The sequence below is a fragment of the Ralstonia sp. OTU4908 genome (genome assembly GCF_038440115.1).
Classification (GTDB): Bacteria; Pseudomonadota; Gammaproteobacteria; order Burkholderiales; family Burkholderiaceae; genus Ralstonia; species Ralstonia pickettii.
In genome coordinates, this window is the sequence record NZ_JASATD010000014.1 from 1 (window position 1) to 55,382 (window position 55,382).

The following is a 55,382-nucleotide window of genomic DNA, read 5'->3' on the forward strand; positions in this document are numbered from 1 at the left end:
AGCGGCGCAGTCCAGTAGTTGCCAATCAGGCTAAAGCACCACGCCACCGGGTCCAGGGCGCTTGGCATCCCCGAGTTGATGGCGTGGAATAGCGCGACGTTCCAGCCGCCCCAGTCGTACACGAGGAACTTCCAATTCATTTGCGCAGCAACCTCAGCCCGTTGCCGACCACCAGCAGGCTGGCGCCCATGTCGGCAAACACCGCCATCCACATGGTGGCCTGGCCTGTAAAGGTCAGTGCCAGGAACACGACCTTGATGCCGAGCGCCAGCGCAATGTTCTGCTTCAGCACCCCGGCCGTGGACCGGGATAGTCGTACAAACGCCGGGAGCTTGCGCAGATCGTCGTCCATCAGCGCAACGTCGGCCGTTTCGATCGCCGTGTCCGTCCCGGCCGCGCCCATTGCGAATCCAATATCGGCCCGTGCCAGCGCCGGCGCATCGTTGATGCCATCGCCGACCATGCCGATGGTTCCTTGTGCGGATCGGCGCTCGATTTCGCGCTGCTTGTCTTCCGGCAGCAGATTACCGCGAGCCTCGTCGATACCGACCTGCTGCGCAATCGCCTCTGCGGTGTGCGGATTGTCGCCGCTCAGCATCAAAGTCTTGATGCCCAGTGCGTGCAATTCCTTGATCGCTTGGCGACTGCTGTCCTTGATGGTGTCCGCCACACCGAACAACGCGCGTACGCCGTCCTGGCCGATCAGCATCACGACCGTTTTGCCCTGGGTTTCCAGCACGGCAAGCTGTGCTTCCAATGCCGGCGAACACACGCCCAGTTCCTCGACCAGACGATGATTGCCCAGGTGATAGAGCGCACCGTTGACATGGCCCCGGACGCCGCGTCCGGGCAAGGCCGCAAAATCGGTGACGTCGCGCAGGGCTAGGCCTTGGTCCTGCGCCGCGCGGGCCACGGCCAGGGAGACGGGATGGTCGGAGCGGGCAGCCAGGCTAGCTGCCAGGATCTGGGCGGCGGACGCGTCCGCACCGTTCCAGGCCACGACGTCCGTCTGCGCTGGCTTGCCGTGCGTGATCGTGCCGGTCTTGTCGAGCGCCAACCATTTCAGCTTGCGTCCCTCTTCCAGATAGACGCCGCCCTTGATGAGGATGCCGCGCTTCGCGGCGGCCGCCAGGCCGCTCACAATGCTCACCGGCGTCGAGATCACGAGCGCGCAGGGGCAAGCAATCACGAGAAGAACTAGGGCCTTGTAGATCCAGTCCAGCCAAGTCGCACCGAAGACCAGCGGAGGGACGATGGCCACCGCAAGCGCAACCGCGAACACAATGGGCGTGTACAGCCGGGCGAACTGGTCAACGAAGCGCTGCGTGGGCGCTCGACTGCCTTGCGCGGCCTCGACGGCGTGAATGATCCGTGCCAGTGTGGAGTCGCTTGCCGCTGCGGTGACGCGATATTCGAACGACCCGGATTCGTTGATGGTGCCGGCGAACACGGAGTCGCCCGCTGCCTTCTCGACCGGCAGGCTCTCGCCCGTGATCGGCGCCTGATTGACGGATGACCGCCCCTGCAGAATCGTGCCATCGAGCGCGATGCGCTCGCCCGGCTTGACCCGCACACGGCTGCCAACGGCCACGGTCTTGGCATCGACGTCGGACCAACTGCCGTCGCTGCGCTGTACCGTGGCTGTCTCCGGGGCGAGATCCATCAGCCCCCGGATCGCATCTCGGGCGCGGTCCAGCGAACGGGCTTCGATGACCTCCGCCAAGGCGAAGAGGACCATCACCATCGCCGCTTCCGGCCAATGGCCGATCACCATCGCCCCAGTGACTGCGATCGACATGAGGGCGTTCATGTTCAGGTTGCGGTTCTTGAGCGCGATCCAGCCTTTCTTGTAGGTGGACAGCCCGCCGGTCAGGATCGCGGCCAGCGCCAGGATCACCACCACCCAATGGTTGCCACCGTTGAGCCAATACACCACTTCCGCCAAGACGGCGTTCGCGCCGGCAATGGCAAGCGGCCACCATTTGGTGGGCGCGGCATCTTGTTCGGGAAGCGGTGCTGCGGCAGAGCGGTCGCGCACCTCGGCATCGAAGCCAAGCGACTGAATGGCAGCCAGCACTTGCGGTAGCGCATCGGCAGCGTGTTGAACGGCGAGTGTGCGTTGGACGAGATTGAACTGCATGTCTGACACGCCCGCCATGCCCGCCAGCTTGCCGCGAATCAGCGTTTCTTCGGTCGGGCAGTCCATCTGACGAATGGTCAGGACTGTGCTCTGCCCGGCGGGGCTTTCATCGGCGCGAACCGCTCGCATGCCAACGGCTGCCAAGGCTTGCTCGATCGGCGCCGGGGATGGCAGCCGGTGCTGGACGGCCAGCGAACGCTGCATCAGGTTGAACTCAAGGTTGACCACGCCGGGCAGCGCCGCCAGCTTATTGCGAATGAGCGTTTCTTCCGTCGGGCAGTCCATGTTGTCGATCCGGTAGCGGGATCGTTTCAGGTCAACAGCCGCCGCATCGCCGTCCGCCGGCGTCACCACGTTGGTGGCAGCACAACCGCACCCCTTGGAGCCGCAATCACTCACAGCACCTCCCTTTGTCGCTTGAAATGGATTGGACTCAAGTACACACTCTATAGCTACTATAGAGTCAAGGGACTTCGGCCCGACATCATGAACATTCAGATCGGTGAATTCGCCAAGCGCACGGCCTGCCCGATTCAAACCATCCGGTACTACGAGCGCGAAGGCCTGTTGCCGCCGCCGGACCGCAGCTCGGGCAACTTCCGGCTGTACAGCGAGCGGCACATTGAGCGGCTGCAGTTCATCCTCCACTGCCGGTCATTGGACATGCCGCTGAACGACGTGCGGACACTCCTGCGCTACCGCGAGCGACCGGACGAGGATTGCGGCGCGGTGAACACCCTCCTGGACAAGCACATCGAGGAAGTCGAGCGGCGTATCGAGGCACTGGGGGTGTTAAAGCACCATTTGTGCGCGCTGCGCGAGACCTGTTCCGACGGGCGAGCTGCAGAAGCTTGCGGAATCCTGCAGGGGTTGTCCGAAGGTAGCGGCACGTGCACTGGAGACGGCACGCACCGCTGACACGAAGGGGAATGGCCGAACGGGTTCGCTATGTGACCCCTTCGGCCGCATGTTTTTTGACCAGCGCGACATCTGCGTCACGAAACATGAATTACAATCATTCTCATTTAAAGCCATTTCTCCCGCTTCGCCGGTAGGCTCTTCATGCAACTGCAGCGCGTCGTCACCCTCATCCTGTTCTACCTGCTGACATCGGTTTCAAGCGCGTACGCCGACACGCTGTCCACTCAAGACAAGACCAAGCAGGTCTGGCAATTACTCGACTATCTGGCGGTCGATTACGGTCGCTCCGTCAAGGACGGCCAGGTGGCCAATGCCGATGAGTACGCCGAAATGCAGGAGTTTGCGCATGCGGCGCAGCGCCAGATTGCCGAGTTGCCGGCGGGGCCACAGACGCAAGCCTTGCTCAAGGATGCTGGCGCGTTGCGCACGCTCATCGCCGACAAGGCCGCACCCACCGTCGTCGGTGAACAGGCGCATAAGCTCGCGGACAGCTTGCTGGCCGCCTACCCGGTGCCGATGGCGCCCAGCAAGGTGCCCGACCTGAAGCATGGAGCTACGCTGTATCAAAGCCAGTGCGCGTCCTGCCATGGCAACACCGGACACGCCGATGGTCCGCTGGCCGCCAAGCTGAGCCCGCCCCCCATAGCCCTGGCCGATCATCAGCGCGCCCAGGAGCGCAGCGTCTTCGCCCTCCAGCAGATCATCACGCGCGGTGTCGAGGGCACCTCGATGCCGAGCTTCGCGCAGCTCACTGACGATGATCGCTGGGCACTGGCCTATTTTGCGTCGACCTTGTCCTATTCCGATGCGGACCGGCAAGCCGGCGCCAAATTGTGGGCATCCCGCCCGGAGCTGCATAGCGCGGTGCCGACGCTCGCCAAGCTCAGCCAGACGCCAGAAGCGTTGCTGGCCAAGACGATCAGCCCGGATGCCGCGCGGCAATTGACCGCCTATTTGAGAAGCGCGCCGGATGTGCTGAACGCCTCCAACGCAGACAGTCTCGCAATCGCCAAGGACAAGCTCAAAGAGAGCGTAGCCGCCTTCGACCAGGGCGACAAAGCGACTGCCTCGCGCCTGGCGCTCTCCGCCTACCTCGACGGCTTCGAGCCGGTCGAACCGGCCCTGGCCGCCAAGAACCAGTCGCTGTTCCAGGACATCGAAAAAATGATGGGCCTGTATCGCAACGCGATCACTACCGGTCAGGCCGAGCAGGTACGGGACATCGCGCAGCATCTGCAGACGATGCTGACTGAAGCCCAGGATGCACTGGGTGGCACCAACGACCCGCTGTCGACGTTCCTGGGCGCCTTGACGATCCTGCTGCGCGAGGGCCTGGAGGCACTGCTTGTCGTGGTCGCCATGATGGCCTTCCTGAAGAAGGCCGAACGCACCGACGTGCTGCCATACGTCCATGCCGGCTGGATTGTTGCGCTGGCCGCCGGTGGACTGACGTGGGCCGTCGCTACCTACCTGGTGGATTTGAGCGGTGCCAGCCGCGAGATGACCGAAGGCTTCTCGGCAATCTTTGCGGCCGTGGTCCTGCTCGGCGTGGGCATGTGGATGCACCAGAAGAGCCTGGCCGGTCGCTGGCAGGCCTATGTGAAGCAGAAGCTGTCCTCCGCGCTGAACAAGCGCTCGGCGATCATGCTGTTCGTGCTGTCATTCGTGACGGTGTACCGCGAGGTGTTCGAGACCGTGCTGTTCTACGCCGCGCTGTGGAGCGAAGGGAACGGCATCTACCTGCTGGCCGGCTTGGGCTCCGGGATTGCGATCCTGGCGATCATCGCCGTCGTGCTGCTGCGCTCCTCGGCGCGCCTGCCGATCCGCCAGTTCTTTGCCTTCAGCTCGGCTCTGGTCGCGGTCCTGGCAGTGGTGCTGATCGGCAAGGGCGTTGCGGCGTTGCAGAAGGTTGGTTTTCTGCACATCACGCCGATTTCGATGCCGCGTATTGACGTGCTGGGGATTTACCCGTCCATGCAGACGGTGATCGCACAGGTGGCGATCTTGCTGATCATTGTGCTCAGCTTCGCGTATAACCTCCGATCGCAGAAGGCATCGAGCAAAGCGTAGTCGCTACCTTGATTTGAGAGTTCAATGGCGGATATCGACAGGTATCTGCAGGCAGCGACCCGCGATCACACACGGCGCAGCTATCAGTCCGCCATCCGTCATTTCGAGCAAGAGTGGGGTGGCTTCCTGCCGGCCAGCGCCGACAGCGTTGCACGCTATCTGGCTGAGCACGCACAGACGCTTTCCATCAACACGCTGCGCCAACGGTTGGCTGCGATCGCGCAGTGGCACGTTTCGCAGGGCTTTCCCGACCCCACGCGAGCACCGCACGTCCGCAAGGTGCTCAAGGGCATCCAGGCACTGCACCCCGCGCAGGAGCGGCGCGCCAAGCCATTGCAGCTCGCCCAGTTGGAGCAACTGGTTGCCTCGCTGGATGCGCAGATCGCGACCGCCTCGTCTGAGGGCAACGCCCATCAACTCCAGGTGCATACCCGCAACAAGGCGCTGGTGCTGATCGGCTTCTGGCGGGGCTTCCGGTCGGACGAACTGAGTCGGCTGCAGATCGAGCACATCACGGTGGAGCCCGGCCGGGGCATGACGATTTTCCTGCCGCGCACCAAGACGGACCGCAACCATGTCGGTACGACCCACAAGGCGCCCGCGTTGTCGCGCTTGTGCCCAGTCGCCGCCTACGAGGCCTGGTTGGCGGCGTCCGGCCTGACCGAGGGCCCCGCGTTCCGCAGGATTGACCGCTGGAGCCGAATCGCAGCCGATGGACTGCAGGCCAGCAGCATCGTGCCTTTGTTGCGCGCGCTGCTCCATCGCGCAGGACTGCCGCAATCGGACCGCTACAGCAGCCACTCACTACGACGGGGCTTTGCAACCTGGGCGAACTCGAACCAGTGGGATCTCAAGATGCTGATGGAATACGTCGGCTGGAAGGACGTACGCTCGGCCATGCGCTATATCGACGCGGCCGACCCATTTGCCCAGCATCGGATCGAAACAGCGCTGTCGGTCGCACCCCGGCCGGGCATTGCAGTCTGACAGGTCCGGTCTGGCGGACCTCTGCCATTGCTTTGACGCAGTAACCTTGCATGAACCTCTAATAAACGCGATTGCGGCCGACCCGTGCCAAGCAGGACTTCATGCTTGGCTCGCACGCCGGCGAGGTGCCGCCTCCAACAGGGCATCCTGAAATTGGTGGATCTTGAAGCTCAAAACGCCCCGGAAATTCACATGGGCGAAGTGTGCCGGCCCCATGCGGCGCAGCCAGTCATCGTCGATCCGTTGCCCCTTGCGCTGCCACGTATCCACCGTCGTTTGCATCCGCTCGGTATTCCAGGCAATCACCAGATTGGTCAGCAGCGAGAGCGCCCCGGAAATCGCGATCATCTCGTCCTGGCGGCGACCGCGCTCGTGTTGGACCTTACTCATATAAATCGCCCGCTGGAGATGGTGCACGGATTCACCCCGATTGAGGAGCGTGCGCAACTCGCGACGAAACTCGATGTTGCTGAAAAAGTCGCATAGGAACAGCGTGCGCAGCAGCTTGCCCAGGTGATCCGCTGCCCGGTGGATCGGGTCACCCTGGGCAGCACTGCCGAAGCGTTGCAGCGCAACGATCGCGCTCACGCGCCCCGCGTGAATGGACGCCACCAGGCGTAGCAAGCCATCCCAGCCGTCGCGGATCGCCTTGAGTAGATAGCGTCAAGTAGTACTGCCGGTTTACCGTCGATCATCATTGCCGGTCGGCCGGGGTAATTGTCGGTGGTTAGTCGGGCATGGTTGTCGCTCCTCCCTCGTCATGGTTGTCGCTAGATGGTTGTCGGCGGCGCCCGGCCTGTTTGTCGCTGGCGGTGCGGCGCCGGTAGCTCTCGACGTTCATTTCAAAGATGGTTGAGTGATGCACCAGGCGGTCGATGGCGGCCACCGTCATCGAGGGGTCTGGGAACACGTCGTTCCAGCCGGAGAACGGTTGGTTGGCGGTGATCATCAGGCTGCGCCGCTCATACCGTTCGGCGATCAGCTCGAACAGCACGCTGGTCTCGGCTTGGTCCTTGCGGGCGTACGACAGGTCATCCAGGATGATCAGGTCGAATCGGTCGAGCTTGGCCAGGGCCGATGGCAACTGCAGGCTCTGGCGCGCGGCCTGCAGCTTCTGCACGATCTCGCTGGTGCGTGTGAACAGCACACGGTAGCCGGCGTCGATCAGTGCGTGGCCGATGCCCGATGCGAGATGGCTTTTGCCGGCGCCCGGCGGGCCGAACAGGAGCACCGTGGCGCCTTTCTCCAGCCACGCGTCGCCGGTGGCCAACGCCATCGCGTGCGCCTTGGAGACCATCGGCACCATGCCGAAGTCGAAGGCTTCCAGCGTCTTGGTCGGGTCCAAGTGCGACTCGGCGCGGTGCCGCTCGATACGCCGCTTGGCGCGCTCGGCAAGCTCGTGCTCCATCAGCGCGCCCAGCAGACGCGCAGCCTGCCAGCCTTCTTTGTCGGAGCGCTGCGCGAACTCTGGCCACAGCCGGGCGATGGTCGGCAGGCGCAATTCACCCAGCATCAGGGCCAGACGGCCGGCATCGAAGGTGGGCGCGTTCATGCAGCCACCCCCTTGGTCAGCAGATCGTCATAGGAACTGACCGGCGGTATCTCGACCTTGACCACGGGGCAGTCGGCCTGGCGTGGCGCAAACTCCTCGCGCAGCGCCTTCAGTTCGGGCAGAACGCCCTCGACCAGCAAGGTGTTGAGCTTGGCGGCCAGCACGGCCTCCACGCCATCGAGCGCGGCGATCTCCAGCAAGCCGACCATGGTCTTGCACGCCTCGCGCTGCGTGAGCTTCGCTTCGAGTTGCTCCCACGTCCGGCGATAGGCTTCGCGCGGGAACAACGCATCCCGGAACGCGAGCCCCTTGAACGCCTGAGGCTTGCGCTTGAGCCCCTCAATGAAGTGCCGGTAATCCAGCGCGTGCGCGTTGTTGTTGGCCCGAGATCCCCGAGGGACGCTGTGCACCAGTGCGCCACCCAGGTAGCAGTCCAGCCGGTCGGCATAGACCCGGACCTTCAAGCGGTGGCCGATCAGCCGCGACGGCGCACTGTAGAGAATGCCGCGCACCGTGAACGTGCTGCAGTGCGTTACACGCGCTTCTTCCTCAACGAAGTCGGTGGTTCGCCGCAATGGCAGATCTACCAGCCGCTCCCGCTCAATGCGGAAGGCCGCCGCATTGCGCCGATTGCGGCGCATCACGACCTCACGCAGGAACGCATCGTAGGCTGCCCGATCGTCGAAGTCACGATGCCCGCGCAGCATCAAGGCTTGATCGACGGCCTCCTTCAGATAGCGGTGGGAGGATTCCACGCTGCCGTTCTCATGACCCTGGCCGCGATTGTTGCGTGTGCCGATCATGCCGTAGTGCTCAAGCAGCGCGGCGTAGCGCGTGGTGAAGTCCTGCTCATCCTGCAGGTTCTTGAACGCTGCTGACAGGCTGTCGGTACGGTGCTCGCGAGGACAGCCGCCGGCCTGCCACAGTGCGTTCTGCAAGCCACCGGACAGCGCCTCGAAGCTCTCACCACCTTCCACCACGCAGGCGTACTCCCAGCGCGAGAAGGCCAGCACGTAGTGGTACAGCCGGTGCGCGAACGACGCGCTGGCGATCGTCACGCCCAGATCGGCCATGTCAGTGAAGTCCGACAGACCTTGCACGCCGGGCTCGTGTTGCTGTGGGAAGAACACTTCCTTGGGCGGCCCAGACACTGCCCGCCATTGCTGCACACGGCGCTCCAGCGTGCGTCGCGTGCTGTCGGGATACCGATCCGGGTGGTCGTCCTGGAGCTTGCGCAGGATCGTGATCGCCTGCAGGCGCGGCGCGTTCACGAGCATCGGCACGACCTCGGATTCCCAGACCTCTGAGAACGGGTCCGGACGGGATCGCCAATAGCGTCGAGGCTTCTGTGATGGCAGCCTGCCATCGTGTTCGATGTTTCGCGCACTACGTACGCTGATGCCCGCCTTGGCGGCGGCGACTTCCTGAGTGTGGTGTTTGCGCTTGGACATATACAGGCGGACCTGATGGTCGGTGATTCGAGTTCCAGTCATCTAGCTGACCGCTCCGCAAGGTGCGATCAGCCATCGTAGAACCCGGCCGACTCGGCGCCGCCGGTGGGGCGAAGCCTCCGGCGGCTACGCCGCCTACGCCTTCGCCCCATCGGCAATGATGTTTGTCGCTACACCGGCAGAAATGATTGTCGCCGCCCACCTTGAGGGAGACCTCGTGCGACACGGCAGCCGACAATCCCTCCGTCACCGACAGGGCACGCGGCAGGTACAGCTTGCGCTCCGACAGGTTGCGCAGCCAGGGACAGAGGTCAAAGCCAAGTAGCTTGGCCACCGCCATCCCCACGTTCGTGTAGCCATGGGTGTCGACGGCGAGCCGCAGCAGCCCACCGTCAGCGCGGGTTTCGTTGTGACGCATGACGCCTTCGATCGCCGCGCCAGTTTGGCGCTCGTTGAGCACCATCGGCTGGTTGTAGACGATCCCATGCTGATCCAGCACGTGCGTATAGACGCCAGCGGCGTGCGTGCGTCGGCGGGGATCAGCGCGCGCGTAGAACAGATGTGGGGACGTGTCCAGGCTCATGGAGTCGCTGGAGGCGAGTTGGCCGGTGCCCCATAGATCGGTGATCGGGTGCGTGCGCTGGAACTCCACCACACGTTCGTTGGCGCGGCGCAGCCGGCCGGGCATTTCCAGGGAGCGCATCGCGGTGGAGACGTGCGCGAGGTCCAACTGCGGGATCATCGCCGCGACGCCCTTGGCATCCAGTTCGGTGCCGTGCGCGATCAGGGCTGCATAAAGGGAGACGAGTTCGTGGGCATCCCGCGCCTTGCGCGCCAACAGCACTTCACTGAAATTGGTGCGCGCATCCATCTCCAGAATCATGTCGGCAAACTGTGCGCTGCCGATGTCCTTGAACAGCAGATCTCGGGTGCGTTGAGGCGTGGTATCCGTGGTCTGCGCTTCCAATGGCGACAAATGCAGGATGCCGTCCGCGTCGATCGTAAAGTGGCCAGCCTCACGGGCCTCGTCCAGCGCAGCGAGACCCGCCTTCAAATGCTCGGTCAGGCGATCAAGATAGAGCCTCGCTTGGCTTGGCAGGCCGAGCGAAGACAGATGCCGGTCGCGGTCGACCTCCCACTGTGCCGGCGGAATCAGCAACTGGTCTCGTTCTCGAAACGACAGGCTATGGTTGATCCACACCGTGCCGCGGCGCAGCCCCTTGCGCAAACTCATTACAGCAGAGGCCTCCAAGGCACGCAGCGCGCGCTGGCGGTCCTCACCGTCGACCAGGTCGCGCCAACTGGCGCTCACTGGCACATTGCAGTCTGGCGGCAACTCCGTCATGCCCCGATCGTGCAAACCGCCAACGAGATCGAGTTGGCGCATGGCAGGATCGTTACCGTGACTGGCGAATTCCAACGCCCGCAAGGGTGTCAGGAGGTTGCGGAGTCGGTGGTGGTCTTCGGTAAGGGTTTCGCGCACGCTTGCGGCGTGACTTGCCGGCGGCCGACTGGACAGACCCTTAAGCAGCTTGCCGATGTCGGCCAGTCGGTCCTCGGCCGAGCGGCGGGTATCGTCCACCAGGGCCTTGATCTCCACCAGTTGCTGCCGGTATTCGATCGCCGAGCGGGCTTGCTTCGTCGTGGTCTTGTTGTACGCCTGCCGGACCAGGTCTGAGATACGGCGCCCGCTTTGGTACACCATGGCGTCAGTCAACTCCAGCAAGGTGACACGCAGGAAGAACACCAGTTCGAGCGTGCGCGTCGACGCTTTGAGTTCGCGGATTTTGGCGGGACGGCGGGCCTGGATACGTTGGCCGTAGGCCCGCTGTTTCTCGATGGGGACCGCGTCAAATGTCCAGGTATGCGCGCCGAGGTCCTTCAAGAAGCTGATCTTGGCCAGCATCTCGGTCATCGTTGACGGGCTGTGGCGCGCGGGTGGGGTCTTGAGCCATTCCAGCACCGTCGTGCCCGATGTGGCGTGCTGGGCAAACACCGCAGCCTCGGCCCGCAGGATCTGCTCGCGCGAGACCACCACGTCGATCATGGCCAGCAGATCCCGCTCGATGCCCGCCCAGATGGAGCGGGCCAGATCCTGCAGCGCACGCGTCGACGGGATCAGAATGCGCCGTTCGTACAACCAGTAGTGCGCGTGCTGAAGCAGTTCCTCAACGGTCAGCGATTCGGCGGCGTCCTGACGCATCCAGGCTTCGAGTCCGGCCCATTGCTCGTCATCGAGGCGTGTCAGGCCCAGATATTGGAGGGCCCAGACCTGATGCTCATACAGCGTCGGGTATCGCTGGTAAATGGTGCGCAGCGAGGCGATCGTTGGTGTCTCGACGGCGAGTTTTTCGCCGATATAGCGCAGCAACTGACGGGGGAGTGTGTTGAGTTGGTCCAGCGTACGGCCGCTGGCGCGCAGAAAGACCAACTGAATGGCGACTCCAGGGCGGCTGGCGCGTCGGAACTTCTGGTTGATCGCGGCGACATCGCTAGCGGTCAACGCGAAGTAATGCTCGACGTCGAACTCCGGCAGACGCGTGGGTAGGGAGTCTCTTCCCACATAGCGAAATTCCAAGCCCGGCATCTTGTGCCCCCGTCAAGGTGGCGCGATCCGAAATCGCGGGCGAATATCGTACTCCCGAAGTCACTGGAGGGCAGCAGACAATTGTCGGCAGAGACCTGGGGCCCTTATGAATAAAGGCTCTGCGGGGAAACCGTAAGAAAATGCACGAAAAGGACAATTACCCCGCAAACTGCGGAAACAACGTGGCCAGCGCCTGCTGATCGGTTTCGACGAACGTGCGCAGGCCATCCATCGCGACGACCAGTTGGTGATCAAACATGTCCGCTTCATCCGACAGATCAACGCGGACCGAGGCCTTGAAGGCTGCGAGCGCCTTCTCGCGCGTCACGTCTGCCCCCATCCAGCCCAGACTGCGAATGAACGTGTGCACTTCTTTTTTTCTGTGGGAGAAGCCGTTCAGCATCGACGGCTGAGATTTGAATCGTAGTCATTTCGATATCTCAAAAAAAAAATGGTCCGCCTCTGGTGAGAGCGGACCAATATGGTTGGTGGAACCTACTGAGTGGCCAGTGCGACCACATCGATGACAGCATCGGCCTCGTCGACCAGATCGGGTGTTTGCGAGATGAAGAACTCCCGCTCATACCCTCCCTGGCGCAACACCTCGCGCTTCATTTTCATGAACTCGCGCTTGCGCTCCGGATCAAGCGGGCCATCCGCCTCGTCCGTGAACAACGTCTGGAAGGCGGTGCCGGCGCCCTGCGCGCGATATAGCGCAATACCACGCGTCAGGCATTCGTTGATCCACACCTTCTGCCCGCCGGACATGACCGCGAACTCCTTCTCGCTGTCAGCCTGAGCGTCGTGGACACGAATCTCAAACCCCTCACGCTTATCGCCGTTGGCCAGCTCCGTTTGCGTGTGGATACCGATTGTGAATCGGGGTCCATAGCACGCCAGGAGCAGGTCGTTGACCTTCTTCGTGATTTCAGGGCCTGCATCGTCGATCGACAGCGCAATCACACCGTCATTGCCCAAGGCCTTGCCGAGCAGCTTCCACGACGAAATCTCGTCGGAGATCCGCTCTGCCTTACGCTGCACAACGGGTAGTGCCTCCAGATCAACCAGGAGGCCCTGCCGCTCGGTGCTGAGCGCAGTCTGAGTCCGGATCAGTGCTTCAATCCGGCCTTCGAACTGGGCAATGCGCTCGCGCGAGCTGGCAACCTGACGATCAAAGTCCGCGATCTTTCCGGTAACGTCGGCACTTTGCAGTGACGTAACCTCCCGGTTGATCGTGGCCAACTGATCGTCCGTCGCAACAACGTCGCGCTGGTATCGCTCCTTTCGGGCGGCAGCTTCGGCGTTCAGCTCGACCAGATCACGCTCGGCCTTCGCCAGCGCCTCTTGGGCGTCGTCAAGCAATGGCTTCTGCGCAGCAAGTTCGGTCAGCCGTTGCAACTCCCGTTGGTCGGCCGCCACCTGCCCCTGCAGTGCTCGAAGTGAAGCACGTTGGCCCGCCAACGGCGCGAGCTGCTCATCGAGCGCCGTCTTGAGCTTGAGCTTGTCCCGGTAGCCGGTTCGAAGCTCTGCCAACGAGATCCGCACTTCCGTGAGATCCGTGCTCGCCCTGCGCGCCTGAGCCAGCAATGGGCACGTCGAGTGCATCGGATTGTCCCGGCACGGAACAGACTCAATGACGTCGGCCTGGCCCTTCAGCGACTTTTCAAGGACAGCCTTCGATTCACCTTGACCGGCCATGTTTTGCAACTCGCCGATGATGCGCGATTGGTCAGGCACAACCTTTTCGAGCTGAGCAATCCCCTCTTGCAGCCGAATTGCCTCCGACTGTCGCTGCGCGACGTTTAATTGCAAAGCATCGCGAGAGGTTGCGGCCGCCAGGATGGCGGGGCTGCTGGCCAGGATTGCGCGGCGGCTTGAAATGACGGCCCCCAGTTCCTTGGCTTGCGCCTCGGTACGTTGCACGGCAGCCCGTTCGTCGTTGTCAAGCGTTCGGCGCCTTGCTTCCTGGGCCACCTTCTGTTGGCCAAGCTCACGCATGCGCGCTTCTGCTACGGTGCTGCTCGCCCGCTTGGCTGCAAGCGTCGCACGCTCCTGAACCATCTGCGCATTGGCCTCCAGCTCACGATCACGCGCCTGGCGGGTCTCAACCAACGAGGCCTCCGCCTGCTCGATCTCCAAGGAGAGTCGTGCAACACGATCGCGCCGACCAACCAGGCTTGTGATGTTGTGCTGAACGACATCCAAAGCACGGCCGAGGCACTTCGCCACGTCCATAGCCTTGCCCGACAGCTCACGCATCCGCTCCAGACCAAGCAGCTCAGCAAGCAACTTCTTGATCTCAGAGGTCTGGTAGCCAGCAATCGGCCGTCGGTTCTGGGCAGAGAAGACGCTGGTGAAGAAGGCCTCCGATGATCCGAGGACCGATTCCACACAGCGGTTGTACGTCTCCGCCTTACCGTCAGACAGCGATCCGTCCGCCAGTTGAACCGGTTGCCATGCGCCGTCCGGGCCGCGCAGAAACAGGTAGTACTCGGCCTTGCGCGTCTTGCCAGAATTTCGAAACGCGAACTGTGACCGGTATTGCTGGCCATCGTGCTCCCATTCCAAGTCCTTCTCGGCCCGGGTACCCGTGAGGTGGTCCCAGTACGAAAACGCATCGGCCGACATCTTCGATGCATGGCTAGGCATCAGCGGATACGGATGCAGGTTGTCCATGATCGTCGTTTTGCCGGCACCGTTAGGTCCCACCACGGCGATCAGTCCGGTCGGCAGCTCGCGCAGGTCGACCGTGACACTGTCGCGGTGCATCCCATCCAGGATGCCGCGAAAGCCAGACAGGGTCAGTTTGAGAGGTCGCATGGCGCCCCCTCACCGCTGAAGCCAGTCATGTAGTAGTCGCCGGGGATCTCCAGCACCTCATGCGAGTCGTCATAAGTGACGACGACGTCGACTTCAGGCTTGCCGGCGAGTGCACGCTCGAACGAACGCACGGCCGCGAAAAATTGCGTCCGCGCCAGGTCAAGCACCTGCGGAAAGGTGGTGCATGCGGTCAAGGCCTTGAGTTCAGCCTCACTCCACTGGCTGGTGTAGCCGTTGGAGAGGGACCACAGAAGGTTCTGCACCTGGACCGTGGGCGCTACGGTAAAAACCGTGCGCTCACCGTCCGTTTCGACAGCCATGACGAGCATGTGGCCGCGCGTGGCGATCACCGCGCCACGACCATGACCAAACGGCTGGAACAGCATCGCACGAGTGAATTCGTGCTTGCTCACCAACCGCGCGGCCAACTCGGAGGCCGGCAGGTCGGCTTCAAAGCAACGGGTCCACTGGGAACCTGCGGGATAAAGAATCATGATGCACTCCAAAAATTGGGCGAAGCGCATCCCCAACGGGTTGTGCGCCCGTCCGGGTTCAAAGGAATAGGTACTGCTGGTCGATGCGTCGTAGACGCGGGGAAAACCGAGTTTCGACAGCCCCGAAGGCTGTCGGAACGTGGCTCACACGTTCAAGGGTTGGGCGGCATCTGCCGCGAAAAGGTCATCGGTCAGCCAATCCAACGACGATTGGTTCTGAACTTGGTCAGCGTGCTGCAAGGCCGGCTGAACTGTCACCGGCTCAGCCGTGGCGGACGCCACCGTTTCACCGCTGTCAGCAGCAGACCCGCTCTCCAACGAGGCGACCACTCGATCCGCGATGTCTTGCGGCTCCAGTGCCTCCAGGATGGACAGGCGCTCCAGCAACGCATCCGGCTTCACGTCGGTCAAACCGCACCAACGCTGAACCTTTTCACCGAGAGTCGCAGCGCGGCTGATGCCCTCCGCACGGCTTCTGACGGCGGGCAACACACGCGGATCCAGCTTCAGCTCCGCGGCGCCGGCGAACAGCGTGCGGATGGCCTCGCGGTCGACAAGCTGGCGATGCTCCTCGTCAATGGTCCAGCGAATGCGCACGAACTTGTCCTGCGTCTGCTCGGCGATGTTGGCTAGGCGCTCCAGATCCGGCGGACCATCGAAATCGACGCAGACCGTTTCGCGCGCCGGCGTTTCCACCTGCATCGCTTCTGCACGGCCCGGCGTGATCTGCCAGTTCAGGTAGCCCTTCTTGCCTTTTTCGCCGTAGTGGAAGCACCCGATGGAGCCGGCGTAACCCACCAGCCGGCCTTCGCGTTCCCACAACTGCATTGCATGGATGTGTCCCAGCATGAAGGCATCGCACTCGGCTTCGAACAGCGCGCCAAGCGAGAACTCATGGTCGAAACCGGCCATCGGTACGCCGTGTTCGGTGTAGCAGCCATTGACCGTTCCATGAGACACACCGATGGTTCGGATGCCCTTGGAACGCAACAGCCGATTCACCTTGCCGGCAGCACCGAGGAACACCGCCAGGTGGTCGCCGACGGCGGTTGCCGCCTCCATGGCGCCCACGATGCCCGCCAGCACAGCCTTGTTGACGGTCGGCACGCAGGTGAACACCGCAGAGGGCGTGCCCTCCTGCAAAAGCGTGTGCAGCTCGTCGGCGGTGAACAGCGGGCCAGCCGACGGCTGGAACGTCGATCCGATAAGCGCAACCTGGTGGATGCGATCGGCGACGTACACGGGATAGCGACTGCCGATCAACCGGAACAGGTCCAGCGTGCCGGGCGGCTCATGCGAGAACGTCCCCTGCAGCATCAGGACCGGCATGTGACCCGACAGCGCGTGAATGCGTTCGGCCAGCACGCGAAGCGCCGGTGTGTGTGCATCGAGCCGGTGATCCGTTGCATCGCCGGAAACAACACCCAAATCGCAGCCGCGCGAGATCGCATCCTCCACTGCAAAACCGAAGCACCGGTCCGCTTCCACCAACCGCTCAGTCGAATAGTGCAGGTCGGAAAAATGACCCACGTGAAGGCTCTCGCCATCGTTGGGCATGCTCACCTCCTATGGAATAGCTGCGACCAGAACGGCCACAGCAACGGAAAAGAAAAACGGCGTCGGGGAAACTCCCGACGCCGCACGTTGATGCTACGACCAGGCGCCAAGCCGGCGCAGGTCAAGCTGAGAACAGACTGCCATCGAACTCCGCTTTCACCTTCTCGCGGAAGGCGGGAGGAGACACGAGAGCCACACCCATCTCATCGATCAGCGCTCGCATGTCCTGCTCGCGCTTGGTCCAGCCCTTGCCGAACTTGGAGTGTGCATACACGCGCAAATGCTCGCGCGTTTCCTGCCCCTCCATGCCCAGCGCCACGATGAGACGTTCAAACTGCTCGGCGATAGAAGCTCCGGCAGGCGGCTCGTTCTGCGCTCCTGGCTGACCACCCTCCTCGCCTGACGTCGGCGTGGCGGTGATGGCCTGCTCGGCAGTCGGTTGCTCCAGAAGGGCAACCGTCTGCGTGCCGACATCGATCGCCGCACCGATCTGGTCTGCGCCGTCCAGCAGCGCGCCCAGGTCGATTTCGGCATCCAGCGTGGTGAGCCATTGCTTCTGGCGCACCGGCAAGCCGTTATCGTCGATGCGGGAGATCTCCACTTCCTGCTTGGAGAGCCAGAACTTGGTGCCGACCAGTCGGCCGCCGCGGGCGATTGCCACCGTCTGCATGGCCGCATGGGCCTTCTGCAGGACGTAGATCGAATTGGTTGGCAACTCGATCAAGCCCAGACCCTTGATGTCCGGAATGGCAAACAGGAAGCTGGCGGTGAGATTGCAGTGTCGGTCCTGGTACTGCGGGCAGACCTGCGGGTCGCATACGCCATCGGGGATGGCGTCGTCCTGCCGCAGGATGATCGTGCGGCCGCCGAAGATGCGCTTGGCTCGCCTGGCGCGATCGCTGCGCTCGACAGGTGCGTACGTCTTGCATTGGCGAAGACCGTCCGCCCCGTACTGCGACCAGAACACCCGCCCTGAGCCGTTGAATACCGCCAGCTCGTTGGGGATGTTGCGCAACCAGTCATCGAACGCAAAGACAACTGGAAAGCGCCAGAGCTTGTGGCCGTCGCCGCGATCCTCCCCGTAGCGGGTCAGAATCTCTTCCGCGATGGCAGGATTCGTGAAATCACTGCCACGACACGTGAAGTACGGCGTATTGCGGGGGATGAGGGCGTAGCTCAGGCCGGTTCTTCGTTCGATCTCGGAACCGATGTCCTCGAACGAGAGCCCTTGGGCGAGAAGCGCGTCGTGAATCTGGACGGCTTGGGGATTCTCCCTGGCCTTCTTGGTGAGGACCTTGATGCCAGGGCGGATCTTTCCAATGACGGGCGGCCGCAGGGGCCGCTCCTCAATTATGCTGCGCGGGGTCGCGAAGCCTGGGTGGGTTGGGATTGCGTGCATGAAACGCTCCTGTTGTTCAGGTACTGAACGACTTTGGAACGAAGGTCCTTAGCACGGTCCCCAAGATGCAGGGCGGCGTCGGCCCCGCGTTGGGTCGTTACTTCGTTGAGATATGCCGCTCGCGCGGCGTCGGAAAGGCTGGCAACGTGCGCCGCCTCGCAAAAATTTTTCCAGCTGTACGGCTGGTCCTTGTACTTCGGTCGACGGGCGTGGATCAGTTCGGCGATCTGCGCCTTGATCTGGGATTGCAACGTCATTTCGAGTGCCATGGTCAGCTCCTCCGTGTGGGGTCTCTCACTTAAAAGCAAAAAAAGCCCGCTCCGGTAACCGGAAGCGGGCTTCTTGTGAGAAACCTGCTGCCACGCCCCTTTCGGGGGCGTGGCTCACAGGGAGCGTCGTGCCAATGCACTTCGCTCAGGGGGGAGAACGTAAAGTCGTTCTCGTGCAGCATGTTCACGCCGCACAACAACCCATTTAGGACTTTCGTCCACCGCAGGTTCACGGATCAGTCGACGACAACCGTCCTGCACCCGGAGGCGCTGGAGAGAGAGACCACACATTTCCGGGGCTCAGACGGTGTTCACAGGCATGACCTAGGGTCATACACACGGGAACGCGTATTACGGCTGATAGATGGGGAGTGTCTGGCTAAGCACTCATCACAAGGGGGGATTTCCACACCAGTTGCCAACTGGTCGGCGCATGCGCAAGGCACGACTTTTTTAAGGAGATGGACTCGCTAGGGAGTCAGTTCGATGCGTCGATGACGCGAGGAGTGATTGCAGTATGCACCAGACAATCCATTAGGAATCCCGGAAAGCTCGCCAAAATAGCGTGGCTTTTGTAAGCAGCCACCGTGTTCATGTGCCGGAAAATTTCGAGTGAGAGATGAGATACCACACATGAACCATGGTCGCTGCCCAACACCCCCAGGAACTTGAGGCGCCATTAGGCGCGCCACAGCCGAGTACATCCAACTCCGGACTCAAGCCGATCGCGCGGCTGGTCGGAGAAAACAGGATTAAGCGGATCGTCCCCGAGACGGCCGCCAGTGCTCAAGTCACCTATTCCTCTGTGTACGTTCGCGATTTCCTGCGCTCCGCGTACAACTTCTGCTCTTCCAAGTTCTCAGTCGCCAGGTCAGGCAAGACCCGAGCGCTCGACGAAAAATTCCGCGAAGCCGAGCTTTGGTTCGAAAAAGCCATCGCGTGGCACGCGAACAAAAGCCAAACCCCCATCCCCATCGAGACCGATACCGTTGAGGTCCAGGTCACACATCCGCTGTCTGGGCGCCTCATTCGCCTCCTGAACCAGCACGACAGGCTGTTCGCGCTCGCCATCTTCGCCCGCGTCGCCAACTCCATATCGGCGCTCGAATTCGAGGGCACGATGAAAGTGGCCGGCAGCAAGATCGCTTCAATCCACCAGAGCTGCATCCCCGACAACGACCGTTTCGCTGCTGACGGCGCACAAGACGGCGACACCCCTGCGGGATAGCCAACCACACCACCCAACGCACCCATCGGGATGGCAGCCGGCATGGCGCCATATCCGACCTAGCAGCCAACACGGCGCCCGAAACAGTGGCCGGTACGAAGGCCAGAGGGGATTGTCGTCCCGCGCGAAGGCATCGCGGACCGAATAAACGACCTCTCAGGCGCCCCCCTCACCCCAACCGCTGGAGAGAGCCATGGATATTCGCGAAATCTACCGATTGCACCAGCAGTACTCGCACTCCCCTGTCACGATCGACATGGGCACGGCGGAAGATCATGCGGCCGCACCGGCCCTTACCTACGCCGCCGGCGGCAAGCGCCGGTGGGACCAGCACAAGCCTGCCTTGAAGGTTACTGCGATCTGCTGCGCGTTCATCGTGCTGGCCACGATTGCTGGCCTGGGGCTTGGGGACCTGTACGCCAAGAAGGGCCGGGCGGGTTCGGCGGCAGCGGCCGGGCCCGAGCAAGTCACGCACGCAGTACAGACGCAAGCGCCGGCCGCCCCTGCCTCGGCGCCGGAACCTGCAGTCGCCGCAAACCAAGCCACGCCGGCAGCCATCGGAAGCTCGACGCCCTCAGCGCCGGTTGCAGCATCTGTCACGGCCGCGCCCACTGCACCGGTGGCTCAACCACAGCGAGCCGCCCTTTCCGCAGCCGAGGTGGCGCCCCGCGAGCGCGTTCCTGCGCCGGAGAAGGTCGAAACAGCCCCGGCTCAGCCCGCTGCTCGGCGTACCGAGCGCACCGCACCCGATCAAGCCCCTGTTACGCGGCCCGCGCCGGCACCCCAACCAACCGCCACGGCACCGCGCGCCGCTACACCACCGGCACGCACCACGGAAGCGAATCGTCCGTCCGGCGACGTGAAGATGTTCTGAGGAGCAAACCATGAAAGAGCAGATGGAAATCAGCATCATCAACGAGGGCATGGCGATTCACGGCAATGTCGACATGGACCATGGCGGCTCCATCCTGGGTCTCGTCAATGGCAACGTCGTCTCGTCAGGCGGCCTTCTCCACATCGGCCCGGCCGCCGTCATCAAGGGGTCGGTCACCGGGCAGTTCGTATTGATCCAGGGCGCAGTCGAAGGCGACGTCAATGCCCAGGTCTCTCTCAAGGTGGAAGGTGCGGTCAAAGGCGAGATCCGCTACGCCGGCACGATTCGGCTCGGCCCGCACGCCAACCTGGAGGGTCGCATCACGCGCATTCCGCGCCTTTCAGCGGCGGCGCCCGCGCCTCCTGTCGAAGATGCGCTCGAATCGAGTACCTGACGCTGGCCTCTCGCCACAGCATGGCGGCAATGCGAAATCGACACGACGCAAACACCATGAAAATCACCGACGGCGTGATGGATCGACACGAGATGCCGCGCTTCCAGCTCTTTGGCTGTCTGACCAGCCGCACCAACAAACCCAACTGACAGGTCGATCATGCACCTTGCATCCAGATACGCCGCCCTCATTCCGGTCGCCGCACTCTGCCTTGGCTTGGCCGCCTGCAGCGACAAGACAACCGATACAGCCAAGCAGATCAACCGGGAGATCGAGACAACCAAGACCATCTCCGACCCGGTTTCTGCTCTGGCCAAGCTCGATCCGCTGCAGGGTAGTGGTCGAGATGCCCTGACTGGTTGCGAAGTCGTCTGTGGCGATATTGTGCAAGCCATGGCCAACCTGGACGACGCACGCACGGCGCGGATCAAGCAAGCGATGGACCGGCTCACGCCGGCAAAGCTGGCGGAATACTTCGAGGGCGACTCGATGCTGCCCCTACGCGACGACATGGCGCCCCGCATTCTCGCGGCGGCCCAGGCTTCCACGGGTACCGCAGTCAATAGTCGGCTCCTGCGTGTTGCTGGCCAGATCGTGCGCGATGGAAAATACGTGATTCGTAGCTCCGACAAGGCGGCAGAGTTGTTCGCGCGCGCCTGGTTGGCGGGCGACCCGACCGCAGCGGCGAACAACGCGCAGCTCTACGATTCGTTGCATGACCTGAACAACGCCTACCTTTGGGCGTTACGCTGCCGAGCCGAGTGCCATCCTGATGACGGCTACCGCCCGGTCAACGCGGAATCGCTACGCAGCCGCCTATCCACGGCGGCGATCCGGCAGGCCGAACAGGCGGCACTCGACCCCACCGTGCTGTCTCTCGCTGGGCGCTAGGGGAACCACCATGCGCAAGATCTCGACCCTGACCGTTGCCCTCGTGCTTTTGAGCGCGGCACAGGTCGCAGACGCCGGCCGCGGTGGCGCTGGCGGTAGCTCGACAGCAAGTCGTAGTGCCGGAGGCATTTCGCGGTCTGCCGGCGCCAGCAAGCCCGGCACCTACCGACCAGCGACCAACAGCCTTGCGCAGACTAGCACGCCAGGCGCGCGGGCGCGCGGCACACGCCGCAGTCTGCTGGAAGGTGGCGCACAGCCCTCCGCTCATTTGGCGCAGGTTATCCGCGAGCGTGAAAGCAGCGGCCCGGGATGGCTTGGCACCGCGTTCCTGGTGGCGCTGCTCAGCCGCCACGATCTCTCCGACAGTGACCGCCACTGGCTGCAGGCCAAGATCGACGCGCTCGCCGACGACGAGGCTGATGACCAATCTGGTCTCGAACCCCCGCTCGTACCCACTGTCACGTTCCTGTATGCCGGCCTGCAGGGCAATTTCATGACCGGTCGCGGGTCTACGATCCGCGTGACTGCGCACGGGACGCCTGTGAATCCGATTCCGGTGAGTTGCACCATGCCCGAGGCACGCATCAGCACGGAAGGACCCGCTGCGGTGATCGTCTGGGAACCGCGCGCGCCAGCGGCCTATGTGCTCACATGCCAAGCGGGCGGGCAGCGCGATCGACGCCTGCTCAAGGCCGGGTAGCAACCTGGCGCCGGATGGACTCGTCCTACAAGACACACCGTACATCGCTCCGTGCATCGTTTTTTGCTCGGAAAACAGGGCCAGTCGGAATATCGTGTTGAACAAATCATTGGAGACGCCGTGGAACCCGTGAGCACCTTGATCGACTGGATTGATTGTCGTGAACGCAAGCCTTCCCCGCCTGAAACACCCTATAAGGAGTACCTGGTCTGGGTGGTGCAGTTGCTACCGAATGCCGCCGGCGGCATGTACTTGCTGCAATTCAGCCGTGAACGCAACGACTGGATGCCGCTACCGTATGGTCCTGCCGGTGCACCCATGGTCGTCACGCACTACAGTGAAGTTCTTGACGTATTGGGTTCCCCTGACCCCAAACCCTATGGCCCTCGAGGGCGTGAGTACCTTTGAGGCGGGCGCTGCCGCACTTGCTCTTCAGGATAGAAAAAGAAAAAGGGGGCACTTGGCCCCCTTGGTTTGCACCCCCACCATCGGGTGGGTTCTGACACACGCGTTTACCGCGTTCAGGATAAATCCACAGAAAGCCGCTTCGCGCATCAGCCCTTTCGCCATGCCTAGCGCAAATCAGGCCGCTGGTCCGGGCACCAGGATGAGCGTGTGCAACTCTTCAGCCGTGAACAGCCGGCTGATCGAGATCCAGGGCCGGCGCTCTGCGTCGCCATCACCATAGAAGGACACAAACGGTACGTGTCCATCCATGAGGCAGTGGAAGCGCCGCTTCGCGCTGCCGCCCTGCTCGATCTCGAAATCCGCGCCGTGCTGCAGTTCGAAGATCACTGATCCCTGTCGATACTGCACCGGCTGGCCATCGCGGCCACCGGCCGCGCCGATCAGTGCGGATTCGAACCAGTCGTCAAACCCGAGATCCGTACCACCCTCTTCTACAGCCTGTTTCCAGCGGCCAATCCACCCGAGGTCGGCCGCGCGAGGAAGAGACTCGATGTCGATCGGCTCTTCTTTGTCCATCATGATGTTGCTCCTCCGGGCACAGGACTAGATATGTCGAGTGCCACAAAAATTTTGATCGATTTCGGCACGCGGTCAAATTGGGCGGAACACCCACCAACCGATGCCGGAGCAAAGAAATGCCCCGGGATGGCCCGGGGCAATGGTCAGACGATGACCTCGATGCAATCGCCGAATGGCGGGGTATGGATTCTGCGCAACGGTGTGGTTGAGGCCCACAGCACCGGATACTCCGGCGGCACTTCGGGGAACGTGCCATACATGTCCGTCAGATAGGCGAGAAACGCCGGCCGAAAGCCCTGTTCCTCCACCCACTCGAACGGCGGTGCGAAGCAGGTACCGCCGCCGCCTTTCACAGGCGCCAGTTCAAGCGCATCACCGGGCTCGAACACCTGCACCTGCGTGACACGCGCGTCACAGTCGATGACGATCAGCCGCGATGGCTTCACTTCATCGAAAACGCGGTGGATCTCGGATGCGAACTGGCGTTGCGTTTCATCGAACACCGAGCCACTCGAATCGCGCACAAACACGGCGTCCCCCACCCGCCGGCTATGAAGCGCCGGCAAATAGAGACCAAGGTGCGTGAAGCGGCGGTTCGGTATCGACCAGCTGTAGTCGGCTTGGGCCGACTCGCTTGCAAAGCGCGCGAGGGCCGCACGCCAATCGACCGCCGGCGTAACCAGTTGGTCAACCACGGTCTGCAGATCCGCACCGAACTTGCCGCGCATCTTGGCCACCTGCGCAGCCTTCATCGCCGCGACTTTCCACTGCGTCTCCGTCGAGGCCTGGTCATTGCCGCGATCCTTGCGGATGTCGCCGGGCTCATACGTCGGGCTGCCGTCGGCGTTGCCACCTTCGGCAGCGCCCTGCCCTTGTGCCGCATCGGATGCGTTCGGGTCGCGCGATGGCAGCCCAGCGCCCGTACCGCGAGCGCCCTGGGCCTGAGGCTCTTGGGGAGCCTCAGGTGGCCGTTCCTGGCGGAGCACCGCATAAATCTCCTCTGCTGACTTGCCAGTGAAGCGTTCCTCCAGCAGTGCGCCTTTCGGGAGCTTCAAGTTGGCAGCGAGCACAACCGGATTGACCGCATAGTCACAGGCCGCGTTCCACAGCTTCTGATCGCGATTGCCACGCCGCCAGCAATGCCCGCTGGCGGGGTGCAGCACCTCATGAGCGAGACACCCACGCAGTTCAAGATCGTCCAAGGTGGCCACGAACTGCGCGTTGTAGCCAAGCGCCCGGCCGTCAACCCAGAACGTGTGGCACGTGGGGTCTTCGACAGGCTTCAGACGAAGCGCCAGCGCCCCGAAGAAAGGGTGGTTCAGCACCAGTTGACCACGCTGCTTGATGATCCGTTCGAGCATGGCCACACCTCACGAGGCAAGGAGGAAACTGAGCGCAGACGAATCGCCAAGTGCCGGTGCTGCCGGCGTGCTGAGCGCGCCGGTCATGTACACCGCCATCTGCGCCTCGATCTCCATCGCCTTCTCCGCCACCTTCTGGCGAAGATCGGCCGAATCCTTCAATTCGGCGCCCGTGTAGCAAGCCAGGTGATTGCGCGTCTCGTTCAGGATGTCCGTCAATGCCGGATCCTGTGTGAAGTTCAACGTCGGAAGCAGGTCACACAGTTCGCGCACCTTGTCGACAACGCCCAGCCGGACGTTGCGTCCCGCGTACAGACGGTTGGCGAAGTGCTGCACAGCGTCGTAGAGGCGGCCGACGATGTCTTCGTTGGCCGTCTTGACCGCGCTGAACACCCGCTCGTCCATATCCGCCTTGATGCCGTCCAGCACGTTGGCCGGCAAGTTGATGCCGAACTGGCTTGCGTCCGGAAACGGCAAGGGAGACAGGCGTATACCGAACTTGGTCGACAGCGCTTCGAGGGTCGGGTAGTCCGCCTCGGTATAGAGCCCGTTGAGAGCACCCTTGGCCTGCTCCTTCAACGCTGGGTATTCGGCGAGAAAGGCTGACGTGGCTTCACGGAACTCGTCTTGAAACTCGCGCAGCCGGTCAGCGACCTTTAGGTAAACAGCCGTGGGCAGCAAACGCACGCCAAGCTGGTCGTATTCGAGGGTGTGCGCATTGAAGAAGGCACGTGCTTGCGTGGCGATGCTGCACACGCTCTTGTAAGAAATGGCATCGTCGGTCAGGAGCTTCTTGTTGAAGCGCCCGATGTCTTTGGTGGCGTGGTTCTTTTCCACCTCTTCCGTGGCGCGGGTATCGAAGCGACGTGCGCGCCAAACGGAGATGCCAAGGGATGCGAGCATGACACGCTCGTGAACGTTGAGGATGTTCATGGAAATAGCCTCTTGAAATGAAAAGCGGCGAGCCAAAGCTCGCCGCATGGGATGTACTGCTTGAAAGGGAACCGGTTTACCGGCCGTCCATCGCGGCACCGATCCAGCCGGATTGCGCTGCAATGAAAGCCGGCACGGAAACGATAGACTCGTCACGGCGGATCGCGTCGCTGATCATCATCGTTGCGCAGTCACCGTCACCGCCCGCTTGCATGCGGTCGGCGTAGACGAGGACGCGATCGATGTTCGCGACCGTGGTTTGACTCGCAACTGCCGTCGCAATCCCGATGCGCGCCGAGGGCTCCTCCGGGATGGAGGCAGTGTCCGGCGCAAACAGAACGCTTGCCACAGAGGGGAGACTGCGAAAGGTCTCGCGAAACGCCTGGAACTCGGTCGCGGCACCAGCGCCGACAGCACCGGTGAACACGATTGCTTCCAAGCCAGCTGGCACCACGGGCATCTGCTTCCCAACCGCGCCCCAGCCTCGCGGCGACGGCAGGTTCTCGATATCACGCGTGCGCTCCTTCGCCACCAGCAGATCCGGCTTGAAGCGCAGGAACGCGATCAGTTCAGCGGGAAGCTGCGACTTCACAGCCCATGCCGCCCAGGCATCAACGTTTGGCACAAGCTCGACGATGGTCGCAAACCGCGACTTCACCGGATCGAGAATGCCAGACACGCCGGCGTTGTCGGTCCGGCGATTCGTCGCCGCCAAGAACGTCACATGCTCGGGAAGCTTGTGCTCGCCGATGCGGCGCGCGAGCAGCAGTTGCATCTTGGCGGCTTGAACCGCCTGAGACGCTTGACCGAGGTCGTCGAAGAACCAGACCAACGGCTCTTTCGCGTGTAACACCCTCTCCAGATCCCCGAACGGCAGGAACCTGGCGGATTGGCCATCCGCGCCGGGGAACGGCAGGCCCTTGGAGTCTGTCGGGTCCTCGACCACCGGATGCGAGATCAGCAGGTCGTAGCCGGCGCGCTCTGCAGCCGCGGCTGCGATGTCGGATTTCCCGACACCTGGCGCGCCAGTCACGAGCACGGGCAGGTGTGCCGGAATGTAGGCAGCCAACAGGGTCTCCAGTTGCGACGGGGAAACCTGATTGGTGAGGGGCGTAACTTGATCGGTAAGGGTATTGTCCATGGGGTATCACTTGACGAAAACCCACGGAATCCACGCCCACAGGGAGTAGACCCCTGTGGGATGGTTGAAGAAACGGCCGATGCTGCCGGCGTTGGATCGATGCGTCGGAGACGCGAGGAAAAACAGTGTTTGGGTTGGCTCAGGCCAGTCCGAACAGCGCTTTTCAGCAAGGAGAGGTTAGCAGGTTGCGCGGCGCGGCGCCACACGCGCAAGGGGGTAGAAACGGCCGCCCTGCCCCCGTGATGGAGGGGCAGGGACTGGCGCGTGAAAGAGATTGGCGTCAGGCGTACGCCGGCACACGCTCTGCCGGTGTACTCAAGCAAGCGCGTGCATAGTCCAGGGTGCCGTCCTTCACCTTCAGTGGCCTGCCCAGGTCGCGCTTCGGATCGACGAAGAGGTAGCTGACAGCATTGCCGCGCCGCGAAGGAACAATCTGCGAGAAGCCTTCCGCGATGCACAGGTCGACGTACTGCTTGCCGGTCATGACCTGCCCACCGCCGACGGAATAGCGTACCGACTCAGCAGTCTTCTTTGCCTGCTCCATGGCCTCAATGCGGCGCTTCTCCGCCTTGGCCTCGGCCGCATGCTGCTCCCACACGTCCTGCTCCTGCTGGGCGAACCCGCACATGCTGAAGATGGCGCGCCGGCGCGCTGCTCCCGTTACCGTCAGCAGGTTGACCCCGATGACTTCACGAATGGCGCGCTTGCTCGATTTGTTGTTGGGCTGGTCCAGAATCTCGAGCAGCCCAGCGACATTACGCTCCAACAACAGCGAGGCAATCATGTTGCCGTAGTGGTAGTTTCTGCAATTGCGTTGGCGCTCGGCCATCATCATCTGCAGCTCGAAACGGCGCTTCGAAAGGTTACCGTCCTCCCGCTCCTGCCGAAGCCGCGCCACCGTCTTCTCATACACGCTCTCGTTGACGCACTCCGTCACGCGCTTGGCCAACGGCGAAAGCGGCTCTGCGTCAGGCCCCTCTGCGAGCTGAAGTGTCGGCGCCGTGAGTGGGCCGAGGATCTTCGCGTCGTAGAACGCGTCGTCGATGTCGATATAGGAGCTACCGACCGGCAAGGCCCGAACGATGGCGAGCAGCTTCGACACGTTTTGCTCGGTCATCGCCATCTTCTCGCGTCTGAGCACATCACACAGGTCCCGCAGCGTCTCCGCCGGCAGCGCGCCGCGTAGCACTGGGAACTCAATGAGAGCGTTCAGCCATTCCAAGCCGTGAGGGATCGCCGTGCTCGTGTGACGGTAGAAGTTGAGGATGCAATCCTTGACGCGCTCGCCACGTTGTAGCGCGTAGGCGACGTGCCATTCATGCCCCTTGCACGCCCCTCCGCCCGGATAGGCGTGTGGCCCGCCTGTTCCGAAGCCAAACCGGCGAAGTAGCTCGTCCGTGATGAAGCGCTGCGGACTCTCGACTTGGAACTCCGAGAAAAGCGAGCCCTCCTTCAGGCGTTCAGGATCGATCAGGTATTCGCTCTCGTAGGCCAGCGCGCTTGCGGCAAGGACAGCTTCCCAGGATTCAAAGCTGACCTCGTAGGGCCGCAGCAGCTTGCCGTCCGGTTTCAGGATGATCCGCTCGACTTCGGTGATCACGTGCAAGAGGATCTCGTGCACCGTGCCGTCGGGACGCAGCCCGATTCGGCCGCGTGGCAGACCAACGACGGGGATTGGACCATTTTCGACGGTATGTACAGTGAACGAGTCCGCGGTGAATTTGCGCGGAATCGATTTGTCGGCGTTCAGGAGGGCCAAGACGCCGGCCATCGTTGTGCGGGTCTCGGTCTTCGTATGGTTGATGGTGATGATGTACATGAACGTTGCTCCAATAAGGACTGGGGCAACGCGCCCCACCGGGGCGATTGCCCCTGGTGGGATGGAAGGAATTGAAGGCCGCGCGTCAGTGCGACTTGCGGCGCCTCTTTGTCGCGGCAGCAGCGTCGACACGCATCGCGACGACTTGGCCGATCAGTTGCTCGTCGGCAATGCGCCAGATGGGGAACGTCGCATAGCCGCTGCGAATGACGCGCCCGGTATCAGCAAACGCGCCCGTGTGCAGCAGTGCTTGGCACATATCCTGCGGCACCAGCCCCGAAGAAAATGCAAACTCGTCGTCTGCGAGCGGAGCGTGCCGGATGTTGGTGGACAACGAGGCATAGCGCAGACCGTCGTCCGCCGCGTGCAGATGAACTGCGACGTGCATATCCGTGTAGAGCTGCACGGCGATCGTCACGCCCGCTGGGAATGATGCCAAGCCGGCACCGACGACTTGATGGCCCATGGAGAACTCCTTGTTGTACGCGGAGTGCCCCATCGGGGACGCACCCCGCGTGGGTTGTTGGATGAAATGGTGATGCGGCGGCGTCAATGACTGACGACCATCCTGCGACTTGAGGTGGAGATTTAATCGTCAGCCTGGTGCCAATTGCTCTCGCGCTCCTTTGCGACTGCAACAGCCTCTTCAAGCGTCGGCACGGCTTCACCGTAATGCACGTCGCAATCTCCGCCTTGGTACGAGACTTCCAGCCCCGGGAGGTAGCCTGCTGGCGACTGCGCAACGCTCGCGCGTGTTTCGCGCAGACCGTCAAAGTCCATTCGCCACCTGCCAAACCAAACGGTCGGTGGGTGACGCTCGGCGTATTCGTCATCTTCCTTTCCCTGCCGGCGGCCATCGCGAAAGTGCATCTCAAGCGAGCCGCCATCGGCTACAAAGACCGGAATGCGGTCGCTATCGATGGCCTGCATTCCTGCAAGTTCTGCCGCCCATTCGGCACGCTCCTGCAGCTCCCGGCTGCCGATCGGGTCAACCGACGACAAGACGCGCGAGAGCGACATGAGAACGCTTGCCCCGAGGGGGTCAAGCTTACAGTTGTATGCCAACGCCTGGCATTCGGGTGAACGGATTGAAATCATGGTTGAGCCTCCTTAAGAGGGCTTTTGCCGCTTCGGCCAAAGCCGAAACGGCAAAAAAAACGCACCCACGAATGGGTGCGTCATTTGGTGTGGCTGGCTGGGCCAGCGTCGAGCAATCGCTAGTCGTTGTTGAGCTGACGACCACGTCGGTCGGCCCACAGCAGATATGCCGCGATCAATGTCGTGACGACAGCGGCGAACATTCCGAGCGTCATGGTCAGTCTCCTTTGGACAAAACAGCGCCTACTACAAATAGTACAACAGTGACGGCGATCAACGTAGCGACATCGGACACGGCACCCAGCGTCCAAGCGCGACTGCCACTGAAATAGCTGGCAGCACCGATCAGCGCCGCGGCCGACAGCGTATGAGCGAAACGACCGTACTGCTGGCGCTGATCGCGCGTTGGCGCGAGAAGTGCGCTTCGCACCACGCTCCACAACGACTTGCGCGCCCGGCCCTTGCGGTTCAAGCGAAACGTCGCCGCTTCGACGTGCACGAGCGGCATTTCGTAGCCATCCTCGGCAGCAACGAGGACGTACGCCTCGCCTGCGGCCTTGGCCGACTCGATCTGCTGCACCAACCGGTTGGGCAACACGACAACATCGGTGTCAGCCTGGATGGCTGCCCTTCCAGATGTCTCGTCCCCGCTGGTCGAGCGCAGAATGACCTTGATGAGTTTGGACATGGCGGCCTCGCTTTAGCCACGGCGGCCGGCAACGAATCGCAGGTTGGCCAGAAGCTGGCTGTAACCTTCCGGCGATGCCAGCGACTCCAGGCAGACGGCGTTGTTGCGGCCGCCGCCAAGATCGTGACGGCCGGCGCAGGTGCGATAGCGGACCAACACCTTCGGGTCCGCCGGCGCGTGCGAGATTTCGAAGTACAGCGCGTCGGTGTGCAGCGCGAAGACGTCGACCAGGCGGCGACGCTGGCGACGCGTGCGGATCGAATATTCCCGTTGACGCAGCGCCAGGTCATTGGCGACGCGACGCAGAACGCGTGAAGCATCACGTTGCAGGATTGCGCCGGCGGCCGTGTTCGACGGGCAGCGGCTTCGGGTAAAGGATTGAGGAATCTTCATCGTTGGTGTCCTATGAAAGAGTGCGGTACACCAACCCCAGCGGGACGGTGTCCCGCGATGGGTATGGTCTGGGCATGCCAGACAAAGCTCGATGCGTCGGTGACGCGATCAAAAGCGCTTGCCCAACTGTTGGCAGTTGGGCAAGCCCTCTCGGGCTTGCTATGGGATGGAGCGCCGCGGACTAGCGCTGGAGCTGCGGCAGCGGAACACGCGCGGTGACGCGCAACAGCCCCTTGCGTTCGGGCAGAGGTTTCTCCGGGTGTGCGTCATCGAAGAACACCACCACTCGGTGATCCTGATCGACATACCCGAAGCGAAAGCCCGGGACGCAGCTGGAACCCGAGAGAGCGTCGCTCGCCTCGCCGGGATTTGGGTACTTCGAGGAAGTGCAGCGGATGAGATTTTGTTCGCTCATGATGGGTCGGCTAGACGGGCAGTACTGCCGCCTCGCGTTGCAAGAATTGTTGGCCCGCCTCCCGGATCAACTCCGTCGTGATGCCCTGCATGTAGCTGGGAATCAGGAACGGAACGATCGAGGGATGCGAACTGAATTCGAAGAAGAAGACGGTGGAACAGCGGCCACGCGTCAGGTGGCTGAAGACTTCCAGCGTCCGGTGATCCCGACGATAGACAGCCAGATCGTCTGTGGTTGGGGTGGCCATTGAGTGGAGGGGGAGCAGCGTTGGCAGCGCCAACAGGGCGGTGACCGCCTTGCGGCGGCCACCAAGAGGATCAGCGGGTCAGGCGAAAGCCCGCCGCGCTGGAGATCATGTACAGACGCTCCCGAGCCACAAACTGCTGCGTGGCATCCTGGGTAACGACCAACGTTCGCCCAGCATCCGTGCGAACGATGACTTCTACGCCCGGGCGCTTGTTCAGCACCTGGGAGACTTGCTGCGTGATCACACCGCCCACGGCGCCGGAGACTGCGCCGGCGACATAGCGGCCATTGCCGTTACCGATGGAACGGCCACCGAGGAATGCGCTGATGCCTGCCCCGATGAGACCGGGCATGCCGCTTGATGCGGACATGTAGCCATCGTCACCAGTGATCGTGACATTGCGAACGCGAACAACAGTGACCTGCTCGGCATCACCGCGGCGCATGACTTCCATGCCGCGGTAGACGTCGGGCGAGCTCTATTGAAGAGCGCATCCAGATGCTAGAACGCAGAAGGCGACGAGAGCAGCGGAGAAAAAGGACTTGAACATGATGGGCCTCGAAAAAAACGGGCCCATCACACCTACGGGCGTGAGGGCCCGTAAGGGGGGGAGAAGAGATACCAGCCAAAGACTGGTGTGAATCGATGCGCCTAAGACGCGGAAAGCAAGGGCATCGTAGCAGCTTGCTTTGGCGCCGGAAAGGGGCCGTCGACACGCATTTTGAAAAACTCGCAGCATCCCCGAAAAGGCACCGGCCGGCTACCCCCTTTCGGGTCCGACTGTTGCCTTCACAGCGGCAACGATCAGATCAGGCGTCCGAGGCTTTCCCTCTATCGCTCTTGATTCGGGTCCTGTCGAAGCCCTTTCAACGGCTCCATGCCGAAGGCATGGAGAAGCGATCCGTCCACGGCCAAAGCGAGTGGAGTGAGTCCGTACAGCACTGCGACACACGCGATGGCTGCGCACGCGGTCTCGACGTACCTGCCATCATCCAGCAGCGGCAGGATGGTCCGCATCCCGATAATCGCGAAGCCACCAGCCCCGCATATCGCGGCGCCGAGTGCGATCAGCTTGCAGAACAAGCGCACGAACCACTCGCCGAGCTGCATTTCAACGTGCTCACGCATTATCCGTTCTTCCGATCAACCTTCCGCCTTACCGTCTGCCACCATCCAGGCCATGGCAACCAGCAAAGCGATCAGCGTTGAAACCCACCAGTACGAACTAAACGAATAGCGATCAACCTGCATCCACAAAAGACTACCAACCGCATCAACTAACCCCGGCAGCGCATATTTTGCATTCATCGTCGTTGTCCTATTTCGTCAGCCCGCGCGGTGCCGGCGTCTTTCCTTCGCACTTATCACTGGTCCTGTAGGCCGCCACCTTGCGAATGTGCTTGCTCCCGCTGGGGCGATGCCCGGTCTGGTGAGGCAACGGCTCTGTCGGGAAAGGAAGCACTTCGCGGCAATGCTTGCAGCTATAGCCGTTGCCGTGTTCACACAGCGGCGAGAGTGGTTCGTCCCAGTGTGGCGGCCGGCGACTCGGCATGTTTCTTTCTACCGCCCAATGAGAAGGTCACGCAGATGCTGTTCCTGCTCTTGCCGGTCGAGCACGGACTGCGGAAAGTTCTCTTTCAGCCCCAGCCAGATCCGGCCAAGGTCGTCTGCGTAGGAATGGAGTCCTTCGGAACGAACCTGTTCAATGAACATCATCAGGTCCATCATCGACTTTCCAACCTTGGGGCCCTGCGCGACCAGCACCTTGCCTGCCTTCATCGCCTGCACCGCAGACGCCCAGTCCGCACACCCTGCCCGGCGCGCAAATGCATCGCACGGATGCACGATCTTGGCGCCTGGCCCGAACATCGCTTCAACCAAGTCGGTCGGCTTCGACAAATCCACTTTGAACGGTGCTGCGACAGGCTGGCTGGCCAGGTGCCCCAGCAGGTGCTGCGGATCGGTACTGTTGTTCGCAATTGACATGGTCTGTTTCCTTCTACCGGCGCAGCCGGCGTTTTTCCTATCCCGGTATGACGAACGATGCGACTGCCGCCGCAATGCACAGGGCGATCACGCCGAATGAAACCGATCGATTGAATGGTGCAATCACCCCCAGGCTGAAAGCCGACATGAAGAGCACTCCGATGAGTGCCAATCCGATTTGGCCAAGTAGTGTTGTTGGCATAGCCTGCGCCCTTGTTTTATTCACCCTTTCCTTCTACCTGCGTAGCCGACGCGCGAAGCGCACACACGCCGAAAGAAGTTCCTAGCCGGTCTACGTAGTCGCAAACTGTTGGCAGTGTTAGTTTGATTCGCCTTTCACAAGGCGCAGAAGGCGCGCTCGCTCGGTTTCGCGCGGCCCAATAGCAGCGGGCACGCCATATCCAACCGGCGCGGCCTTGGCCCACATGCCCATCAGCCGCTCCCGATCAGCGAGCATGATCGCCCCACGCTCTTTCACCGCATCACGAACGGCTGCGCGGTACACGGGTGAGCCCGCCGTATAGCCGTCCGCCAGGATGCGGTACGTCACGGCATCAACTTCGCGGCGTTGCTCTGCGGGATTCGAGATGACGCCAAATAGCACCAGCACCGCATTCAGTGCGATCGCCACGGCGGCGCATTGCACCATGAGGGCGAGAATCCGCCACCTGAGTGGCTTTTTGGGCTTGGGTTCGGGGTTCATTGTGTGCACCAGACATTCCGAATGGTCGTTCGTACGCTCTCACAACGCAGACGCGCGACTTCGCACGGCAAAGGCCGTGGGCGCACTGGTGGCACGCCCACGACCTCAACTCGACACGGCGCCGCCATCACCGGGAGCTTAAGCACGGCGAGGCTCATCTGCTCGCTTGCGAGGACCGCGCCAGACCTGGAAGACACCCACCGCCCCCAAGCCTGTGGCCACGACAAGAGCCGCAAACATCGACCGCTGCAGCACGCGAATGGTGCTCTCGGCACCGGCGATCGCTCGATAGACCTCCTCCGCGATCGGGCCCGGCGTGCTGGCAAGCAGCGTATTGAAGAGCACCAGCTCCAGTTCGTGCGTGGCCGAAACCAGTTGATCCGCCAACACGAGCGCAACGCTTGGAGCTGACATCAGGGCCGTCAGTAACAGTCGGCCCAATCCCCGCTTCGCGCGCTGACGCAGAAAAGGCGCCCCGGCACCACGCCAATGCTCCGTCCCGATGTTATGTCTCCCCGCGTTCATCGCGCTGGCTTAGGGGGCCGGGAGGGCTTCGGGCTTGACCGCTGACTCGCCATTCAAGGGCAGACCACTTCCCTTGTGCATGCCATCGCGAATCAGATTGGCCAGCAGCACTTCCACGAGAGTACCGCCACCACTACCGCTGCCGCCGGTTGCAACGACATCCGGCACCAGCTTCATCCCGGAGCCGGCAAGCGCCTCCGCGACCTGGACGACGGCGTAGTTGCCGCTCTCCATCGAGTCGATCTTCTGCTTGATGACGCTGGCCTCCGCGGTACCGATGGCCTCGACCTTCGCGGCCTCCGCTTCACCCACCAGCCTGACCACCTTGGCGTCCGCTTCCGCGTTGATCGTCTTAGCTTGCGCTTCACCCTCGGCCTGCTTCACCGCCGCCCGAGCGTTGAACTCCGAGATGGACACCTGACGCTCTGCGTCGACCACCTTCGCCTGGGTATTGGCCAGGGCCGTCGCTTGCTCCAGCTCCTGACGGACGGCTTGGGCTTGCTTCTGGGTTTCGAACGTGACTCTCTCCTGCTCGGCCTGCTTCCGGTCGGTCAGGGTCTGCATCAGCTGCTCGGGTGGCACGATGTCGCCGATCAGCGTGTCAACCGCGCCGACGTTGTACTCAGCCAGCGCGTCACCGATGGCCTTTCGGGCGTCGTCCTGACGCTTCGACCGCTCACGCAGGAAGTCGATGATGTCGGAGGCCTGGGCGCTGTTACGGAAGTAGTTGCCAATGGTCGGTTCAAGGACCTGCGTCACCAGCGCGGACATATCACCGAATCGGGCAATGACCTTCGGAGCATCGTTGCGCGGAATGTGGATGATCTGGCTGACATCGAGGTTGAACTTGAAGCCATCTGCCGAGCGTACCGTGATGGTCGACAGATTGGCGTCGAGCTTGTGGGCCTCCGATTTCCCTGCCGCCCAGTTCAGCACGACGTTTGCGGTCGGCACATTGCGGATCTTGTGGGTGTAGGGATTGATCGGATACTTGCCCGGATCGAGCGGCTCGGCCCATACTCCCTTCTCACCACGCGAGACGAGGTTGGCATGCTTGAAGGAATCGCCGGAAACGTCCCGTCCCTCGTTGCCGACATAGGCGATCACCACGCCGACGTGGGCAATCGGTACCTCGGTCATATCGACGACGTCAACGGTGGCGAAGCGCGGGTTGATGAAGTAGCGGCCGGCGAGGAGCACCTGTTCCTGCAAACCCTTGCAGCCCCCGTTCTGGATGAACGCCTGCGGATTCTGGAACATGTTGTGGTCAGGCACTTCCGGGCCAGCGATTTCGCCCCGCCCCAAGGGCTTGCCTTCGCGCGTAGTCACGATGCCGACTTTGTTGTCGGGAATGTCCACCACTTCGGCCACATTGACATCGAAGAGTACCGGGTTGATGCGATAGGAACCCGGGGCGATGATGCCACTCTGCGGCCCACGCTCACCACCGTTTTCCAGGAACGAAGCGCCATCCTGGTAGGAGTCACACACTACCTGCTTGGCGATTACGCGGCCCGCCGGCAACGGTGAGCCGTCACGGGCTTCCACGACGCCGATCTGGCTGGGCGGGATCGTGATGGTATCCGCGAGCGTGACCTTGAACAGCAGGGGATTGACCCGATACGTGCCCGGCGGAATTACATCGATCTGCGGGCCACGTTGGCCATCTCCCTCGAGGAACTGCCGCGCGTCCTGAAACATGTCGCAGTTGATGCGTTTCGCAAGAATGCGGCCGCTCGGCAGAGGATGGCCGTCACAGGCTTCGACGACCCCAACCTTCCCCACCGGGATCGTCACGAACTTCTTCAGCTCAACTGCGTACTGCCACGGCCAGAGCGCCCAATGGAGGCCCGGGGCGAGCGTGTCCGCCTGGTAACCAGCTTCGCCGGTCAGCGCCAAGATGCGCCCGTCGGGGAGACTGCGGTTTGAGCCGAAGAGAACGAATTTCTTCGTCACGACGCCAATGCTGTCATCGGGGACGATGATGACGCCAAACAGCCAGAGCACTTGGCGGTAGGCTGCTGCGATACTGATCACTGCGATTGCACCCACAATCTGCCAAATATGACCGAGGAGGTAATCCATAGAGAAATCCAGGTTCTTGTGTGTTCTGCACTGCCAGGAACATGTTCCTGGTCAGGAGTTGCAAACCCTTTGGGGGCAACGGCGTTGTGCGCGCAAACCTTGGCACCGCCGCAACACGATTATGTCTGTCGCGCAGAACAGAATGATCGACAAGAGCCCTGTTTTTTCTGCCGCCTTTCTTCGGATTCAATGGCTGGCATCGGGTATGGGCTTGGCCGGCCCACTATCCGAACACTGGCACTGCGAGCACTTCACCGAGGACGCGTCCGGCAGTAGCTGCTCCCCCCAGGCGGCAGGAAGAAGCTCGGTGCGTTCTCGCTCTTCGCCTCTTCGATCATCTCGCGTCCCCGCTTGCTCAAGATTTCGAACGTGTCAGGAGTAGCGCCCGAGACTGTCATCTGTCGAGATAGCCAGCGCTTCGAGCCCCATGGCAGCTGCAGCAGCATCCGAGGCTCTCTGATCCGGAGCGTCATCGCCCCAGTTCCCGGACGTCCCAGCGCCCGAGAATTGTCCATGTGAATCAGTCGGCATGCCATGATGATACGAGTTGAGCGCACTGAGTAGCAGCGTTCTCAGGCTGGTCGGAACATCTGTCGCCATGTACAGCCAGAGATCAAAATCATCGCTGTCGCTGGACAGCTTGTCGCTTCCGACGAACTGCTGTCTGGAAGGCATTGAACTGGTCTGCTGACGACGAGAATTCAATGCTGTCCTCTCGCGAGCAACATCGGCAATCTTCCTGATCTGTGCCTCTGCCTGGGCGGGCAACGGCACCTTCTTGGCTTTCACCTGCCCAAGCAGGGCGAGCAGATCCGCGCTCTGCTCGGCGGAAGCCGTGGACTGGGCAATGTGCGCATCCAGCTCCGCGTTGGTGCGCTCTATCTCGGCGTCAATGCGAGGCAACCCATGCCCGCACCGGGAATGAGTTCCCGGTGGGATGAAAGCCAAGATGCCCCGAAGAACGTGGCAAGGCCTGTTGGTAGCACCGTGTGGCGCGGAATCGATGCGCGAGAAGCGCGAGATAAGAAGGCAGGATATTCGATGCAAAGGAACACGCACCAGAGGCACGTTCTGCGCACTCCTAGGCAACCTCGCGCAGCGGCTGCAGCACAACATCCCGGTCGACTCTCAATGCCGCTCAGAAAGAAAAAAGGCCATCCTTCGGAGGATGGCCATGTTCAATCAAGCAGCAATTCGCGGCGGCTTCTGCGCCTTGCGCATACTCGGCACGTACCCGAATCGCGCCCATGCCTCCGGGTCTACCGGGAGCGGACTCGTGCGCCCCGCTTCGAGATTTACAAACACACCGCTGTACTGCAGCGTCCCGGTGCGGAACAATGTCCAAAGCAAATTGAAGGCTTGCACTGCAATCGCCTGGTTGATGACCAGCGACTGCTTGCGCAGCGCATCCTCCATCGAACAAGACGGCGCCGTGTCCTTTGCATCGCGCTTCGGATCAATCAGCTCAGGAAACAGGTCGCCGACGTGAGGTAGGCGATGTTCAGCCCGGCCGCGAACTTGGCCAAGGATGACTTGACCACGATCGGTCTCATTGCCGCAATCGAGATAGTAGCCGCCCGTGCCGCGTTGCATGGCCTTGAGGATGGCCTTTCGCGCCGCCCTCGTATCCACACATCCAACGACCAAATCACAGCAGAACCGATCATTGGCATTGATACGCTGCACTTCCGCCTGCCAGTTGGTGCCCATGAGCACATTCAACCGATTGACCAGAAGAGCAGCCTTGTGCCGACCGACATCCGCTGGATAGAAGCCCTGGCGGCCGACGTTGCTCTCACTGACCGTGTCATCGTCATAGACGACACAGTCGATACCACCGGGATGGCCAAGTTCGAGCATGGCGTGATGGAGCCGCGCCAGACTTGGGATAACCGCACTCCCCGTTCCGCCGGCGCCTACTACAGCAATGCGCCATGCCCGCTCTGTCATCGCGCGAGGGATGCTATGCGTCATTTTGGTCACACAACCTCCCGAATGCCGAACTTCTGCCTCCAGGCGGCCGGTATGTCGTGGACACGTTCGAAGATGCCCTTGACGCACAACCTTAACGCCATGGACGGGCGAATGCTTGCGCAGTTGCCCAGCACGAACGCAAATTTCACGTCGTGCCTGTCGTCCTGATTGTCGGTTCCCGAGAAGAAGGCTTCAAACGTGCCATGGGAATGGCAGTCCATGACCAAGTGCTCGTTTTCCTGCAGCACCGGCCGGTCGTAACGCAGATGTCCGGAGCCGTGATCCAAGATTGCGACAGGGACGAGCCGGAACTCGCACGAGACGCCATTCCAGACGATCCAAGCACCGGTTTCGTTCGGCATCGACGCACGCGCCATCTCGCCAAACTGGCCAACCAGTTCAGCTGGAAGTTGACCGCATGGCAACTCGGTCTCCTCATTGACAGTCCCGTAGGGGACGGCAGTTTCGACTTCGTAGCTTGCGATCTTGCGAACTACCCGCAGCCACGGGCGAACCACTTCGAGGAACACGCCGTTGGTTCCCACCAGCAGGCGTTCACCACTACCAGACAATGGTGTCAGGCTACCGAATTTCGGCACCATGATCGTCGGGAAAGACGCTTGCAGCGTCATGTCCATCGGATGCATTTCAACCTCCAACTTTGCCGGCGATGAGATCACCGAGCGATTTCTTCAACGGAATGAGCACTTCCTTCGGGTACTCGGCAAAGTTGCCATCGAGCATCTCCTTCCAGAAGGCGTACACACCTCTTTCGAACTTGACGCGTTGGGCGCCGCGGTTTGGATGCGTGAAGGCCGACGAGAAGAAGGCTTCTTCCCAACCGGCAATCGAAGCGACATCGATCTGCTTCGGAACCTGCGCAGAGCCGATGCAAATCCTTCCCACGTCCCACGTATTGAAGTACGGCGGCTCGTGCAGCATGGATTCCGGCGTCGGCCTGACGTCCTCCATCAAGGCAAACACGCTGAACCCGTCATTGGCCGCCTGGAACACCAAGCCCGGGTGCGGCACTACCGCACTGCGCGTACCCAATTCTTTGCATTGAAAGAACACCCGGCGAATCGCCGGCGGGCACCACCACGTTACGGCGCGCGTGCTCACGGACAGTACGTTCGGCGTCAGGAACTCGCCCTTCGGCAACGCTGACAAAGCAACCTGGGTCACAGCGTGAATGAGTGCTCGCCGATTGAGCGGAACACCCGGGCCGATTGCAGGCTTTCGAGTCCCCGCCTCGTGAGTGATGCGGTGTGCCGTCGAGTATGTGAACTGCCCCTCGGCCGGCCCATACAGCAAAATGGCCCCTTGCAGGGCCACGTCATGAGACCGACTGGCGGTCAAGATCTTGGCCATGGGGCCTCCTATCGTGAAATGATGGTCAGTAATTGGTCGAGAGCCTTTACGATCTCGAACATGCGCGACAGGTCCTCATACTGCTTGGGCACCTGTTGCGGGTCGCTCGCCAGCGGAATCAGCACCTGGTACATCGTCGCCTCTCCGCTATTGCTAATGCATTCGAAATGGTCATCCAGCAGTTCGCCGATCCACTCTTCGGAAAACACCGCAATGGAAGCGGCCGAATATGCAGGTTCGGCCCATTGCGAATGTTCGAAGAGCTTCGAGCCCTTGGCGCGCTGCAGTGCATCTTCCAGCTGCAGCATCGCGCGGCATACCCGCTGAATCCAGCGACTTGACGAACGCGCCAGCTCCAGCACCTCCGACCTCTTGAGAACGGACCGCCGAGGGCCTTTCCGGCCCTTGCGCTTGCCGCGCTCGGGGAACATTTCTTCCGGCGCCAGGACCGGACGAACATTGGAAGGCAGGTAGCGCTCGATGTCCTCACTGTCAGCCCCAAGGCGATCAGCAAGACTCTCCCTCGCGTTCTCGTCGGACACACCCTCATCCCAATCCCACCACCACCTGGCGAACATCTCCAGGAAGTAACTCGGTGTGCGCAAGAAGAGCGAGTTGCAGGACGCTTCGTTGATCAGCGCCATCACAGAGCACAAGAGCCCGGGGTGGGCGCGCTGCAGTGGGTGCATCCGTGCGCCAATCTCGAAGATCTGCTCATGAGGCAACTCGATCGCCAAGTACAACGGCGCCGAGAGGTCCGTCTCCCATCCAAACTGATCGACCTGATCGCGTGCTGCCGCCTGGTCGAGCAAAGCGAACCCAAACAGAAGCCGCTTGCACGTCGGTGTGCGTCGCCGCAGCCACGCGAACATCGCCTCTGCGAACATGTCACCAGCATTGCCGCTGGAGCGAGCGTCGCGCGGCGAGAGCGGACCAGCCTCGAAATGCGCCCGTATCAGACCGGTAAGGTCTCCCTCGTCGGTATGCCGAAGGCGTGCAATCGCTGGAACGCATTGTGAAATGGCCGGGAGTGTTAGAAAACCATCGGCAGCTCTATGTCCGGCAGGGGAATCGAATCGACATGCCGCCCCGCCGGTGAGGCTTTCACTGAAGCCTGATAAACCTTGGCAAGAATCGAACAACACGATTCCACCTCCTCATCATGTAGAAAAACCGCCCTATCGGGCGGTTTCTCAGTTCCATTGATGCTGACCGGATCGGCCAACGCATTCATCAGATCGCGCTTACGCATGGTTGCCCTTTGCGCCCGCGGCACGCACGAACTTGTACACAGCGTTTTCCCCCTTGTACTCCGGACCCTCCACGGCTGCCGTGGTGAGTTCGGGATACTGGGCGGTGTACATGTCGCGCACTTGGTCCGGAGTGAACTGCGTTCCCGGATCGGCAAGCGTCATGCCGTTGTAGGAAAACTCGCGCTTGACCGTGTTGATGGTGATAGCCATGGCTTCTCCTTAACCGAGCAGATCAGCGAGGGAGGTGCCAGACGATTTTTTGTCGCCTTGCGCATCTTTAGCTGACGAACTCGTGCTACCGGACGTCGTTTCAGTGACCTCAACATCGACCACACCATCGTCATCGTCGTCGTCCATGCCTTTCGACTTGGGCGCCGGCAACTTCGGATTGGCGCGATTGGATGTCGCGAGGGCCTTGGTCGCCTTGTTCGACTGAGCAGCGGTAGCCGCTTGAATCACCGCCTTCGTGGACTCGACCTGTTCGGCGAGACCCTGGCGGGCCTGCGTCACACCACCGATCGCATTGGCAAACTCAGCATCCAACTCCGCCGGCGTGGCCGTCAGAGCAATCGGCGCAACCAGGGCTGCGTCGTCCGGCTTGCTGACGGTCGGCGCGACGACCACGGTCATCTCGTCACCCTGCATTGAAAGGGTGATAACAACCTTGTCGCTCGCCTTCACGAGCGGCACCAGTTCTTGAAACATAGGGATTTCCTTGAAAATGAATGGGATGGGGAAGCGAGGCGTGGTCAGAACTTCAAGACCTTGGGCACCTTGCCCGTGTAGTCAAACCCGTCTACCTTGAGGAGGGCCTCAATGACTTCGAGCTTCGATTGGTTGAACAGCTTGGAAAAGCGATCGCCGAGCGCGTTGCGCATGCCCAGCTCGTCGGCGAGAGCCTTCAACTCCGATTTGGTCAGGAGTTCCAGAAAATCCTTGGATTTCTGAAGGTTCCAGTGCTTGGTCAGGTCGAGCGCGTGGTACTTGCAGAGCGACGTCAAGACAGGCACATCGATTCCTTCGATCGCGGCAAGCGCGAGCGAGATCGTCAGATTGAGCCGCTTGTCAGTAGCCAGGCCGGCCACAGAGATAAGGTTCTTCGAGAGATCGGTGGGAGAGCTGGTCTCGTCCGCGATCCGTTCAAAGAGCGTCCCCATCTTGTCGCTGGTGATGGTGCGTGCATGACCGGACAGCGAAAGTGCGAGGAGATAGTGGTTGGCCGTTGCTTCGTTGGCCGCCACCTCCCGGCGTAGCGCCTTGCGCCACACCCCTTGTCGGTAGGTCTTCACCTTGTCCGACTCGGCAATCGACGTGGCCGCGTGTTCGGCCTTTCCGCCCTTGTCCGCGCCCTCCTTGGCCGGCGCGGCTTTGGGGCCCTTAACAGTAGACGGCGCTTCAGCGCGCTCGGCCTTGATCCTCGCTGCAACCTTCTTGGCATTGCAGGACGGATCAAAACACTGACCACGGAAGACCTTGCCCAGGCTGTCCGGCAGACCACTCACCGCGGCGCCGAAATTCTGGCAGCCGTGACATGCTTTCGCCTGTTCGGCACCGACTCCCGTCGGTCCCTCCACCTGCAATTGCACGCGCGTGTGGTTGTCGCCAGCGCGGACGATACGGATAACCGGGTATTCGTCCTTCAGGCCGTACGAGATACCTTCCAGCTGCGTCTCGGTCTTGCCCTTGTAGCAGGTCGGGTTGGTACAGCTACCGGAGGAAATCGCCTCGGAAAACATCACCGACTGCAATTCCGAGTTGTGCGCGCATGTCGCACACTCGCTCTTGTCGAAGATCGCGTCCTTCAGGTTGCAGGCAGCTTGTTCGATGGCCTTCTTGAGGTCCGCCACCGTCTTTTTCTCTTGCAGAATGATCGGCAAGAACAGGTCCTGCTTTTCCTTCGTCAGGGTCGCAAGCAGCTCGGCATGCCCAAGCTGGATGGAACGCGTGTTCAGCGCGTCCAGCACCGCAGGACTGCAGTTCATTAGCGCCAGCCGGCGGTCGAGGGTCGATCGCGGCCAGCCGAGTTGGCGGGCAGCTTCATCGCGGTCACCTTTCAGGTCCCCAACGATGTCCGCGGCCGCAACGGCTTCTTCAGACGGCGCCATGTCGGCGCGCTGAACGTTCTCGATGAGCGCCAGCCGGCGCGCTTCCCCTTCCGTCATCTCACGGATGACAACGGGCATGTCGTAATCGTCACCGCAGGCAGCTTTCGCCCCACGGTACCGGCGCTCGCCAGCGACCAGTTCGTAGGTGCCGTCCTCAAGAGGGCGCACCAGTACAGGTTGAATTACGCCATCCTCACGGATGGACTCCGTGATCTCCGCCATTTTCGCGGGATCGAAGTACTTCCGGGGGTTCTTGCCCGGCCGGATTTGGCCGAGTTTGACGGTGACGCTCTGTTGGTTTTCTTGCATTTGTGGGTTCTCCAGGGATGGAAAAGGGGAACCCGTTGCCGCACCGGGAACAGGTTCCCGATGGGATGGAAAATGAAAGCGAGGGCCACCGAACCGCTGGCCCTCGGACAACCGCGAGACGCTGCGCGTCCTGCGATCAGGAGATCGATGCGTCAAAGACGCGGAGTGAGCTTTGAGAATACCGGAAACACGTCTGCGGTGCCAGACAGCGGATCCCCCTCCGCAGATGGGGACCCGCTCTTGCGCGAGGCCGGCCAGTGGCCAACCTAGAACAACGACAATTGCTCACGTTGCCGGGCAATTTCAGCGTGCTGTTGCGGCACCGCTTCAATGATGGCCGGCGCTTGCGGCGGTTCAATCGCCTCCAGAATCGACAGGACCGTACCCATTTCTGCGGGCACGAAATTGCGTTCGGAATCAACGGGCGGGGAGGTTTCCTGGCTACGCTCACGCGCAGCCAGTTTCCGGTTCCACCCGCCAAGCACGTGCGCTGGTGTGTACCAAACCTCGCGCTCCTCAAGCATCAATGAGTTGCCAAGGATGACAACCGCAGGGATATGGAGCAAGGCCAGCTGCACATACGTCATGTGTACGCACCGTGGATCGATATCGATGCACGTTGCATGCATGGCCGTCTGGTAGTTGTGGCCCGCCTGATGCATAGCCTCCGCCATTGCGATCACCATGCCACCAGCGCCGCAGGTTGGCTCCATCACGGTGATGAAGCCATGTTCCGCGACGTCCGGATCATGGTCATTGACCTGCATCGCAGCCATCATGCTGGATACCGAATAGGGCGTGAAAAACTGCCCCGCCCTATCGTTGCCCAGCTCAAGCAGCATGTAGGTGTGACCAAGCACATCGCCAAAGCCACCGGCGACTCTGACCGGCGCCGGCGACCCGGGAAGGACATCAGTCATCCGGCGCTCGTAAGTGAGCACGAGGTGGCCAAGCATCTTCGGGAACTGGTCCACTTCTTCTTTGGTGTACTTCTTGACGATCTCCATGTACCGAGCCTCTCGGCCGTCTCGCTGAGCGAGATCGACCGCATTGCTGAGGCTCAGTGCGGACATCTCAACGAAGTCGGAGAACACATCGCTTGCGCGGTGACGGTACCCGAAGGCCTTGATCAAATCGACCAAGGCCTTTTGGTGTTCGTCGGCGGTCTCCAGGTGCCGGCGTTGTGCTGCCCTGCTCATTGCAGAGCCCCAACTCGCACATTGAAGCGCTGGTTCAGCGATGCGCAAAAGGCATCCATGTCGGGGACCGCGCCAATAGCCAGAGCGGCTTTGATGTCGGCTTCAGCGACCCGGAGTTCCGATTCCACATCGATAGTCGATGCCACACTAGTCGAAGCATTGCTGCGCACAGTCTCCACAACAGCACGTGCAATTCGCACACAGAACAGCTCGAACTCGTGTGTTACCTCAGCTTCTTTCCTGATCCGCGTTGCACGCAACGATGGATCGAGGATTGGCAAGGCCTCCTGTTCGAAACGAGCCACCACCAGGTAGCTTTCGAAGGCTTTGAGCTGTGCTTCTTTGAAACGCTGAATAACGGCGTTGAACATGGAACGTCTCCAGAAAATGGACGAGAGACGTCCCTGCTGGGACGGCTCCCAGCGGGGAAGAAGATGGAACGACCTGACCGACCAGCGCTAACGAATCGGCGTGCGTAGGCACACCGCGACGTAGCGAAGTTCGCTCAGGTGTTCAAGGGAAAGACCGGCCGCAGAATGCGAACGATAGGCCGACACGTGCAGTGTCGGAGATGAAACCGGACCCTACAGCTGTGGGGGAAACAAGATGTAGGCCGCCCAGATGGCGGTCAAAATCGATGCGTCGTAGACGCGGCAAACCGTTTCAGAATATCGCAGTTGCTCTGCATTTTCCAGCAGCTGCGCGCACGCGCGCCCAGCCCGCTACCACCTTCCTGGCATCGGCCGCGTCATTGCAGCGCTCCGCAAGCGATTGACGACGGCCCAGCGATAGTGGTCCTTCTCCTCTGGTTCTTGCATCCCTGAGAAGTCTGGCATCAACCCCGCCAGCAGGCCCGGTGCGTCCTCACGAAGCACGCCGTCAGCGATGAGCTTGTTGCGTAGTAGCTTGGAGACGCTCCAGCCAATCTCCTTGAACGCCACATAGTCCCAACGAGCTGGAATGAGGTCCTCGCTGAACCACGCTTCGCCGCCGTGCCCAACAACCCCCACCACAGTGTGGTGTATGCCTTGCGAATCCGAATGCACGCGCGCCTCGAACCGCAGCACATGCGGCTCCGGGAACCAGAAGACGCGATCCAGCATGCGCGCGAAGGCCTGCGCCTCAATGCTGGCCAGTGCCTGGTCTTCAGCCTCCCCAAACTGGGAGCAGGGTTCGGCCTTTGGGCGGCCGCCTATTTCAACTTCTCGCATGTCGTGTGCTGTGGTGTGGGAATGCGGCGAAAGCCCACGCGAATATCGAGCTTTTGCTTGATTCGATCGTCGTTGCCCGCCCCAAAATCGTACCGGCCAGTTCGCTCAACCGGCGCCATTGACTTCGCAGCCATGCCGGTAACTTGGAACCATATCCCGATGGTTTTCCGACATGCGCTTCACACGTTATCTCCGTTACTACCCGATCGATTTTACCTCGCGCCGCGAGGCCGCTTTCGCTCGCAAGCAGGCCCGCGAGCGTGCGCGCTATCCCCTGTTTCCCGAGCACATAGCCGAGTCACAACGCACCGTCGCTGACGAAATCGCCCTGCGCCAGCGTCGTTCCGACAGTCTGGAGCTGCGTATGCGCGCGCTCCAGGCCAAACACTGGCGCAAAGGTCGCAGCATGTACTTCGCCCAACCGGCGGCCGTTCGTGCCCACATCCAGGAAGCGTGGCGAGCATGGCGTGGCCCCACCACTCCCAACAACTTCATCTATGTAGTTGAGCAGCAAACCGGCGAGGGCGAGCGCCGCCGTGCGGCGATCCGGGAGAGGGATGCGGCGTTTCGCGCGTCTCTCGTTGACACACAACTGACCCTCGCCTGACATGCAGCCTACCGAAGAGCAAACCGCTGTCGTTGATGCGTCCTTGGATGGCGAACCGTTGAAGGTTGACGCTCGTGCGGGCGCCGGCAAGACCTCCACCCTAGGCCTCGTCTCGACCGCCAAAGGGCGGGCTCGTGGTGTCTATTTGGCCTTCAATCGCCTCATTGCGGAGGAGGCCAAGCGCAAGTTCCCTTTGTCCGTGCGGTGCGGAACGGTCAACTCCCAGGCATACAGATCCGTATCGGCCGACATCACCCGGAAGCTCCGTAATCCGTTGGAGCCCAACTACCTCCTCGCAGAGCGATTCGGCCTACAGCCTATCAAGGTCCCGACAACGATCGGGAAGAACCTTGAACTGACCTCCGCCAAGCTTGGCCGGATGGTGCGAGACGGCTTGGCCAGGTTCTGTGGCTCTGCCAAGCCGACGCCGCTCGATTGGCACATCCCGGTCGATCCGCTGATCACCGAGCAAGCGGCTGAAGCGCTACGCCATGCGCTGCTGCCTTCGGTCGTCAAGCTCTGGGAGGAATCACAAAACCCCCAATCCCCGGGCGCTATCTCCCACGACGTGTACGTCAAGCTGTGGCAGTTGAGCCGGCCGACCATCCCTGCCGACTACATCCTATTCGATGAGTCGCAAGACGCAAACGGCCTGATGCTTTCGGTGCTTCGACGCCAATCGGCCCAGGTGATCTATGTCGGCGACCCGTACCAACAGATCTACGAGTGGCGCGGTGCCGTCAACGCGATGGACCACATCAAGGCGCAGAAGCGTGCGCTGACGCTGTCCTTCCGCTTTGGCGAGCCGATCGCTGCGCTGGCGACCCGCATCCTGCGCACGATGGACGAGGAAGTGCCCGTCAGGGGCCAGGCCAGCATTGCATCGCGTATCCACAAGGACATCTCGCCGAGCGAGCTGAAGGTCAACGCCGTGCTTTGCCGCAAGAATGCAACGGTGCTGTCCTATGTCGCCGATGGTCTCCAACGCGGCGAAAAGGTCGCGATCCGCGCCAATATCCGCGACATCATGGCCTTCCTGGACGGCGCCGAACGGCTGATGTGCGGCCAGCGGACCGACTATCCGACCGCGCTATCCCTGTTCGCCAACTGGTCGGAGGTGCAGGACTACGCCGACTCGTTTGCCGGGCGAGACCTGAAGCCGTTCGTCAAGCTGATCGACGATGAAGGCATCCCCTACGTCCGCCAGCTGCTTAGCACTGTCAGCCCAGAGTCCGAAGCCGATTACGTGGTCTCGACCATCCATCAGGTCAAGGGCCTTGAGTACGACTCGGTCCGCATTGCCGGCGACTTCAGGTTCAAGACGGACGACGACGGCAAGTACACGATGGACACGGAAGAGAAGCGCCTCCTCTATGTCGCACTCACGCGCGCCAAGCGCAACCTGGACATCACTGCCATCCAAGTTGACATGCACAGAATGTTCCGGGATGCCGGGGTGTAAAGGGGCACACCATGATCAAGATCCGGATCGGCCCGTCCGACTTCGACCTTGCTGAGGTGCTGGAGAACCCGGGCCGCTACACAACCCAGCTCGAGCGCGCCAAGCGAATTCAAGGGTTCGCCGAGTGCGGCTGCACAGAGCATGCCCCTCGGCCGAAGCTCGTCATCCGGCGCCTCCGGTCGGCGTTCATCCTGGCGCGCTGGCCAGATGCCAACTACAAGCATCGTCAGGGGTGCCCGTTTCAGGAACGCAAAGGCCACGCCACGGCGACGGCAAGAACCAAGGGCCCATTCCAAACCCGGAACGGCAAGCACCTCATTCAGCTTGATCTGTCCTTGGAGGTTACACAGCCCGGCACCGGCCAGCCTGGCCCGCGATCACCCCAGGCCTCCAGTGCGCCGCGAGCGCATCGCCGATCGGCACCTCTCCTCGCATTTCTCGAATACGCCTGGGAGGCGGCTGGATTGCACGCGTGGGCCGATCAGGGATACCGCGGTTGGAATGCATGCTGGTCCATGCTCAGTGCCGAGTTCGCCGACGCGAAAATCAACGGCCGCCCGGCAGCCGATGTGCTGCACATCATGCGCAGGTGGGACCCGGAACATAAGGCCGAGATCCTTGCCGAGTTCGATGCATTCGTCGCGCGGCTGACCACTGCTGGCACCACGACGCACCGGGGGCTGATCATCGGCGAGGTCGGCGAGTTCAAACCGAGCGCTCACGGCGGCATGCTGGTGCTGCGCCAAAGCCACCAGCGGTATTTCATGTCCAATGCGCTGTTTCAGAAGGTCTCACGCTCCTACGCGACTGCGCTGGCCGGTCTCGGCCGCAAGGATTTGCGGAGCGTGGCGGTCCTGGCCGTCGAGAAGACCGCCAATGGCTACTTGCACGTCGCCGACATGGCAGCCATGTTGACCAACTCGTCCTTCCTGCCATGCGACTCGTCGCACGAGGCAGTCATGGCCGACCACCTGATTCGCCTGCAGCGCAGGTTCGAGAAGCCACTGCGCCATGTGGGCGCCGCCGCAGTCCACCCGGACTTCGAGTTAAAGGATGTCGACCAGCGCACCGTTATCGAAGTGCTCGGCATGACCGGCAACCGCGAGTACGACCGGCGGATGCAGGAAAAGCGCGAGTACTACGCGACCAACGGTATCCGGTTGGTCGAATGGAACCCGAACAAACACCCCGTAGCGGACACCCGCCTCCCGCCGACACATCGAGACCGGTGATGAAGACTCCACTGAACCGCTCTGCCGATGGCGCACGCATGCAACCAGGCGCCCCGCTCAGCTCACTCAAGTCGCCGGCGATGACCGGTAACATCGTCAACAAGGAACCCCCCATGCAAGACACGCAATGCTTGGCAATTCGTGATTGGCTGTTTGACCAGCATGACAGGGTGACCGGCACCGCACGCCTGTTCCGTTACGTGGCCGTTGTTCCGAACGACAGCGATGTCAAAAGCGCGACGGTCCACTATGCATTGGCGCGCCCGGTTCCGATTACCGGCACGTTCGCTGCCGAGCCCGACGACATCGTGCGCGAGCTGCTGGCCCAATCGCCTTTCCGGTCCGCCGAATTGCACCTTGCAGAGCACGACGTGCTCAAGGACAGCTGGCCGGTCAAGTGGGGCCTGACTGCCAAGGACAGCCTCTCGAACTGGCCGGTGCTGGTGCTGAGCGAGCGGGACGACAAGAGCGTGTACGGGGTCGTCATGCGCTCGCCCAACCTCGAAAGCAATGCTCTTCGTTTTGCGTCGCTCTATTGCGACCCGGAAGAGGTAGGGCTGATCCTGGATCTCTTGATGCTCATGCAGCCCGACGATGCGTTCCTGGGCTGGTTCAAGGAGTCAGAGATTGCGGCAAGCGACCTCGAACAGGCGCTCGCGGCCACTCCGCAAACGGATGCAGGCCAAAAATTCGTTTTGCTGTATCGCACGGACGAATGGCTGTCCGGCATCTGGAATGCAGATCGGCCCATCGTCGAGCGCATCAACCTGACGAGCCTGGCTGATTTCCACGGCATTCCGGTCTCACTGGCCAAGAAGCGCCGGCGCGCTGACCTCGAGCAGGCCTGCGACAACCAGACGGTCACGGGTGACTATGACGCACTGGTGAAGGCACTCACAGCCGCCGGCGGCGAGATGCCCAGTCGTGGCAGCGACTACGAGGCTGACCCGGCCGTGCGCGTTCTATGCGATTGGTGGAACGGCGCGGCACCCGACGGCATGCGCCACGCCGGCGCGCTTCGCATCTACGTCTGGTCCGACGAGCGGCGCGTTTTCCTCCCAGGCGATCCCGAGGAGCCGGGCCTGCCGGCCGATGTGCTGGCGACTCAACCCACCTATGCACTGTTTCAGGAGCCCGGCAAACCCACCGTGGCAGTCGTCTTTTTGCGTGGGCGCGAGCACAACGTGGCGCTGCCCAACGGGTCGACCCAGATCCAGTTTGCCAACGGCAATCCCTGCTACGTAATTGCGCTTCCGATATCCGTGGCCAATGAGGCCTTCTACTCGGCTCAGGGGTTGCGCGCGGTGCGCCGCTTCATGGTGACACGCGTGCCAGCGCTGGCCGCCGGCGACCTGCAGGTGGCCTGAACGACTGACTCCCGGGCGTACACGACATCGGAGGATGGAATGGCAGAGCAATTGATCGACGCAGCGCAAAGCACGCTGGCCAAGGCGCTGTCGGCACTGAGCCGTCGTGCCGACCGGGTGCACTCACAGCTCTGTGCTGCGCAGCGTATTCGCACGGCCTATCTCGCCGCGCAGGTCGGCATATTGGTGCCGGCCGTCTCTCGGTCGGTTGTTCGTTCGCTTCAGGTCAGGCTCCCCGCATTCATGACCTCCGACGTCATCGCGGAATTCCACCGCGGGCGCAAATTCCTTGCGGTGTTTCCCCGCAAGCAAACCCGTGAGTCGCTGTCGATCCTCCAATACGCGCTTACGGCGTATCTCAGTCAGATCCGCTACCAGGAATTGAAGGAATTCGACGCTGAAATTGCCCACCTGCGGGCCTACCTCACTGACTTGGAACGCGCACGTGAGCAAGCGTCAGACCTTCTGCGGGTGCTCCAGGTGGTGCAGGATCGCGCCGCACCGGTTCCCTCCGAAGCGCAGCCGCTACTGGCTCGGATGGCTGGCGCTGGGGATCGACATTGCCGGCGCTCGAACGCCGGCACCGACGGTCGGCGCCGCGCGGCCAGTGCATTGGATGATCAAGACACGAACCTATGCGCGTTCGTGTTGGCAGAACTTCCCTCTCGTTTGGGGGAGCTTCTGACGCGCGACAAATCGGCGGCCTTCGACGCGTCGACCGAACGCCCTCGCGCTGGGCCGACCACTGGCTCGCCACGTTTGCCTGTTCCGGCACTCGACACGCTTGACGCGCAACTCGCGACGGCATGACCACCGAGCGGCTGGTGCCATCCCTTGACTTTGTACTGGGCTGGCTACGCTGATCTGAATCCATTGCCACCCGAGGCCAGCCGCCTCGCACACAATTGACGATGAACACCTCCGCATCCTCCAGCCCTGCAGTCGCATGCGGTCCCGATGGCCGCGCCCGCGCGAACGCCACGCTCACCATGGCGAAATGGATTCTGCTCAGCAGAGACCGCACCCTCGATCATGCTTGCGTCGAATGCGTGCCAGATGGCGCACTCGTTGTGCCAGGCTTTCGTTGCGGCTACCACTCCGCGCTGAATGCGGTGACCGCCGTAGATGATGCTGACCGACAGGAACCAGCGTACGCGCCGGTGCAAGCGGTGGTCGACCAGTTTGTGTCCGGATACCAGCTACACGGCACGCTGGGGTCCCATGTCCCGACTCCACGGGAACGCGGGCTGATTGCCAACGCAATCGCTGGCCTGCTCGCCGACACGGTCTTCCTTCGAGAGTTCGACAAATGGCGGCGTGCCGACGCCCCGCAAGCCAGCATGCCACCCGCGGCAGCAGTTCCCGCGGACTGTGCCGGTGCCGGTGAACCCTCCACCCTTCGCAACATGTTGGCCGCCATCAGGGTCGTCGGCCAGATTGACGGCCACGATGTGATACGTCGCCTGTCCATGCTGGACCTTGTGGACCGCGAGAGGCGCGCAGCCGAGGAAGAGGCGCCAGCTGGCGCCATCGCCTTGTCCGATGCGCATGCGAAAGGCGTCATGGACGCGCTGCGCGGCGTTCACGAGCTGTTTGTCCATGAGGACGGTTGCGGTGCCTTGCCTCCTGACAGCCCATTTCAGAATGGGGACCAGCCGTTCGGCCGGACCTCAAGAAAACCACAGCGAACAAGCGCAATGCTGAGCGAAAAACATCACAACCCGCATAGGAGCGGCACGGAAGCCTATCTTGCAACCGAGCACCACAACGAAGGCTGGAACGGAGCATTGGCCGCCGTCCGCAAAGTCCTGGGCAGTAGTCTGGCGGCGGCGATCCACTACCCGGGCTGCTGGGACACAGCGGCATATCCGACGATCGAAAGCGCACTGGCCGAGATGGGCGAGGAGTTTCAGTGCACGAACGATGATTGCCCCCACCACTCCGACCTACAGCAGGGCGAGCCGAGGGCGTTCGACGTGGCTGTGAGCGGATACAAAGTATTGCTGGTACGCACGCGCAGTGAAGCAGACGACACCGCGAAGCATTTCCGAGGCCGTGGCTGTGAAGTCGAGGTGTACCCCTTGTACGGTGGCCAGCGGTTCCATACCTTGAAGGCCACCGACTTCTACGAGCTTGATCCGGACCGCAACGGCGAGCCCGGTACCGAGCCGGCACGCAACGTCACGCACCTAATGCCGGAGCCGTGGCCACCGGCGTTGAGTGGCGCCCCTGTCGTTCCGGCGACGCTGGAGGTTGACAATGCCGCGCTGGCTGCCGAGATCGACTGGTGTCTCGACGAAGGCCATTGCGGACCCCGCACCCGCGCTGTGCTGCAGCGAATCCGCGATCATCAAACTGCGGGCATTACACCGGCGCGGCGCCCCATGCTGCTCATCACCCTCCGCCAGGCCGAGAGCCTGCAGCAGTTCTTCGGTGGTCACGACGCAGAGGTCGCCGTTGTGCCCTACAAGGACGGACTGCTCGCCTGGGACGTCGAGTGCCCCGGCGAGGGCTCTCAGTGGCTGGGGCCAACGGCGGTGGATGACGAGCTGGCCGACAAGGGCCGGCCGGACACGTCACGGCCCGCGATCTGGAAAACGACGCATCCCGCTGTGTGCGTGCCCATCACCGACAGCAAGGCGATCGCCGACGACTGGAAGGAGCATGGCTACGACGTGGTCGAGTTCTACCCAGGACCCCAGGAGCTGCGATTGTGCGCTGACGGAGTCGGCACGGCCAACGCTGACGCCGATGGCCACACAGTTTTGCGCGATACGCCCGGTGCTGCGTCGATTGACGCAGACGAGGGCCCACGCTGATGTGGGGGTTCCATATACACCTGGACATCGAGGGCTTCGTGCGGAGCAGCACGTACCCGGACGACTACATTGGCCTCTTCCGTGATGCCACCGGGCGCTCGCTCACGCCAGCCGAGGCGCGCACCAAGCTGACGATCGACAAGGCAAGGGGCCACAAGGTACTCCCGATGAGCAAGGAATGCGGCGCCGCGCTGTGCCCACACGCAACCGATGGTTGCTCCGGCTTCGACTATTCGGGCGGTGGGTGTCCAGGCTACCAACGAGGCAATGGCAAGGCCGCTCCACACAGCACAGCAACGACGACGGAGGTCAACGATGCAGCAGACGAATGAGAACGCTTCCCCGGCAACAACTCAACACGAAGCCATGACGCTGCTTGCCGACCTCGTTCTTTCAGTGCAATGGTGGGCGGGCCAGGAAGACGGCATTCCGGATACCGTCCGCCCCGCCTTTGACCGGGCTCAGAAGGCTCTTGGCTGGCCACAAGGGGAATCGACCACCACGCCGGCGGCAACGGCAATGCCCGAGGCGCCATGTGCGAGTTGCCACGGCTTCGGTAGCGAGCTGACGGTGTACAAAGGCAAGGTTCCCTGCCGGGCATGCCAGAAATCCAACAATGCCGCGCCATGGCTACCTCCCGGCTGGGAAATCAGTGTGGCCGATGACGACGGCTCCACCTGGGTGACACTGCGCCGCTGCACTTCGGATCGCAAGGTGCTCGCCCAGTCGGTCTACGCGCACAAGCGGGGATCTCTGGATTCGCATGTTTGGCATGCACTGCGCCATTCTCTCGACATCACGCGCCCTCAGATCGCAGAGCTCGACCACTGGCGAGCCCGGGCACTGAATGCAGAGCAACTGCTCAACAGCCCCGAGCTGCATGACTTTGCCCGCGGGGTCGTGCAAGAAGCCGCCCACCAGCGCCAGCGTTGGGGAACTGCCAAGGACGCCGACAAGTCGCCAGCGGACTGGGTCTTTCTCGTTGGCCACCTCGAAACCCGCTCCATGATGTACCTGCAGGCCGGCAACGTTGACAAGGCGCTGCATCACACGATCACGACCGCTGCGGCACTCGCCAACTGGCACACGAACATTTCCGGAGCGGATAGCAGCATGTGGCCCAGCCTTCCCGGCCAGCCACATGCCAGCGCCCCGGTGGGCGGCGGCGGCCATGCGTGAGCACGTCAACCTCCGCAGCATCTTCAGTGGTCGCAGCCCGACGACCGGCCTTCCCTTCGCCGAACGCCACAGGTAGAGCGGTAGCGCCTGGGGCAAAGCAGCCTGCGAGCTTCGCTGCCGGATGCTCGACCAGTTGCTCAAACCCGCGGCGCCGTCCACGTCGCCTCGCTGACTTGATCCCGCACAACAGCAACAATCGGCACGCACAATGAACATACATTCTGGTGCCGCCCAGCTATTCTCCGCATTATCTCCAGCCATTCCTCAAAAGCGCAGTGAGGAAGTTGGCCTTTACCAAATAACGTAGTACATGCCCCCAGCAGATCTCTCCTCCGAATTTCCCCACCCTGAAACGATCATCGCCGTGCGCGGCGCCCTGTCCATCGGCCTCCAGCAGGGGCCAGACAGCCCAGGAGGCCACTGGCTGCACGAGTTCTGGGCGTTCGGCCGCGCCCGCGCCGAGGCTGAAGCCATCATCCAAGGCTTCATGGAAAGCGCCGCCATCAGGATTTTGGCGACGTCTCACGCATATTTTGGAGCCGCTGCAACATAAACCCGTCTGCAGTGGTGGTTCAACAA

Annotated in this window: 57 protein-coding genes and 2 pseudogenes; 18 read left to right on the forward strand and 41 right to left on the reverse strand. The window is 62.0% G+C overall.

Annotated features, from left to right (window positions below; all coding sequences use genetic code 11):
• Nucleotides 1-136 precede the first annotated feature (136 nt).
• Nucleotides 137-2,539: a heavy metal translocating P-type ATPase gene (locus tag AAHM38_RS13930; protein ID WP_012435722.1), complete on the reverse strand. Its 2,403-nt coding sequence runs from the start codon at nt 2,537-2,539 to the stop codon at nt 137-139.
• An 87-nt stretch (nt 2,540-2,626) separates the two neighbouring features.
• On the opposite strand from AAHM38_RS13930, the gene cadR reads away from it, so the two are divergent.
• The 3 genes from cadR (at nt 2,627) to AAHM38_RS13945 (ending at nt 6,118) form a co-directional block, all read left to right on the forward strand.
• The gene (gene cadR / locus AAHM38_RS13935) at nt 2,627-3,058 is read left to right on the forward strand and encodes a Cd(II)/Pb(II)-responsive transcriptional regulator (RefSeq protein WP_009277754.1); all 432 of its coding nucleotides are present in this window, start codon (nt 2,627-2,629) and stop codon (nt 3,056-3,058) included.
• A gap of 144 nt (nt 3,059-3,202) precedes the next feature.
• Nucleotides 3,203-5,131 carry an FTR1 family protein gene (locus AAHM38_RS13940; RefSeq protein WP_012435721.1) on the forward strand — a complete coding sequence of 643 codons (1,929 nt, stop codon included), beginning with the start codon at nt 3,203-3,205 and terminating at the stop codon, nt 5,129-5,131.
• Nucleotides 5,132-5,155: 24 nt separating this feature from the next.
• Nucleotides 5,156-6,118, forward strand: coding sequence for a site-specific integrase (locus tag AAHM38_RS13945; protein ID WP_012435720.1), 963 nt, complete (start codon nt 5,156-5,158; stop codon nt 6,116-6,118).
• A 99-nt stretch (nt 6,119-6,217) separates the two neighbouring features.
• Here the strand turns inward: AAHM38_RS13945 and AAHM38_RS13950 are convergent.
• The 10 genes and pseudogenes from AAHM38_RS13950 to AAHM38_RS13995 form a co-directional block, all read right to left on the reverse strand.
• Nucleotides 6,218-6,772: pseudogene (locus AAHM38_RS13950) on the reverse strand (Tn3 family transposase); the annotation flags it as partial.
• Nucleotides 6,773-6,845: 73 nt separating this feature from the next.
• Nucleotides 6,846-7,670 carry an IS21-like element helper ATPase IstB gene (gene istB, locus AAHM38_RS13955; RefSeq protein WP_342234288.1) on the reverse strand — a complete coding sequence of 275 codons (825 nt, stop codon included), beginning with the start codon at nt 7,668-7,670 and terminating at the stop codon, nt 6,846-6,848.
• The gene (istA, locus tag AAHM38_RS13960) at nt 7,667-9,163 is read right to left on the reverse strand and encodes an IS21 family transposase (RefSeq protein WP_342234289.1); all 1,497 of its coding nucleotides are present in this window, start codon (nt 9,161-9,163) and stop codon (nt 7,667-7,669) included. Before istA ends, istB begins: the two co-directional genes overlap by 4 nt.
• A gap of 160 nt (nt 9,164-9,323) precedes the next feature.
• Nucleotides 9,324-11,708 (reverse strand): annotated as a pseudogene (locus AAHM38_RS13965) (Tn3 family transposase); the annotation flags it as partial.
• A 157-nt stretch (nt 11,709-11,865) separates the two neighbouring features.
• Nucleotides 11,866-12,111 (reverse strand): hypothetical protein, encoded by a 246-nt coding sequence (locus AAHM38_RS13970; RefSeq protein WP_012435718.1) that lies wholly within the window; start codon nt 12,109-12,111, stop codon nt 11,866-11,868.
• 92 nt (nt 12,112-12,203) lie between these two features.
• Complete coding sequence (locus AAHM38_RS13975) at nt 12,204-14,528, reverse strand: AAA family ATPase (protein WP_342234291.1); 2,325 nt, start codon at nt 14,526-14,528, stop codon at nt 12,204-12,206.
• Nucleotides 14,510-15,022 (reverse strand): hypothetical protein, encoded by a 513-nt coding sequence (locus tag AAHM38_RS13980; RefSeq protein ID WP_342234292.1) that lies wholly within the window; start codon nt 15,020-15,022, stop codon nt 14,510-14,512. Before AAHM38_RS13980 ends, AAHM38_RS13975 begins: the two co-directional genes overlap by 19 nt.
• Before the next feature lie 144 nt (nt 15,023-15,166).
• Nucleotides 15,167-16,579 carry a metallophosphoesterase family protein gene (locus AAHM38_RS13985; RefSeq protein ID WP_342234293.1) on the reverse strand — a complete coding sequence of 471 codons (1,413 nt, stop codon included), beginning with the start codon at nt 16,577-16,579 and terminating at the stop codon, nt 15,167-15,169.
• Between the two features lie 121 nt (nt 16,580-16,700).
• On the reverse strand, nt 16,701-17,978 hold the full coding sequence (locus AAHM38_RS13990) for a recombination directionality factor (protein WP_182594178.1): 1,278 nt from the start codon (nt 17,976-17,978) through the stop codon (nt 16,701-16,703).
• Nucleotides 17,930-18,247, reverse strand: coding sequence for a DUF7696 family protein (locus AAHM38_RS13995; protein ID WP_342234294.1), 318 nt, complete (start codon nt 18,245-18,247; stop codon nt 17,930-17,932). Before AAHM38_RS13995 ends, AAHM38_RS13990 begins: the two co-directional genes overlap by 49 nt.
• A gap of 640 nt (nt 18,248-18,887) precedes the next feature.
• On the opposite strand from AAHM38_RS13995, the gene AAHM38_RS14000 reads away from it, so the two are divergent.
• The 6 genes from AAHM38_RS14000 (at nt 18,888) to AAHM38_RS14025 (ending at nt 22,742) form a co-directional block, all read left to right on the forward strand.
• Entirely contained in the window at nt 18,888-19,475 is a 588-nt protein-coding gene (locus AAHM38_RS14000; protein ID WP_012435712.1) for a hypothetical protein, read from the forward strand.
• Nucleotides 19,476-19,668: 193 nt separating this feature from the next.
• A complete protein-coding gene (locus AAHM38_RS14005; protein ID WP_012435711.1) occupies nt 19,669-20,349 on the forward strand; it encodes a hypothetical protein in 681 nt (226 codons plus the stop codon).
• A gap of 10 nt (nt 20,350-20,359) precedes the next feature.
• On the forward strand, nt 20,360-20,743 hold the full coding sequence (locus AAHM38_RS14010) for a bactofilin family protein (RefSeq protein WP_012435710.1): 384 nt from the start codon (nt 20,360-20,362) through the stop codon (nt 20,741-20,743).
• 159 nt (nt 20,744-20,902) lie between these two features.
• Nucleotides 20,903-21,634 (forward strand): hypothetical protein, encoded by a 732-nt coding sequence (locus tag AAHM38_RS14015; protein ID WP_012435708.1) that lies wholly within the window; start codon nt 20,903-20,905, stop codon nt 21,632-21,634.
• Nucleotides 21,635-21,644: 10 nt separating this feature from the next.
• The gene (locus tag AAHM38_RS14020; protein ID WP_012435707.1) at nt 21,645-22,334 is read left to right on the forward strand and encodes a hypothetical protein; all 690 of its coding nucleotides are present in this window, start codon (nt 21,645-21,647) and stop codon (nt 22,332-22,334) included.
• 129 nt (nt 22,335-22,463) lie between these two features.
• Nucleotides 22,464-22,742, forward strand: a complete 279-nt coding sequence (locus AAHM38_RS14025; RefSeq protein ID WP_231887671.1) for a hypothetical protein — start codon at nt 22,464-22,466, stop codon at nt 22,740-22,742.
• Nucleotides 22,743-22,916: 174 nt separating this feature from the next.
• Here the strand turns inward: AAHM38_RS14025 and AAHM38_RS14030 are convergent, their stop codons facing one another.
• From AAHM38_RS14030 to AAHM38_RS14175, 30 genes are all read right to left on the reverse strand, one after another.
• On the reverse strand, nt 22,917-23,321 hold the full coding sequence (locus tag AAHM38_RS14030) for a hypothetical protein (protein WP_021197377.1): 405 nt from the start codon (nt 23,319-23,321) through the stop codon (nt 22,917-22,919).
• A 143-nt stretch (nt 23,322-23,464) separates the two neighbouring features.
• Nucleotides 23,465-24,682, reverse strand: coding sequence for a vWA domain-containing protein (locus AAHM38_RS14035; protein ID WP_012435703.1), 1,218 nt, complete (start codon nt 24,680-24,682; stop codon nt 23,465-23,467).
• Nucleotides 24,683-24,691: 9 nt separating this feature from the next.
• Entirely contained in the window at nt 24,692-25,615 is a 924-nt protein-coding gene (locus tag AAHM38_RS14040; protein WP_012435702.1) for a hypothetical protein, read from the reverse strand.
• 76 nt (nt 25,616-25,691) lie between these two features.
• Entirely contained in the window at nt 25,692-26,756 is a 1,065-nt protein-coding gene (locus AAHM38_RS14045) for an ATP-binding protein (RefSeq protein ID WP_012435701.1), read from the reverse strand.
• A 280-nt stretch (nt 26,757-27,036) separates the two neighbouring features.
• Nucleotides 27,037-28,575 carry a hypothetical protein gene (locus tag AAHM38_RS14050; protein ID WP_012435700.1) on the reverse strand — a complete coding sequence of 513 codons (1,539 nt, stop codon included), beginning with the start codon at nt 28,573-28,575 and terminating at the stop codon, nt 27,037-27,039.
• Nucleotides 28,576-28,660: 85 nt separating this feature from the next.
• Nucleotides 28,661-29,041 carry a hypothetical protein gene (locus AAHM38_RS14055; RefSeq protein WP_012435699.1) on the reverse strand — a complete coding sequence of 127 codons (381 nt, stop codon included), beginning with the start codon at nt 29,039-29,041 and terminating at the stop codon, nt 28,661-28,663.
• A 122-nt stretch (nt 29,042-29,163) separates the two neighbouring features.
• Complete coding sequence (locus AAHM38_RS14060) at nt 29,164-29,595, reverse strand: hypothetical protein (protein ID WP_021197375.1); 432 nt, start codon at nt 29,593-29,595, stop codon at nt 29,164-29,166.
• A 295-nt stretch (nt 29,596-29,890) separates the two neighbouring features.
• Nucleotides 29,891-30,361: a hypothetical protein gene (locus AAHM38_RS14065; protein ID WP_012435696.1), complete on the reverse strand. Its 471-nt coding sequence runs from the start codon at nt 30,359-30,361 to the stop codon at nt 29,891-29,893.
• A 12-nt stretch (nt 30,362-30,373) separates the two neighbouring features.
• Nucleotides 30,374-30,754 carry a hypothetical protein gene (locus AAHM38_RS14070; RefSeq protein ID WP_012435695.1) on the reverse strand — a complete coding sequence of 127 codons (381 nt, stop codon included), beginning with the start codon at nt 30,752-30,754 and terminating at the stop codon, nt 30,374-30,376.
• A gap of 181 nt (nt 30,755-30,935) precedes the next feature.
• The gene (locus tag AAHM38_RS14075; RefSeq protein ID WP_012435694.1) at nt 30,936-31,169 is read right to left on the reverse strand and encodes a hypothetical protein; all 234 of its coding nucleotides are present in this window, start codon (nt 31,167-31,169) and stop codon (nt 30,936-30,938) included.
• 10 nt (nt 31,170-31,179) lie between these two features.
• On the reverse strand, nt 31,180-31,416 hold the full coding sequence (locus AAHM38_RS14080; RefSeq protein WP_012435693.1) for a hypothetical protein: 237 nt from the start codon (nt 31,414-31,416) through the stop codon (nt 31,180-31,182).
• A gap of 70 nt (nt 31,417-31,486) precedes the next feature.
• On the reverse strand, nt 31,487-31,870 hold the full coding sequence (locus AAHM38_RS14085; RefSeq protein WP_012435692.1) for a glycine zipper 2TM domain-containing protein: 384 nt from the start codon (nt 31,868-31,870) through the stop codon (nt 31,487-31,489).
• A gap of 377 nt (nt 31,871-32,247) precedes the next feature.
• A complete protein-coding gene (locus AAHM38_RS14090; protein WP_012435691.1) occupies nt 32,248-32,544 on the reverse strand; it encodes a hypothetical protein in 297 nt (98 codons plus the stop codon).
• A 15-nt stretch (nt 32,545-32,559) separates the two neighbouring features.
• Entirely contained in the window at nt 32,560-32,724 is a 165-nt protein-coding gene (locus AAHM38_RS14095; protein ID WP_012435690.1) for a hypothetical protein, read from the reverse strand.
• A gap of 252 nt (nt 32,725-32,976) precedes the next feature.
• The gene (locus tag AAHM38_RS14100; RefSeq protein ID WP_012435688.1) at nt 32,977-33,402 is read right to left on the reverse strand and encodes a hypothetical protein; all 426 of its coding nucleotides are present in this window, start codon (nt 33,400-33,402) and stop codon (nt 32,977-32,979) included.
• A 319-nt stretch (nt 33,403-33,721) separates the two neighbouring features.
• Complete coding sequence (locus AAHM38_RS14105) at nt 33,722-34,051, reverse strand: hypothetical protein (RefSeq protein ID WP_021197373.1); 330 nt, start codon at nt 34,049-34,051, stop codon at nt 33,722-33,724.
• A gap of 192 nt (nt 34,052-34,243) precedes the next feature.
• Nucleotides 34,244-34,519, reverse strand: a complete 276-nt coding sequence (locus AAHM38_RS14110; protein ID WP_225694722.1) for a hypothetical protein — start codon at nt 34,517-34,519, stop codon at nt 34,244-34,246.
• 120 nt (nt 34,520-34,639) lie between these two features.
• A complete protein-coding gene (locus AAHM38_RS14115) occupies nt 34,640-36,715 on the reverse strand; it encodes an SPFH domain-containing protein (RefSeq protein ID WP_012435685.1) in 2,076 nt (691 codons plus the stop codon).
• A 372-nt stretch (nt 36,716-37,087) separates the two neighbouring features.
• On the reverse strand, nt 37,088-37,618 hold the full coding sequence (locus AAHM38_RS14120) for a hypothetical protein (RefSeq protein ID WP_021197371.1): 531 nt from the start codon (nt 37,616-37,618) through the stop codon (nt 37,088-37,090).
• Between the two features lie 279 nt (nt 37,619-37,897).
• The gene (locus AAHM38_RS14125; RefSeq protein ID WP_029674028.1) at nt 37,898-38,689 is read right to left on the reverse strand and encodes a PRTRC system ThiF family protein; all 792 of its coding nucleotides are present in this window, start codon (nt 38,687-38,689) and stop codon (nt 37,898-37,900) included.
• Between the two features lie 5 nt (nt 38,690-38,694).
• Nucleotides 38,695-39,336 (reverse strand): PRTRC system protein A, encoded by a 642-nt coding sequence (locus AAHM38_RS14130; protein WP_012435682.1) that lies wholly within the window; start codon nt 39,334-39,336, stop codon nt 38,695-38,697.
• A gap of 1 nt (nt 39,337) precedes the next feature.
• Complete coding sequence (locus AAHM38_RS14135; RefSeq protein ID WP_012435681.1) at nt 39,338-40,060, reverse strand: PRTRC system protein B; 723 nt, start codon at nt 40,058-40,060, stop codon at nt 39,338-39,340.
• An 8-nt stretch (nt 40,061-40,068) separates the two neighbouring features.
• Complete coding sequence (locus tag AAHM38_RS14140; protein WP_225694731.1) at nt 40,069-41,082, reverse strand: PRTRC system protein F; 1,014 nt, start codon at nt 41,080-41,082, stop codon at nt 40,069-40,071.
• 11 nt (nt 41,083-41,093) lie between these two features.
• Complete coding sequence (locus tag AAHM38_RS14145) at nt 41,094-41,312, reverse strand: hypothetical protein (protein WP_012435679.1); 219 nt, start codon at nt 41,310-41,312, stop codon at nt 41,094-41,096.
• Entirely contained in the window at nt 41,305-41,523 is a 219-nt protein-coding gene (locus tag AAHM38_RS14150; RefSeq protein ID WP_012435678.1) for a PRTRC system protein C, read from the reverse strand. Before AAHM38_RS14150 ends, AAHM38_RS14145 begins: the two co-directional genes overlap by 8 nt.
• 9 nt (nt 41,524-41,532) lie before the next feature.
• A complete protein-coding gene (locus AAHM38_RS14155; RefSeq protein ID WP_012435677.1) occupies nt 41,533-42,018 on the reverse strand; it encodes a PRTRC system protein E in 486 nt (161 codons plus the stop codon).
• A 44-nt stretch (nt 42,019-42,062) separates the two neighbouring features.
• Complete coding sequence (locus AAHM38_RS14160) at nt 42,063-43,727, reverse strand: PRTRC system ParB family protein (RefSeq protein WP_012435676.1); 1,665 nt, start codon at nt 43,725-43,727, stop codon at nt 42,063-42,065.
• A 266-nt stretch (nt 43,728-43,993) separates the two neighbouring features.
• The gene (locus AAHM38_RS14165) at nt 43,994-44,926 is read right to left on the reverse strand and encodes an N-6 DNA methylase (protein ID WP_012435675.1); all 933 of its coding nucleotides are present in this window, start codon (nt 44,924-44,926) and stop codon (nt 43,994-43,996) included.
• Nucleotides 44,923-45,297, reverse strand: coding sequence for a hypothetical protein (locus tag AAHM38_RS14170; RefSeq protein ID WP_012435674.1), 375 nt, complete (start codon nt 45,295-45,297; stop codon nt 44,923-44,925). Before AAHM38_RS14170 ends, AAHM38_RS14165 begins: the two co-directional genes overlap by 4 nt.
• Before the next feature lie 351 nt (nt 45,298-45,648).
• On the reverse strand, nt 45,649-46,137 hold the full coding sequence (locus tag AAHM38_RS14175; protein ID WP_012435671.1) for a hypothetical protein: 489 nt from the start codon (nt 46,135-46,137) through the stop codon (nt 45,649-45,651).
• A gap of 172 nt (nt 46,138-46,309) precedes the next feature.
• Here AAHM38_RS14175 and AAHM38_RS14180 point away from each other — a divergent pair, with 172 nt between their 5' ends.
• The 9 genes from AAHM38_RS14180 (at nt 46,310) to AAHM38_RS14220 (ending at nt 55,356) form a co-directional block, all read left to right on the forward strand.
• The gene (locus AAHM38_RS14180; protein WP_012435670.1) at nt 46,310-46,744 is read left to right on the forward strand and encodes a hypothetical protein; all 435 of its coding nucleotides are present in this window, start codon (nt 46,310-46,312) and stop codon (nt 46,742-46,744) included.
• Nucleotide 46,745: 1 nt separating this feature from the next.
• On the forward strand, nt 46,746-48,206 hold the full coding sequence (locus AAHM38_RS14185; RefSeq protein ID WP_012435669.1) for a 3'-5' exonuclease: 1,461 nt from the start codon (nt 46,746-46,748) through the stop codon (nt 48,204-48,206).
• An 11-nt stretch (nt 48,207-48,217) separates the two neighbouring features.
• Nucleotides 48,218-49,438 (forward strand): DUF1173 family protein, encoded by a 1,221-nt coding sequence (locus AAHM38_RS14190; RefSeq protein ID WP_012435668.1) that lies wholly within the window; start codon nt 48,218-48,220, stop codon nt 49,436-49,438.
• Nucleotides 49,438-50,805: a hypothetical protein gene (locus tag AAHM38_RS14195; RefSeq protein WP_012755744.1), complete on the forward strand. Its 1,368-nt coding sequence runs from the start codon at nt 49,438-49,440 to the stop codon at nt 50,803-50,805. Before AAHM38_RS14190 ends, AAHM38_RS14195 begins: the two co-directional genes overlap by 1 nt.
• Nucleotides 50,806-50,844: 39 nt before the next feature.
• Nucleotides 50,845-51,615 (forward strand): hypothetical protein, encoded by a 771-nt coding sequence (locus AAHM38_RS14200; RefSeq protein WP_012435666.1) that lies wholly within the window; start codon nt 50,845-50,847, stop codon nt 51,613-51,615.
• Nucleotides 51,616-51,794: 179 nt separating this feature from the next.
• Nucleotides 51,795-53,624 (forward strand): hypothetical protein, encoded by a 1,830-nt coding sequence (locus AAHM38_RS14205; RefSeq protein WP_021197368.1) that lies wholly within the window; start codon nt 51,795-51,797, stop codon nt 53,622-53,624.
• A complete protein-coding gene (locus AAHM38_RS14210) occupies nt 53,624-53,956 on the forward strand; it encodes a hypothetical protein (RefSeq protein ID WP_012435664.1) in 333 nt (110 codons plus the stop codon). The genes AAHM38_RS14205 and AAHM38_RS14210 overlap by 1 nt, the downstream gene beginning before the upstream one ends.
• Nucleotides 53,940-54,803 carry a hypothetical protein gene (locus tag AAHM38_RS14215; protein WP_012435663.1) on the forward strand — a complete coding sequence of 288 codons (864 nt, stop codon included), beginning with the start codon at nt 53,940-53,942 and terminating at the stop codon, nt 54,801-54,803. Before AAHM38_RS14210 ends, AAHM38_RS14215 begins: the two co-directional genes overlap by 17 nt.
• A gap of 310 nt (nt 54,804-55,113) precedes the next feature.
• Nucleotides 55,114-55,356, forward strand: coding sequence for a hypothetical protein (locus tag AAHM38_RS14220; RefSeq protein WP_012435662.1), 243 nt, complete (start codon nt 55,114-55,116; stop codon nt 55,354-55,356).
• Nucleotides 55,357-55,382 lie beyond the last annotated feature (26 nt).

What these genes read in the sequence shown, in the direction of transcription:
- cadR (WP_009277754.1), top strand. Translation starts at nt 2,627, where the DNA reads ATGAACATTCAGATCGGTGAATTCGCCAAGCGCACGGCCTGCCCGATT.
- AAHM38_RS13940 (WP_012435721.1), top strand. Translation starts at nt 3,203, where the DNA reads ATGCAACTGCAGCGCGTCGTCACCCTCATCCTGTTCTACCTGCTGACA.
- AAHM38_RS13945 (WP_012435720.1), top strand. Translation starts at nt 5,156, where the DNA reads ATGGCGGATATCGACAGGTATCTGCAGGCAGCGACCCGCGATCACACA.
- istB (WP_342234288.1), bottom strand. Translation starts at nt 7,670, where the DNA reads ATGAACGCGCCCACCTTCGATGCCGGCCGTCTGGCCCTGATGCTGGGT.
- istA (WP_342234289.1), bottom strand. Translation starts at nt 9,163, where the DNA reads ATGACTGGAACTCGAATCACCGACCATCAGGTCCGCCTGTATATGTCC.
- AAHM38_RS13970 (WP_012435718.1), bottom strand. Translation starts at nt 12,111, where the DNA reads ATGCTGAACGGCTTCTCCCACAGAAAAAAAGAAGTGCACACGTTCATT.
- AAHM38_RS13975 (WP_342234291.1), bottom strand. Translation starts at nt 14,528, where the DNA reads ATGCGACCTCTCAAACTGACCCTGTCTGGCTTTCGCGGCATCCTGGAT.
- AAHM38_RS13980 (WP_342234292.1), bottom strand. Translation starts at nt 15,022, where the DNA reads ATGATTCTTTATCCCGCAGGTTCCCAGTGGACCCGTTGCTTTGAAGCC.
- AAHM38_RS13985 (WP_342234293.1), bottom strand. Translation starts at nt 16,579, where the DNA reads ATGCCCAACGATGGCGAGAGCCTTCACGTGGGTCATTTTTCCGACCTG.
- AAHM38_RS13990 (WP_182594178.1), bottom strand. Translation starts at nt 17,978, where the DNA reads ATGCACGCAATCCCAACCCACCCAGGCTTCGCGACCCCGCGCAGCATA.
- AAHM38_RS13995 (WP_342234294.1), bottom strand. Translation starts at nt 18,247, where the DNA reads ATGGCACTCGAAATGACGTTGCAATCCCAGATCAAGGCGCAGATCGCC.
- AAHM38_RS14000 (WP_012435712.1), top strand. Translation starts at nt 18,888, where the DNA reads ATGGTCGCTGCCCAACACCCCCAGGAACTTGAGGCGCCATTAGGCGCG.
- AAHM38_RS14005 (WP_012435711.1), top strand. Translation starts at nt 19,669, where the DNA reads ATGGATATTCGCGAAATCTACCGATTGCACCAGCAGTACTCGCACTCC.
- AAHM38_RS14010 (WP_012435710.1), top strand. Translation starts at nt 20,360, where the DNA reads ATGAAAGAGCAGATGGAAATCAGCATCATCAACGAGGGCATGGCGATT.
- AAHM38_RS14015 (WP_012435708.1), top strand. Translation starts at nt 20,903, where the DNA reads ATGCACCTTGCATCCAGATACGCCGCCCTCATTCCGGTCGCCGCACTC.
- AAHM38_RS14020 (WP_012435707.1), top strand. Translation starts at nt 21,645, where the DNA reads ATGCGCAAGATCTCGACCCTGACCGTTGCCCTCGTGCTTTTGAGCGCG.
- AAHM38_RS14030 (WP_021197377.1), bottom strand. Translation starts at nt 23,321, where the DNA reads ATGATGGACAAAGAAGAGCCGATCGACATCGAGTCTCTTCCTCGCGCG.
- AAHM38_RS14035 (WP_012435703.1), bottom strand. Translation starts at nt 24,682, where the DNA reads ATGCTCGAACGGATCATCAAGCAGCGTGGTCAACTGGTGCTGAACCAC.
- AAHM38_RS14040 (WP_012435702.1), bottom strand. Translation starts at nt 25,615, where the DNA reads ATGAACATCCTCAACGTTCACGAGCGTGTCATGCTCGCATCCCTTGGC.
- AAHM38_RS14045 (WP_012435701.1), bottom strand. Translation starts at nt 26,756, where the DNA reads ATGGACAATACCCTTACCGATCAAGTTACGCCCCTCACCAATCAGGTT.
- AAHM38_RS14050 (WP_012435700.1), bottom strand. Translation starts at nt 28,575, where the DNA reads ATGTACATCATCACCATCAACCATACGAAGACCGAGACCCGCACAACG.
- AAHM38_RS14055 (WP_012435699.1), bottom strand. Translation starts at nt 29,041, where the DNA reads ATGGGCCATCAAGTCGTCGGTGCCGGCTTGGCATCATTCCCAGCGGGC.
- AAHM38_RS14060 (WP_021197375.1), bottom strand. Translation starts at nt 29,595, where the DNA reads ATGTCGCTCTCGCGCGTCTTGTCGTCGGTTGACCCGATCGGCAGCCGG.
- AAHM38_RS14065 (WP_012435696.1), bottom strand. Translation starts at nt 30,361, where the DNA reads ATGTCCAAACTCATCAAGGTCATTCTGCGCTCGACCAGCGGGGACGAG.
- AAHM38_RS14070 (WP_012435695.1), bottom strand. Translation starts at nt 30,754, where the DNA reads ATGAAGATTCCTCAATCCTTTACCCGAAGCCGCTGCCCGTCGAACACG.
- AAHM38_RS14075 (WP_012435694.1), bottom strand. Translation starts at nt 31,169, where the DNA reads ATGAGCGAACAAAATCTCATCCGCTGCACTTCCTCGAAGTACCCAAAT.
- AAHM38_RS14080 (WP_012435693.1), bottom strand. Translation starts at nt 31,416, where the DNA reads ATGGCCACCCCAACCACAGACGATCTGGCTGTCTATCGTCGGGATCAC.
- AAHM38_RS14085 (WP_012435692.1), bottom strand. Translation starts at nt 31,870, where the DNA reads ATGGAAGTCATGCGCCGCGGTGATGCCGAGCAGGTCACTGTTGTTCGC.
- AAHM38_RS14090 (WP_012435691.1), bottom strand. Translation starts at nt 32,544, where the DNA reads ATGCGTGAGCACGTTGAAATGCAGCTCGGCGAGTGGTTCGTGCGCTTG.
- AAHM38_RS14095 (WP_012435690.1), bottom strand. Translation starts at nt 32,724, where the DNA reads ATGAATGCAAAATATGCGCTGCCGGGGTTAGTTGATGCGGTTGGTAGT.
- AAHM38_RS14100 (WP_012435688.1), bottom strand. Translation starts at nt 33,402, where the DNA reads ATGTCAATTGCGAACAACAGTACCGATCCGCAGCACCTGCTGGGGCAC.
- AAHM38_RS14105 (WP_021197373.1), bottom strand. Translation starts at nt 34,051, where the DNA reads ATGGTGCAATGCGCCGCCGTGGCGATCGCACTGAATGCGGTGCTGGTG.
- AAHM38_RS14110 (WP_225694722.1), bottom strand. Translation starts at nt 34,519, where the DNA reads ATGTCAGCTCCAAGCGTTGCGCTCGTGTTGGCGGATCAACTGGTTTCG.
- AAHM38_RS14115 (WP_012435685.1), bottom strand. Translation starts at nt 36,715, where the DNA reads ATGGATTACCTCCTCGGTCATATTTGGCAGATTGTGGGTGCAATCGCA.
- AAHM38_RS14125 (WP_029674028.1), bottom strand. Translation starts at nt 38,689, where the DNA reads ATGACGCATAGCATCCCTCGCGCGATGACAGAGCGGGCATGGCGCATT.
- AAHM38_RS14130 (WP_012435682.1), bottom strand. Translation starts at nt 39,336, where the DNA reads ATGCATCCGATGGACATGACGCTGCAAGCGTCTTTCCCGACGATCATG.
- AAHM38_RS14135 (WP_012435681.1), bottom strand. Translation starts at nt 40,060, where the DNA reads ATGGCCAAGATCTTGACCGCCAGTCGGTCTCATGACGTGGCCCTGCAA.
- AAHM38_RS14145 (WP_012435679.1), bottom strand. Translation starts at nt 41,312, where the DNA reads ATGCGTAAGCGCGATCTGATGAATGCGTTGGCCGATCCGGTCAGCATC.
- AAHM38_RS14150 (WP_012435678.1), bottom strand. Translation starts at nt 41,523, where the DNA reads ATGGCTATCACCATCAACACGGTCAAGCGCGAGTTTTCCTACAACGGC.
- AAHM38_RS14155 (WP_012435677.1), bottom strand. Translation starts at nt 42,018, where the DNA reads ATGTTTCAAGAACTGGTGCCGCTCGTGAAGGCGAGCGACAAGGTTGTT.
- AAHM38_RS14160 (WP_012435676.1), bottom strand. Translation starts at nt 43,727, where the DNA reads ATGCAAGAAAACCAACAGAGCGTCACCGTCAAACTCGGCCAAATCCGG.
- AAHM38_RS14165 (WP_012435675.1), bottom strand. Translation starts at nt 44,926, where the DNA reads ATGAGCAGGGCAGCACAACGCCGGCACCTGGAGACCGCCGACGAACAC.
- AAHM38_RS14170 (WP_012435674.1), bottom strand. Translation starts at nt 45,297, where the DNA reads ATGTTCAACGCCGTTATTCAGCGTTTCAAAGAAGCACAGCTCAAAGCC.
- AAHM38_RS14175 (WP_012435671.1), bottom strand. Translation starts at nt 46,137, where the DNA reads ATGCGAGAAGTTGAAATAGGCGGCCGCCCAAAGGCCGAACCCTGCTCC.
- AAHM38_RS14180 (WP_012435670.1), top strand. Translation starts at nt 46,310, where the DNA reads ATGCGCTTCACACGTTATCTCCGTTACTACCCGATCGATTTTACCTCG.
- AAHM38_RS14185 (WP_012435669.1), top strand. Translation starts at nt 46,746, where the DNA reads ATGCAGCCTACCGAAGAGCAAACCGCTGTCGTTGATGCGTCCTTGGAT.
- AAHM38_RS14190 (WP_012435668.1), top strand. Translation starts at nt 48,218, where the DNA reads ATGATCAAGATCCGGATCGGCCCGTCCGACTTCGACCTTGCTGAGGTG.
- AAHM38_RS14195 (WP_012755744.1), top strand. Translation starts at nt 49,438, where the DNA reads ATGAAGACTCCACTGAACCGCTCTGCCGATGGCGCACGCATGCAACCA.
- AAHM38_RS14200 (WP_012435666.1), top strand. Translation starts at nt 50,845, where the DNA reads ATGGCAGAGCAATTGATCGACGCAGCGCAAAGCACGCTGGCCAAGGCG.
- AAHM38_RS14205 (WP_021197368.1), top strand. Translation starts at nt 51,795, where the DNA reads ATGGCGAAATGGATTCTGCTCAGCAGAGACCGCACCCTCGATCATGCT.
- AAHM38_RS14210 (WP_012435664.1), top strand. Translation starts at nt 53,624, where the DNA reads ATGTGGGGGTTCCATATACACCTGGACATCGAGGGCTTCGTGCGGAGC.
- AAHM38_RS14215 (WP_012435663.1), top strand. Translation starts at nt 53,940, where the DNA reads ATGCAGCAGACGAATGAGAACGCTTCCCCGGCAACAACTCAACACGAA.
- AAHM38_RS14220 (WP_012435662.1), top strand. Translation starts at nt 55,114, where the DNA reads ATGCCCCCAGCAGATCTCTCCTCCGAATTTCCCCACCCTGAAACGATC.